The 57282-nt window shown below is 63.9% G+C and carries 52 protein-coding genes; 24 read left to right on the top strand and 28 right to left on the bottom strand.

Annotated elements, in window-relative coordinates; all coding sequences use genetic code 11:
* Positions 1-333: 333 nt before the first annotated feature.
* The 3 genes from QZX93_RS24170 to QZX93_RS24180 all read right to left on the bottom strand — a co-directional run bounded on the left by QZX93_RS24170 (position 334) and on the right by QZX93_RS24180 (position 1942).
* Entirely contained in the window at positions 334-1197 is an 864-nt protein-coding gene (locus QZX93_RS24170) for an ADP-polyphosphate phosphotransferase (protein ID WP_295391078.1), read from the bottom strand.
* Positions 1198-1271: 74 nt separating this feature from the next.
* Positions 1272-1586: an HPF/RaiA family ribosome-associated protein gene (locus QZX93_RS24175; RefSeq protein WP_295391076.1), complete on the bottom strand. Its 315-nt coding sequence runs from the start codon at positions 1584-1586 to the stop codon at positions 1272-1274.
* A gap of 110 nt (positions 1587-1696) precedes the next feature.
* The gene (locus QZX93_RS24180) at positions 1697-1942 is read right to left on the bottom strand and encodes a hypothetical protein (RefSeq protein ID WP_295391085.1); all 246 of its coding nucleotides are present in this window, start codon (positions 1940-1942) and stop codon (positions 1697-1699) included.
* A 295-nt stretch (positions 1943-2237) separates the two neighbouring features.
* Between QZX93_RS24180 and QZX93_RS24185 the strand changes: the two genes are divergently transcribed.
* The 10 genes from QZX93_RS24185 (at position 2238) to QZX93_RS24230 (ending at position 12166) form a co-directional block, all read left to right on the top strand.
* Entirely contained in the window at positions 2238-2396 is a 159-nt protein-coding gene (locus QZX93_RS24185; protein WP_295391074.1) for a hypothetical protein, read from the top strand.
* A 358-nt stretch (positions 2397-2754) separates the two neighbouring features.
* Positions 2755-2880: a hypothetical protein gene (locus QZX93_RS24190; protein ID WP_295391073.1), complete on the top strand. Its 126-nt coding sequence runs from the start codon at positions 2755-2757 to the stop codon at positions 2878-2880.
* A 456-nt stretch (positions 2881-3336) separates the two neighbouring features.
* Positions 3337-5802 carry an EcoAI/FtnUII family type I restriction enzme subunit R gene (gene hsdR, locus QZX93_RS24195; RefSeq protein ID WP_295391071.1) on the top strand — a complete coding sequence of 822 codons (2466 nt, stop codon included), beginning with the start codon at positions 3337-3339 and terminating at the stop codon, positions 5800-5802.
* Between the two features lie 161 nt (positions 5803-5963).
* On the top strand, positions 5964-6314 hold the full coding sequence (locus tag QZX93_RS24200; protein WP_295391070.1) for a GxxExxY protein: 351 nt from the start codon (positions 5964-5966) through the stop codon (positions 6312-6314).
* Between the two features lie 241 nt (positions 6315-6555).
* Positions 6556-8013, top strand: coding sequence for a class I SAM-dependent DNA methyltransferase (locus tag QZX93_RS24205; protein WP_295391068.1), 1458 nt, complete (start codon positions 6556-6558; stop codon positions 8011-8013).
* Positions 8010-9047 (top strand): Fic family protein, encoded by a 1038-nt coding sequence (locus QZX93_RS24210; RefSeq protein ID WP_295391066.1) that lies wholly within the window; start codon positions 8010-8012, stop codon positions 9045-9047. The genes QZX93_RS24205 and QZX93_RS24210 overlap by 4 nt, the downstream gene beginning before the upstream one ends.
* A 502-nt stretch (positions 9048-9549) precedes the next feature.
* Positions 9550-9729 (top strand): hypothetical protein, encoded by a 180-nt coding sequence (locus QZX93_RS24215; protein ID WP_295391064.1) that lies wholly within the window; start codon positions 9550-9552, stop codon positions 9727-9729.
* A gap of 31 nt (positions 9730-9760) precedes the next feature.
* Positions 9761-10075, top strand: a complete 315-nt coding sequence (locus QZX93_RS24220; RefSeq protein WP_295391062.1) for a nucleotidyltransferase domain-containing protein — start codon at positions 9761-9763, stop codon at positions 10073-10075.
* Positions 10065-10418, top strand: a complete 354-nt coding sequence (locus tag QZX93_RS24225) for a HepT-like ribonuclease domain-containing protein (protein ID WP_295391060.1) — start codon at positions 10065-10067, stop codon at positions 10416-10418. The genes QZX93_RS24220 and QZX93_RS24225 overlap by 11 nt, the downstream gene beginning before the upstream one ends.
* On the top strand, positions 10415-12166 hold the full coding sequence (locus QZX93_RS24230) for a restriction endonuclease subunit S (RefSeq protein WP_295394989.1): 1752 nt from the start codon (positions 10415-10417) through the stop codon (positions 12164-12166). The genes QZX93_RS24225 and QZX93_RS24230 overlap by 4 nt, the downstream gene beginning before the upstream one ends.
* Positions 12167-12188: 22 nt before the next feature.
* On the opposite strand, the gene QZX93_RS24235 is transcribed toward QZX93_RS24230, so the two are convergent.
* The 5 genes from QZX93_RS24235 to QZX93_RS24255 form a co-directional block, all read right to left on the bottom strand.
* Positions 12189-13499 carry an AAA family ATPase gene (locus QZX93_RS24235; protein WP_366761132.1) on the bottom strand — a complete coding sequence of 437 codons (1311 nt, stop codon included), beginning with the start codon at positions 13497-13499 and terminating at the stop codon, positions 12189-12191.
* A complete protein-coding gene (gene lon / locus QZX93_RS24240) occupies positions 13496-15886 on the bottom strand; it encodes an endopeptidase La (protein ID WP_366761150.1) in 2391 nt (796 codons plus the stop codon). The genes QZX93_RS24235 and lon overlap by 4 nt, the downstream gene beginning before the upstream one ends.
* 75 nt (positions 15887-15961) lie before the next feature.
* Complete coding sequence (gene rsmA, locus QZX93_RS24245; protein ID WP_295391057.1) at positions 15962-16741, bottom strand: 16S rRNA (adenine(1518)-N(6)/adenine(1519)-N(6))-dimethyltransferase RsmA; 780 nt, start codon at positions 16739-16741, stop codon at positions 15962-15964.
* A gap of 96 nt (positions 16742-16837) precedes the next feature.
* Positions 16838-17359 (bottom strand): isoprenylcysteine carboxylmethyltransferase family protein, encoded by a 522-nt coding sequence (locus QZX93_RS24250; RefSeq protein WP_295391055.1) that lies wholly within the window; start codon positions 17357-17359, stop codon positions 16838-16840.
* Between the two features lie 352 nt (positions 17360-17711).
* Positions 17712-20159 carry a penicillin acylase family protein gene (locus tag QZX93_RS24255; RefSeq protein WP_295391053.1) on the bottom strand — a complete coding sequence of 816 codons (2448 nt, stop codon included), beginning with the start codon at positions 20157-20159 and terminating at the stop codon, positions 17712-17714.
* 24 nt (positions 20160-20183) lie between these two features.
* Here QZX93_RS24255 and QZX93_RS24260 point away from each other — a divergent pair, with 24 nt between their 5' ends.
* Positions 20184-20516, top strand: a complete 333-nt coding sequence (locus QZX93_RS24260; RefSeq protein ID WP_295391051.1) for a type II toxin-antitoxin system HicB family antitoxin — start codon at positions 20184-20186, stop codon at positions 20514-20516.
* Positions 20517-21097: 581 nt separating this feature from the next.
* Here the strand turns inward: QZX93_RS24260 and QZX93_RS24265 are convergent.
* On the bottom strand, positions 21098-21367 hold the full coding sequence (locus QZX93_RS24265; protein WP_295391049.1) for a hypothetical protein: 270 nt from the start codon (positions 21365-21367) through the stop codon (positions 21098-21100).
* A complete protein-coding gene (locus QZX93_RS24270) occupies positions 21358-21498 on the bottom strand; it encodes a hypothetical protein (protein ID WP_295391047.1) in 141 nt (46 codons plus the stop codon). Before QZX93_RS24270 ends, QZX93_RS24265 begins: the two co-directional genes overlap by 10 nt.
* Positions 21499-21732: 234 nt before the next feature.
* Here QZX93_RS24270 and sthA point away from each other — a divergent pair, with 234 nt between their 5' ends.
* The 4 genes from sthA (at position 21733) to QZX93_RS24290 (ending at position 25858) form a co-directional block, all read left to right on the top strand.
* Complete coding sequence (sthA, locus tag QZX93_RS24275) at positions 21733-23130, top strand: Si-specific NAD(P)(+) transhydrogenase (protein WP_295391045.1); 1398 nt, start codon at positions 21733-21735, stop codon at positions 23128-23130.
* 194 nt (positions 23131-23324) lie between these two features.
* Positions 23325-23600, top strand: coding sequence for a high-potential iron-sulfur protein (locus QZX93_RS24280; protein ID WP_295391043.1), 276 nt, complete (start codon positions 23325-23327; stop codon positions 23598-23600).
* Between the two features lie 593 nt (positions 23601-24193).
* Positions 24194-24469, top strand: a complete 276-nt coding sequence (locus tag QZX93_RS24285; RefSeq protein WP_295391041.1) for a twin-arginine translocation signal domain-containing protein — start codon at positions 24194-24196, stop codon at positions 24467-24469.
* Positions 24470-24670: 201 nt separating this feature from the next.
* On the top strand, positions 24671-25858 hold the full coding sequence (locus QZX93_RS24290; RefSeq protein WP_295391039.1) for a Bcr/CflA family multidrug efflux MFS transporter: 1188 nt from the start codon (positions 24671-24673) through the stop codon (positions 25856-25858).
* Positions 25859-26027: 169 nt separating this feature from the next.
* Here the strand turns inward: QZX93_RS24290 and QZX93_RS24295 are convergent, their stop codons facing one another.
* A complete protein-coding gene (locus tag QZX93_RS24295) occupies positions 26028-26885 on the bottom strand; it encodes an SDR family oxidoreductase (RefSeq protein WP_295391038.1) in 858 nt (285 codons plus the stop codon).
* A 134-nt stretch (positions 26886-27019) separates the two neighbouring features.
* Between QZX93_RS24295 and QZX93_RS24300 the strand changes: the two genes are divergently transcribed.
* From QZX93_RS24300 to QZX93_RS24315, 4 genes are all read left to right on the top strand, one after another.
* Positions 27020-27361, top strand: a complete 342-nt coding sequence (locus QZX93_RS24300; RefSeq protein ID WP_295391036.1) for a zinc ribbon domain-containing protein — start codon at positions 27020-27022, stop codon at positions 27359-27361.
* A 191-nt stretch (positions 27362-27552) separates the two neighbouring features.
* Entirely contained in the window at positions 27553-29331 is a 1779-nt protein-coding gene (gene aspS / locus QZX93_RS24305) for an aspartate--tRNA ligase (RefSeq protein ID WP_295391034.1), read from the top strand.
* A gap of 10 nt (positions 29332-29341) precedes the next feature.
* Positions 29342-29899 (top strand): dihydroneopterin triphosphate diphosphatase, encoded by a 558-nt coding sequence (gene nudB / locus QZX93_RS24310; RefSeq protein ID WP_366761139.1) that lies wholly within the window; start codon positions 29342-29344, stop codon positions 29897-29899.
* A gap of 134 nt (positions 29900-30033) precedes the next feature.
* Positions 30034-30519, top strand: coding sequence for a hypothetical protein (locus QZX93_RS24315; RefSeq protein ID WP_295391032.1), 486 nt, complete (start codon positions 30034-30036; stop codon positions 30517-30519).
* Here the strand turns inward: QZX93_RS24315 and QZX93_RS24320 are convergent.
* The 12 genes from QZX93_RS24320 to QZX93_RS24375 all read right to left on the bottom strand — a co-directional run bounded on the left by QZX93_RS24320 (position 30509) and on the right by QZX93_RS24375 (position 45565).
* Complete coding sequence (locus QZX93_RS24320; RefSeq protein WP_295391030.1) at positions 30509-31309, bottom strand: SprT family zinc-dependent metalloprotease; 801 nt, start codon at positions 31307-31309, stop codon at positions 30509-30511. The genes QZX93_RS24315 and QZX93_RS24320 overlap by 11 nt on opposite strands.
* On the bottom strand, positions 31296-34466 hold the full coding sequence (locus QZX93_RS24325; protein WP_295391029.1) for an HsdR family type I site-specific deoxyribonuclease: 3171 nt from the start codon (positions 34464-34466) through the stop codon (positions 31296-31298). Before QZX93_RS24325 ends, QZX93_RS24320 begins: the two co-directional genes overlap by 14 nt.
* A 46-nt stretch (positions 34467-34512) precedes the next feature.
* On the bottom strand, positions 34513-34899 hold the full coding sequence (locus tag QZX93_RS24330; protein WP_295391028.1) for a type II toxin-antitoxin system VapC family toxin: 387 nt from the start codon (positions 34897-34899) through the stop codon (positions 34513-34515).
* Positions 34896-35129 (bottom strand): hypothetical protein, encoded by a 234-nt coding sequence (locus QZX93_RS24335; protein WP_295391026.1) that lies wholly within the window; start codon positions 35127-35129, stop codon positions 34896-34898. Before QZX93_RS24335 ends, QZX93_RS24330 begins: the two co-directional genes overlap by 4 nt.
* Positions 35130-35285: 156 nt before the next feature.
* Positions 35286-35555 (bottom strand): hypothetical protein, encoded by a 270-nt coding sequence (locus QZX93_RS24340; RefSeq protein ID WP_295391024.1) that lies wholly within the window; start codon positions 35553-35555, stop codon positions 35286-35288.
* 16 nt (positions 35556-35571) lie between these two features.
* A complete protein-coding gene (locus tag QZX93_RS24345; protein WP_295394991.1) occupies positions 35572-36921 on the bottom strand; it encodes a restriction endonuclease subunit S in 1350 nt (449 codons plus the stop codon).
* Positions 36887-38923, bottom strand: coding sequence for a class I SAM-dependent DNA methyltransferase (locus QZX93_RS24350; protein WP_295391022.1), 2037 nt, complete (start codon positions 38921-38923; stop codon positions 36887-36889). Before QZX93_RS24350 ends, QZX93_RS24345 begins: the two co-directional genes overlap by 35 nt.
* Positions 38924-38941: 18 nt before the next feature.
* Positions 38942-39136, bottom strand: a complete 195-nt coding sequence (locus QZX93_RS24355; RefSeq protein WP_295391020.1) for a hypothetical protein — start codon at positions 39134-39136, stop codon at positions 38942-38944.
* The gene (locus tag QZX93_RS24360; RefSeq protein ID WP_295394987.1) at positions 39136-42567 is read right to left on the bottom strand and encodes an HAD-IC family P-type ATPase; all 3432 of its coding nucleotides are present in this window, start codon (positions 42565-42567) and stop codon (positions 39136-39138) included. Before QZX93_RS24360 ends, QZX93_RS24355 begins: the two co-directional genes overlap by 1 nt.
* A 48-nt stretch (positions 42568-42615) precedes the next feature.
* On the bottom strand, positions 42616-43305 hold the full coding sequence (locus QZX93_RS24365) for an ABC transporter ATP-binding protein (RefSeq protein WP_295390459.1): 690 nt from the start codon (positions 43303-43305) through the stop codon (positions 42616-42618).
* Complete coding sequence (locus QZX93_RS24370; RefSeq protein WP_295390457.1) at positions 43302-44546, bottom strand: ABC transporter permease; 1245 nt, start codon at positions 44544-44546, stop codon at positions 43302-43304. The genes QZX93_RS24365 and QZX93_RS24370 overlap by 4 nt, the downstream gene beginning before the upstream one ends.
* Complete coding sequence (locus tag QZX93_RS24375; RefSeq protein ID WP_295390454.1) at positions 44546-45565, bottom strand: efflux RND transporter periplasmic adaptor subunit; 1020 nt, start codon at positions 45563-45565, stop codon at positions 44546-44548. The genes QZX93_RS24370 and QZX93_RS24375 overlap by 1 nt, the downstream gene beginning before the upstream one ends.
* Before the next feature lie 466 nt (positions 45566-46031).
* On the opposite strand from QZX93_RS24375, the gene QZX93_RS24380 reads away from it, so the two are divergent.
* Genes QZX93_RS24380 through QZX93_RS24400 form a run of 5 tightly spaced genes read left to right on the top strand, consistent with a single transcriptional unit; the run spans position 46032 to position 54849 of the window.
* Positions 46032-46787, top strand: a complete 756-nt coding sequence (locus tag QZX93_RS24380; protein WP_295390452.1) for a hypothetical protein — start codon at positions 46032-46034, stop codon at positions 46785-46787.
* Positions 46788-46802: 15 nt separating this feature from the next.
* Positions 46803-49748 carry a tubulin-like doman-containing protein gene (locus QZX93_RS24385; RefSeq protein WP_295390450.1) on the top strand — a complete coding sequence of 982 codons (2946 nt, stop codon included), beginning with the start codon at positions 46803-46805 and terminating at the stop codon, positions 49746-49748.
* A gap of 1 nt (position 49749) precedes the next feature.
* Positions 49750-51705: an OmpA family protein gene (locus QZX93_RS24390; protein ID WP_295390447.1), complete on the top strand. Its 1956-nt coding sequence runs from the start codon at positions 49750-49752 to the stop codon at positions 51703-51705.
* A gap of 14 nt (positions 51706-51719) precedes the next feature.
* Complete coding sequence (locus tag QZX93_RS24395) at positions 51720-53834, top strand: hypothetical protein (protein ID WP_295390444.1); 2115 nt, start codon at positions 51720-51722, stop codon at positions 53832-53834.
* Positions 53835-53862: 28 nt separating this feature from the next.
* Positions 53863-54849: a hypothetical protein gene (locus QZX93_RS24400; protein ID WP_295390442.1), complete on the top strand. Its 987-nt coding sequence runs from the start codon at positions 53863-53865 to the stop codon at positions 54847-54849.
* Between the two features lie 39 nt (positions 54850-54888).
* Here QZX93_RS24400 and QZX93_RS24405 read toward each other — a convergent pair whose 3' ends face one another.
* From QZX93_RS24405 to QZX93_RS24425, 5 genes are all read right to left on the bottom strand, one after another.
* Positions 54889-55296, bottom strand: coding sequence for a PIN domain-containing protein (locus tag QZX93_RS24405; protein ID WP_295390440.1), 408 nt, complete (start codon positions 55294-55296; stop codon positions 54889-54891).
* Complete coding sequence (locus QZX93_RS27520; protein WP_366761147.1) at positions 55293-55640, bottom strand: ribbon-helix-helix protein, CopG family; 348 nt, start codon at positions 55638-55640, stop codon at positions 55293-55295. Before QZX93_RS27520 ends, QZX93_RS24405 begins: the two co-directional genes overlap by 4 nt.
* 81 nt (positions 55641-55721) lie before the next feature.
* Positions 55722-56090 carry a hypothetical protein gene (locus QZX93_RS24415; RefSeq protein ID WP_295390436.1) on the bottom strand — a complete coding sequence of 123 codons (369 nt, stop codon included), beginning with the start codon at positions 56088-56090 and terminating at the stop codon, positions 55722-55724.
* Between the two features lie 128 nt (positions 56091-56218).
* On the bottom strand, positions 56219-56554 hold the full coding sequence (locus tag QZX93_RS24420) for an AAA family ATPase (protein ID WP_295390434.1): 336 nt from the start codon (positions 56552-56554) through the stop codon (positions 56219-56221).
* Between the two features lie 3 nt (positions 56555-56557).
* Entirely contained in the window at positions 56558-56902 is a 345-nt protein-coding gene (locus QZX93_RS24425; RefSeq protein WP_295390431.1) for a hypothetical protein, read from the bottom strand.
* Positions 56903-57282 lie beyond the last annotated feature (380 nt).

Raw genomic sequence — 57282 nt, forward strand, 5'->3', positions numbered from 1 at the left:
CGCAAACCGACTTCAAGCGAAACACAGGTTTATATTGCATCCGGACGCTTGCTTCTTCGGCAGATCTGCAATAATCAAACGCCGTATTTATTAGCCGTTAAGTAAGCCTCTATCTCAAAATGGTTCTTAGACAGCCTCTGAGGCAAAGGCATAGCGCCATGCTGGTCACATTTGAGTGCAAAGATGTTGAGAGTCGACGCTGCGTACACACGGTATCACCTAAATGGTAACCGCTCCCTTGAGTGGCAGCGAGGTTCAAGCGCGCGAGCTGTTTGAACGAGGCAAGCGTGGAGTCGGCTTTGATGGATTCGTCGAAGCGCACCACTGGCGGCCTCAAAGTTCTTTGCGGATGGCCTGCAATTCTTTCAGGCGCGCCTTATCGACGGTCGGATAACTCATCCCGAGTTCCTTCATGGTGTCGAGGATGATCTGGGAAACGATCAGCCGCGCATTCTTCTTGTCGTCGGCGGGAACGACATACCAGGGCGCGTGAGCGGTGCTGGTTGCGTTCAGACACGCCTCATACGCTTCCATGTAATCATCCCAGCGCTTGCGCTCGCGCACGTCCGCCAGGCTGAACTTCCAGTTCTTGTCCGGCTCATCGATTCGGTCCAGAAATCGTTCTCGTTGCTCTTCCTTCGACAGGTGGAGAAAGAATTTGATGATCCGGGTGCCGTTGCGGTGGAGATGCTCCTCGAAGTCCACGATGGACTGATAGCGCTCCTCCCAAATGGCCTGCTTGGAGATTAACCCTTCCGGCAGCCCCTGGCTGCGCAGTATTTCCGGATGCACGCGAACGACGAGCACTTCTTCGTAATAGGACCGATTGAAAATACCGATCCGTCCGCGTTCCGGTAGGCGGCAGGTGGTACGCCAAAGAAAATCGTGTTCCAGTTCTTCGGTGCTCGGTTGCTTAAAACTGAACACCTGGCAGCCCTGCGGATTGACGCCGGACATCACGTGCCGGATGGCCCCGTCCTTGCCGGCCGCGTCCATCGCCTGAAAGATGAGAAGGATCGCATAGCGGTTGGCGGCGTAGTGCTGGCGTTGCAGCTCGCTTAACTCCTGCGTGCCCGCATCGAGCCGTTTGTGGTAGTGTTTCTTCGACTTGAAGAATCGTTTCACCTGCGTCTGGCGCTCGCTGAGTTTGAACTCTTTTCCAGGCGACGCTTGGAAATCTTCTCGATCGATTTTCATAGTCATGATCTATTAGCTGATGTTACGCAGCGGCCTTCAGGCGTCTGAGCTCACTGAAGGCATGCGCTCTGCCTTCAACGGTCACTCAACCGGCCAAGTGTGTGGTCGAGGGAGCTCCTCAGTTTTTTGGCCGCACCAGCAATCGCCTGGCCTATCGACGCCGCCTCATCCGAAACCGCAATGGGTTGGTGACCCGCGAGGCGTGCTTCCATCATGCAACGCTTGTCATGGCTCCCGCCCTTATCGCTGTTCTCATCGCTGAGATGCACTTCGACGCGCGTAATGTGCTCCGCCAAGTGGCCGAGCGTGCATTCCACTGTGGCTTCGGCATGTTCGGCCAGTGCTTCGCGACCTGAGATGTTATGGTCTGTGTTGATTTGGATTTTCATATTCTGTTCTCTGTGTTCAACAACGGCAGGTCGCGGCGGCCCCCGTTTTCGTTGGCATTTGAGTGGACTGAACGACCACCAAATTACCGCCTTTGCCCGACACCAAGCCCCTAAATCATAAAGCGAAGTGTTTTCACGCCGTGGCTGTGGCGCATGGCACTGCCCGAGTTCATGTCGCCGTGAGAGGAGACCGTTTGACGCGGTTCGGTCAAGTCATCGCTCAACGCATCGGTGATGGTACGCGGCACATCCGGCGCCAGCTCAATTTTATCGAGCGCGTCGCGGTTGCCCTCAAAAACATGCCAATGATCGCTCGCGGTTCTCTGAACTCTATGCCGAACGAACCCCGTCCTCAGTGCGCTAGCGAACTAAGAAGGTGCCCGTGCCATTTGTCGCCGGTGGACGGTCAGGGCGCAGCGGCTACTCGCCGATGAGGTCCGTTCAGTCATCCCAGATCACCGCGTCATGCTTCGTCGCCGAACACGGCGATGCTGGCATCGGTCGTGGTTTCAAGTGTGATCAGCAGGCGGCTCTCCTAATTCTGCTTCCGTTGTGGTTGGTCCGGACCAACGACACCGGCGCCGCGACGGATCATCTGTGGAGTGAGCCGCCCAAGATGAGGAGCCGCTTTCCACGCCGCGCTCCTGGCGCATGCAGTCCGGCGCGCTGCATTCGTTCAGCGGAGCCATTGACAACACCTTGCTGGAGGCCTTGGACTTCGGTCTACTCAGCCCGCCCCACCTGCCGACCTGGTTCGCGGTGGAGGTGGCCCGCGGCTTGCCGCGCCTGGCCGGACACGACAAGGCCTGAGCCATGGCCCGCCCGCGTCGCCCCGACCCGGCACAAGATGCCCGTGATGCCGGACTTGCCCTGCTGCGGGAGAAGGCGGTGCTGTTTCCCTTGCTCTGGAATGTCGCCGGCGATTTCCTCATCAACGCCTGGCTGATCGACATGGGTGTGGGTACGCCGCCCGCGCTGGGCCTGTTGCACGATGTCGCCTTGGCCGCGCGCGCAAACTCGCCACGCTGCGCGGCCCCGGCCAGCCGGATATCGGAATGCCTGCTGGAGCGCTTTACGCTCAATGGTCGGGGCGGCACCGTATTGCAACCTGGGGTGGACTGCCTGAGCCGCCTTGCCCAGCGCGGCGAATTCCCCCGGCAGGGGTCCCTTGCTATTGATTACGGATGGCGAGTGCGAAGACGCGGTGGAGATTGCCTTCGACCGCGCCTTTTTGCTGCCGGAGGGCCGGCGCCTGCCGTTCGTGCCCAAGGGGGAGGTGTTTGCCGTGAAATGAAAGGCATGACTCCAGGCGCGGGCCGGTGATCATCACCCTCGAACGAGCGGTTCTCACGCCAAGGCGCCAAGCTAGCCAAGGTCTGTCAAAATGCTATCGGCGTTCGGCGACTCACCCGCAGGGTGATGCCGATGCTGCGCACATCTTTTTGTTTCTTCGTGGCGTCTTGGCGCCTTGGCGTGAGCAACTGCCGGATTTAGGATCACCGACCGCGGTCTCCCGGTGTATGTCTTCTTGACCATTGAGCCCGTAGGGCGGAGCGCGCAGCGGTTCCGCCATCTTCGGCCTCGGCGTCGGCGCCATGGCGGATCGCCCTGGGGGCATCCGCCCGACGGCCCTGAGCTGGACTGTTCGACCCCGTTGGGGCCGGTCTGCAACTAGGACTTGCCCCCACGCTTGTGGGAGAATCGGGCTTCGCAGTCTGTCAACTGAAATCCACGCGGGTGTCGGAGTCCTATGACCGTCAGCAAGAAGACCCTGAGCGAAGACGACATCAGCGTCAAATTCATCGCTCCGGCCCTGCTCCTGGCCGGTTGGGACGAGCTCACCCAGATCCGCCGCCAGATCTATTTCACCAAGGGCCGGATCATCGTGCGCGGCAAGCTGGTCACCCGCGGCCAGGGCAAGCGCGCCGACTACATCCTCTACTACGGCGGCATCCCGATCGCGGTGATCGAGGTCAAGGACAATAACCACCCCGTGGCCGCCGGGATGCAACAGGCGCTCGACTACGCCCTGACGCTCGATGTGCCCTTTGTCTTCGCGACCAACGGCGATGCCTTCGTCTTCCATGACCGCACCGGCCGCAGTGCCCAGCTTGAGACCCGGCTCGCCCTGAACGCCTTCCCCAGCCCCGCCACACTCTGGGCGCAATACTGCACCTGGAAGGGGCTGGCCCCCGCCCAGCAAGCCATCGTCCTGCAACCCTACTTTGACGACGGCAGCGGTAAGGAGCCGCGTTACTACCAGCGCACCGCCATCAACCTGACGGTCGAGGCCATCGCCCAGGGCCAGGAGCGCATCCTGCTGGTGATGGCCACCGGCACCGGCAAGACCTACACCGCCTTCCAGATTATCTGGCGGCTATGGAAGGCCGGGCGCAAGCAGCGCATCCTGTTTCTGGCCGACCGCAACGTGCTGATCGACCAGACCATGGTCAACGACTTTCGACCCTTCGGGCCGGTCATGGCAAAACTCAGCACCGATGCCAAGACCATCGAGCGCGCGGATGGGACGCGCACCCGGCTACCCATCGCGGTGGATAAACACCGGCGCATCGACACCGCCTACGAGGTCTATCTGGGCCTCTACCAGGCCCTCACCGGCCCCGAGGAGCGGCAGAAGCTCTTCCGGGAATTCTCCCCCGGCTTCTTCGACCTCATCGTCATCGACGAGTGCCATCGGGGCAGCGCCGCCGAGGATTCCGCCTGGCGCGAGATCCTCGACTACTTCAGCAGCGCCACCCAGATCGGCCTCACCGCCACCCCCAAGGAGACCGAGTACGTCTCAAACATCAGCTACTTCGGTGAGCCGCTCTTCAGCTACTCACTCAAGCAAGGCATCCGTGACGGCTTTCTGGCCCCTTATAAGGTCATCAAGGTCCACCTGGATGTCGATGTGGAGGGGTATCGCCCGCGGCCCGATGAGACCGATCTCAACGGCCATGCGATCGAAGACCGTCACTACAACCAAAAGGACTTCGACCGCACGCTGGTCATCGACGAGCGCACCCGGCGCGTCGCCAAGTGGGTCTCGGACTATTTGAAGCAAAGCGGCGACCGCTTCCAGAAGACCATCGTCTTCTGCGTCGATACCGAGCACGCCGCCCGCATGCGTCAGGCCCTGATCAATGAGAATGCGGACCTGGCCGTGCAGAACAGCCGCTATGTCATGCGCATCACCGGCAACGATCCCGACGGTCAGGCCCAGCTCGACAACTTCATCGACCCGGAGTCCATCTATCCGGTGATTGTCACCACCTCGCGCCTGCTCTCCACCGGGGTGGATGCCCAGACCTGCCGCCTGATCGTACTGGATCGGGAGGTCGGCTCCATGACCGAGTTCAAACAGATCCTCGGGCGCGGCGCGCGGGTGCATGAGGACAGCAAGAAATACTATTTCACCCTGGTCGATTTCCGCAAGGCGACCAATCACTTTGCGGACCCCGACTTCGACGGCGAGCCGGTGCAGATCTACGAGCCCGGCGAGGACGATCCGCCCCTACCGCCGGATGATGTGCCGCCGGTGGACGAGGGCGAGGACCCCATTCCCCCGCAGCCCGGCGAGGACGAGACGGTGGTGGACAACCCGCAGCCACCGGATATCACCCTGCCGCCCGGAGTCGCCGAACCGCCCGCCAAGTATTACATCCAGGGCCGACCGGTCACGGTCCTGGCCGAGCGCGTGGAGTATCTGGACGAAGACGGTCAACTCGTCACCGAGAGCCTGCGCGACTATTCGCGGCGCGCCATCCGCGGCCAGTATGCGAGTCTCGACCAATTCCTGCGCCGCTGGCGCTCCACGCAGCGCAAGGAGGTCATCATCGCTGAACTGGCCGCGGAAGGGCTGTTGCTCGACCCCTTGATGGACGAGGTGGGCCGCGAGCTGGACCCCTTCGACCTGATCTGTCACATCGCCTTCGACCAGCCCCCGCTCACCCGCCGCGAGCGCGCCGGCAAGCTCAAACAGGGCAGCGTGTTCACCAAGTACGGCCCCCAGGCCCGCGCCGTGCTGGAGGCGCTGCTGGCCAAGTACCAGGATGAAGGGATCGTCGGCGGGCTCGACAACGTTCGCGTACTGGAGATCCCCCCCTTCAGCGCGATGGGCACACCGTTGCAACTCGTCAAGCAATTCGGCAACAAGGCCGGCTTTGAGCAAGCCGTCCATGAACTACAGGCCGCGCTCTATGCGGATGTGGCATGAAGAAAGAGTCTCACGCCAGGGCGCAAAGAGGTCTCACGCCAAGGCGTAAAGAAAGTCTCACGCCAAGGCGCCAAGACGCCAAGAAAGAAAGAAGGAAAGAAGGAATCGAATGAAAATGCACCCACGAAAGCTGTTATCGCTCAGATCATTGGTGATCGCCCGTGTTAACAAGGCAGGCATTTGCATTCTTGGCGCCTGGGCTTCTGGAAAGCGTTTATGAGCGGGTGCTCGCTTACGAGTTGGAGCGACGTGGATGTTTCGTGCAGACACAGGTAGGCATGCCGATCATTTATGAGGAGATGGTTTTTGAGGAGGGCTTCCGTGCGGACCTGATCGCCGGCCGGCGCGTGATTGTCGAAATAAAATCGGTCGAGCACCTGCTGCCAGTTCACAGCAAGCAACTGCTGACCTACTTGCGAATATCCGGCCTACGGGTTGGCCTGCTGGTCAACTTCGGGGAAGCGCTCATGAAAACTGGCATCCATCGGATCATCAACAATCGCGCGGGTTAGGAGGAAGATGGTCTCACGCCAAGCAGCCAATAAGCCAAGACCCAGATAAAGAGAAGATATGTGGACTTACATCGGGAAATTGCTCACGCCAAGACGCCAAGGCGCCAAGAAATACAATAGGCTAGACCCACTGTCCGGATTGCCCGCCGGGTGATGATTCCAGCGCGGATAACGCACTGAAAAACCTTGGCGTCTTGGCGTCTTGGCGTGAGACTCTTAATTTGACCCAGTGACACACTCTATGTCAGCAAGAACGACCGTTAAATCCATTCAGGACATCATGCGCCAGGATGTCGGCGTCGATGGCGACGCCCAGCGCCTCTCCCAGCTCTGCTGGATGTTCTTTCTCAAGATCATCGACGACCAGGACCAGGAACTGGAGATGATGCGCGACGACTACCGCTCGCCCATCCCCGAGCGCCTGCAATGGCGCGCCTGGGCGGCCGACCCGGAGGGGCGCACCGGCGATGCGCTGCTCGGCTTTATCAACGACGACCTCTTTCCCTCACTCAAGGGACTCCCCGCGCTAGGCGCCTATGCCAACCGCGCCCGGGTGGTGCGGGCGGTCTTCGAGGACGCCTACAACTATATGAAGTCGGGCCAACTCCTGCGCCAGGTGGTCAACAAGATCAGTGGCGTGGACTTCAACGACCTGTTCGAGCGTAAGCATTTCGGCGACATCTACGAGCAGTTGCTCAACGACCTGCAAAGCGCCGGCAATGCCGGTGAGTATTACACCCCCCGTGCCGTCACCGGCTTCGTCGTCGGCCGTATCGACCCCCGGCCGGGCGAGATTCTCTATGATCCCGCCTGCGGCACCGGCGGCTTTCTGACCTGCGCCATTCGCCATATGCGTGAGCACTATGTGAAGCGACCCGAGGACGAGCAGGCACTGCAAGCCGGGTTGCGCGCCATGGAGAAGAAGCAACTGCCGCACATGCTCTGCGTCACCAACCTGCTGCTGCACGGTATCGAGGACCCGAGCTTCGTGCGCCACGACAACACATTGGCCCGGCCCTATATCAGCTATGGTAAGGACGACCGGGTTGACATCATCGTCTCCAATTCCCCCTTCGGCGGTAAAGAGGAGGACGGCATCGAGTCCAACTTCCCGGCCCAGTTCCGCACCAAAGAGACCGCGGACCTCTTCCTTGCATTATTCATCCGGCTACTCAAGCCGGGCGGTCGCGCCGGCATCGTCCTGCCCGACGGCAGCCTGTTCGGCGAGGGGGTCAAGACCAGGCTGAAAGAGCACCTGCTTGAAGAATGCAACCTGCACACCATCGTGCGCCTGCCCAACAGCGTCTTCAAACCCTACGCCAGCATCGGCACCAATCTGCTCTTCTTCGAGAAGGGTGAGCCGACGCGGGAGGTCTGGTTCTATGAGCACCCGATCCCCGCCGGTCAGAAGGCCTATTCCATGACGCGCCCCATCAGGGTGGAGCACTTCCAGGGCTGTGTGGACTGGTGGGGCGGCGCCGAGCGGATCGGCCGGCAGGAGACCGAGCAGGCCTGGCGGGTAGACATCGACGCGATCAAGGCGCGCGGTTATAACCTGGACTGCAAAAACCCGCATACCGTGGCCGACGACCACGGCGACCCGGAGGAACTGCTGGCCAAGCTGGAGCAGGATGAACAAAGGGCCGCCGGGCTGCGCGATCAGTTGAAGGGCATATTGGCCGAGGCGTTGTTGCGATGAGCCCGTACCGGCCGCCGCTGACCATCACGCCGGAGATCCTGGCGTTGGTGGAGCAGATCGGCGAGACACTCGGGCGTTGGTCCGTGACCGCAGAGCCCGACTTGCCTCTGCATCTGCGGCGAGACAATCGCATCCGCACCATCCACGCCTCCTTGGCCATCGAGAACAACAGCCTGAGTCTTGAACAGGTGTCAGCAATATTGGACGGCAAGCGGGTATTGGGCCTGCCGCGTGAGATCCAGGAGGTGAGAAACGCCTTCGCGGCCTTCGACCATCTGCCCGGCTGGAGCCCGACCTCGCTCGATGATCTCCTGGCTGCACACGCCATCTTGATGGGCGGGCTCATGGATGACGCCGGGCGCTTTCGGACCGGTGGTGTAGGTATCTATCGCGGCGAGACGCTGATCCACATGGCCCCACCCGCCAGCCGGGTCGCAACCTTGATGCAGGACCTGCTGGCCTGGCTTGCGCGTGGCGAACTGCATCCATTGGTCGCCAGTTGCGTGTTTCATTATGAGTTCGAGTTCATCCACCCCTTCGCGGACGGAAACGGGCGCCTGGGGCGTTTTTGGCAAACCCGGATATTGAGTGCATGGCGACCGATTCTGGCTTTCCTTCCGGTGGAGACCGTCGTCCACGACCGGCAGGATGACTATTACCAGTCCTTGGCCGAGGCCGATCAGTGCGCCGAGTCCACGCCCTTCGTGGCCTTCATGCTGCAAGCCCTGCTCACGGCCATGGCGCAAGCCGTCGTTGCCGATCTGCCGACCGATCAAGTCACCGATCAGGCCAGCGACCAGGCCAGCGACCAGGTTCGTCAATTGCTGGCGGTCTTCCGGGGCGATGAATCGCTCAAGACCAGCCAACTGCTGGAGCGGCTCGGCCTCCAGCACCGCCCGACCTTCAGAAAGAACTATCTCGGCCCCGCGCTGGCCGGCGGCTGGATCAGCATGACCCAGCCGGAGGCCCCCAGCAGCCCGACCCAGAAATATCGCCTGACGGCCTTGGGACTGAAGGTGTCCGGGGTGGTATGAAGATGTTTTTCACGCCAAGGCGCCAAGTACGCCAAGAAGACAAAGAAATGGGGGCGTGGGCAGGCACCCCACCGAGCTGTGCGCCAGGGTTGACGCGAGGGGCGTCTGGGATCATTGTTCGGTCAACAATACCCCCCACGCCTCTCAACGATGCGCACCAGGGGGGTTACTTTTTCGTCTCGGGTTGCAGGCATCGAACATCGTTGCGGCCACTGATCCATGCGGCACAAGGCTCCGCGACTCTGGGGGCGCCGCACCCCAGTGAGATTGGGCAAGTATTCGGCGGAGCGGTTTCCTGTAGCCCGGATGTAGCGCAGCGGAATCCAGGGTTCTGCGGTAACCAACTGATGTTTTAGGTATACGCGAGGCCGCACCCGGATTCCGCTGCGCTCCATCCGGGCTACGCCTATTCCATGACGCGCCCTATCCGGGCCAGGGCTGTGTCGACTGGTGGGGCGGCGCCGAGGGGGCCAACCGGCAGGAGACCGAGCAGGCTTGGCGGGTGGACATCGACGCGATCAAGGTGCGCGGCTACAACCTGGACTTCAAGAACCCGCATACCGTCGCCGACGACCATGGTGACCCTGAGGATCTGCAGGCCAAGCTGGAGCAGGATGAACAAGGGGCCGCGAGCCTGCGCGATCAGTTAAAGGCCATCCTGGCCGACGCGTTGCTGCGATAATCGTCCCACCCTGTCATCCAGTCGACCCAGCATGATCAATCCCGCCGTCCACCTGCCCCTCGCCGCTATCAGCCAGGTGTGCCAGACCCATCGGATCAAGACCCTGGCCCTGTTCGGTTCCGCCGTCCGTGAGGATTTCTGCGCCGACAGCGACGTGGATGTCCTGGTCGAGTTCTCCCCCGACGCTGCGCCCGATTTCGCCGAAGTCATCGCCATCCAAGAGGAACTGGAGCGGCTGATTGGACGCCCGGTGGACCTGCTGGAGCGCAAGTCCGTGGAGCACAGCCGTAATTACATTCGCCGCCGCGCCATCCTGGGCCAGATCGAGCCGATCTATGTGGCGTGACCAGGCTTACTTGTTGGACATGCAACTCGCGGCCGCGGATGCCCTGAGCTTCGCCGCCGGCCTGGATCAGGCAGGCTTCGAGGCCAGTAACCTGCACCAGAGCGCCATCCTGCGCAAACTGGAAATCATCGGCGAGGCCGCCGGCCAGGTGTCCAGGGAATTCCAAGCCGCCCACCAGGAAATCCCCTGGTCCGCCATAATCAGCCTGCGCAACCGCCTGATCCATGGCTATCGCGTCGTTCAACTCGACATCGTCTGGCGCGTCGTCTGCCAGGACCTCCCCGCCTTGATCGACGCGCTACGCCCACTGATCCCGGCCGAGGACGATCCGTGCAACCCATGAACCCGGCGCAATTGCTGAAACATTTCGACCGCATCGCCGAGGCGCCCGACGCCGTACCGCGGCTGCGGCGGTTTATTCTTGATCTGGCGGTGCGGGGGAAGTTGGTGGAGCAGAACCCCAGCGATGAGCCCGCGGCGGAATTATTTGCACGGATCCAGACGGAAAAAGCTAAGTTAGAGAAGAACACCAAATCTCGTGGAGTGGTCCTAAAGAAACCGGTGCCCCCAAGAATAGCGCCCTTCCAGATTCCGGTGTCTTGGGTATGGGTTACATTCGGGCAGGTCATGATTTCGCGTGACGGTGAGCGTGTTCCGGTATCGAAGGAAGAGCGAAATCAGCGTGAAAAGGTTTACGACTATTATGGGGCATCAGGTGCCATCGACAAAATTGACGGCTATTTGTTCGATAAACCACTTCTTCTGATCGGCGAAGATGGCGCAAATCTCATTAACCGATCAACTCCTATTGCCTTCATGGCTCGAGGCAAGTACTGGGTAAATAACCACGCTCATGTGCTTGACGGAATTTCGGAACAGTTTCTGAAATTTGTCGAACTTTACATAAATTCGATTGATTTGAAGTCGTATGTCACTGGCACCGCTCAGCCGAAGATGAATCAATCGAAGATGAACGGTATCCTCATTGCGCTTCCGCCAGAAGCCGAACAAAAACGCATCGTCGCCAAGGTCGATGAGTTGATGGCGCTGTGTGATCAACTGGAGGCGGCGCAGAGCAAGCGGGAGCAGCGGCGCGACCGGCTCGTGACGGCGAGCCTGCGCCAGTTGCAGGATGAAGAAGGTCTCGCGCCAAGGCGCCAAGACGCCAAGGAAGAAAAGCAAGAAAGTCTCACGCCAAGGCGCCAAGCTCGCCAAGGAAATTGCTTGTCTTCCTTGGCGAGCTTGGCGCCTTGGCGTGAGCCTGTCTTCCTTCAAGATATCCCGCGCCTCACCACCCGACCCGAGCACATCAAGGCCCTGCGCCAGACTATCCTCAGCCTTGCCGTGCGCGGCCATTTGGTCGCCCAAGATTCCAACGATGAACCAGCAACCGACTTACTCAAGCAGATTCAGGCAGAGAAAGCGCAATTGCTGAAAGTCGGCGGGCGAAAACAGGAAACTGGGTTACCTGTGGTGGATCTGAAAAAGGCCCCCTTTAATCTCCCAACAGGTTGGGCGTGGGCGAGGTTTTCTGAGCTTGGGACTTTCGGCCGAGGAAAGTCGAAGCATCGGCCAAGGAATGACGCGATGCTATATGACGGCGGAACGCATTTGTTTATTCAGACTGGCGATGTTGCTCGCTCGCAGGGCGTGATTCGAACCTATACGAAAAAATACAATGAGGCAGGTCTGGCGCAAAGTATGAAATGGCCTGCTGGAACACTCTGCATCACCATTGCCGCCAATATCGCCGATAGCGGGATACTGAGCTTTGACGCATGCTTTCCGGACAGTGTTGTCGGATTCATTCCCGCTTCTATGTTCCAGAGTGCGCGCTATTTTGAGTATTTTGTGCGGACTACGAAAGAGAATCTACTAGCGTTTGCTCCGGCCACGGCCCAAAAGAATATCAATCTCGAAATCCTGAATGCCGTCCTAATTCCTCTCCCGCCTCTTTCCGAACAACACCGCATCGTCGCCAAAGTCGATGAGCTGATGGCCATCTGCGATCAATTGGAAGCCAACCTCACCACCACCCAAGCCGACAGCCGCCGCCTGCTTGAGGCCGTGCTGCGCGATGCGCTGGCATGAGCATCCATTCCATATTCATTTCTTACCTTGGCGTCTTGGCGTCTTGGCGTGAGCAACTTCCGGATTTAGGATCAAGGGCGTAGCCGGTGAGCCAGAGGTCGCGTAGCCGCTCCACATAGAGTGCCCGGGCGACCAGATTGGGGACCTTGAGCGCGAGCTTGCCGAGTGGCCCCTGACCGGCCAGGGTCATGACCCCGAAATAATAGAGCAGCGAGGCCATGAAGGGCTGGTCCTTGACCGCTCCCAGCATGTCTTCCACCCCGAAGCGCCGCGCCAGTTCGGGAATGACCACCTGGGCGTCGCCGCTCATGGCCGCGATCAGCAGGTCCTCGCCATGGGGCAGGCGTGCAATGTAGGCCAGCTTGTGACGGTCCATCGCCAGGTTCTCATCCAGCAGTTGGTGCGGATACCGACCCTGTTGGCTTAGCGTTTTCAGAAAATAGAGACTCAGGGTCGGATTGTAGAGGCGCTGCGTGGCGTCCTCGCTGAAGCGATAGCCATTGTAAAAGATCCGCATGGTCTCGCGCGCCTCGGCGCCGGACCAGGTGGCGCCGGCCGTGGTCAGTTCGGCCAGTACGGTGGCGATCTCGGTCTCGGTGAATCCGCACAGGTCGTTGAATGACGCATCCAGATAGATGTTCTCTCCGACATTGTAGCCGCTGGTCAGGTCGCTCAGGACCACGGGTGAGACGCCGGTGATGAACGCCCGGTCCAGTCCCATGCCCCCCGCCGCCGCCTTCACCGCCTTGAAGACGGTCTTCAGCAGGCCCTCGCCGTATAAGAGCGATTCGTAGTGTCCCTGGCCCTGGCCGGCCATCAGTACCTCATTTGCGAAGTTGTCGTATTCGTCGATGAGTAGATAGAGCCGATGGGGGGTGGCGCGGATCGCGGCCAGTACCGATTCCAGCGAGGAGACGGCGTTGTCCTGGCAGATGGCGATCGGGCGGGTCCAATAGGCCGCATAATCGGCCACGAAATTGGTCATACGGTCATTGAGATGCCGATGCAGTGCGGCCTCGATCTCGCGTACCTCCCCCTGGGCTTTGACCAGGGAGAAGTCCCACTTCATGACGAAAAACTGGTTATGCAGCGGTGTGGGGTCTCGCCCGATGGCCAGCCCGCCAAACAGTGCAGCGAAGTGCTCGGCGCGGTTGATGTCGTAATAATGTTCCAGCATCGACAGGAGCAGGCTCTTGCCGAAACGCCGCGGCCTTAGAAAGATGAGCTGACGGCCTCTGTCCTCCAGCAGCGGGAGCCGATCGGTACGATCTTGATACCAATAGCCCGCCTGGATGAGCGTGCCGAAATCGCTCAGGCCGTAGGGAAACTTCATGGCTTGAACAGTAAGGGCACCACATCTTCAAATCGCGTGGCGAAGTGGATCAGGAGCCCCTTGCGGACATGCTCCGGGACCTCTTCGAACTCGCCGCGGTTATCCTCCGGCAGGATGATCTCCTTGATCCCGGCGCGGCGGGCGGCGATGAGTTTTTCGCGCACGCCGCCGATGGGGAAGACCTCGCCGGTGAGGGTGATCTCGCCGGTCATCGCGATCCGCCGTACCGGCTGGTTGCGGGCCAGCGACAGGAGTGCGGAGGCCATGGTGATGCCGGCGGAGGGGCCGTCCTTGGGGGTGGCCCCGGCGGGGACGTGCAGGTGGATGAAGGCCTTGTCGAAATAGGTGGACTCGGCGCCGAAGTCGCGGGCGTGGCTGGTGACATAGGTGTAGGCGATCTCGGCGGACTCCTTCATCACGTCGCCCAACTGGCCGGTCAGCTTGAAGCCGCGGGCCTGCTCGTGGGCGCGCACCGCCTCGATGGGTAGCGTCGTCCCGCCCATGGTGGTCCAGGCGAGCCCGGTCACCACCCCGGGGCCGGAGAGTCGGCGCTCGTCGCGGAACACCGCGCTGCCCAGGTAGCCCTTCAGGTCTTCGGTGCCGATGGTGATGGGCAGCGTGGCCCCTTCCAGCATCTTTACCGCGACCTTACGCACGATTTTGGCGAGTTGTTTCTCCAGCCGGCGCACACCCGCATCGCGGGCGTAGCCGTCGATCAGTTCGCGCAGCGTGGTGGTGTCCAGTTTGATCCCGCCCTTGGGCAACCCGGCGCGGTCAATCTGGCGGGGCAGCAGGTATTTCTTCGCGATCTGGAGCTTCTCCTCGGCGATGTAGCCGGCGAGCGTGATCAGCTCCATGCGATCCAGCAGTGGCCCGGGGATGCTGTCGGTGGTGTTGGCGGTGCAGACGAACAGGACCTTGGACAGGTCGAAGCGCAGGTCCAGGTAATGGTCCAGGAAGTCCGAATTCTGCTCCGGGTCCAGGACCTCCAGCAGGGCCGAGGCGGGGTCGCCGTGGTAGGAGGCGCCGATCTTGTCGATCTCATCGAGCATGATCACCGGATTGGCCGTGCCGGCGTCCTTGATGGCCTGGAGGAACTTACCCGGCATGGCGCCGATATAGGTGCGGCGGTGGCCTTTGATCTCGGCCTCGTCGCGAATGCCGCCCACCGAGAAGCGGTAGAAGCGCCGGCCCAGTGCATCGGCGATCGAGTGCCCGATGGAGGTCTTGCCGACCCCTGGCGGGCCCACCAGCAGGATGATGGAGCCGGCGATCTCGCCCTTGTGGATGCCCACCGCCAGGAACTCCAGGATGCGCTCCTTCACGTCCTTGAGTCCGTAGTGGTCCCGGTCCAGTACCCGGCGGGCGCGTTTGAGGTCCAGCTTGTCCGGGGAGTGCTGACCCCAGGGCAGCAGCGTGATCCAATCCAGATAGTTGCGGGTCACCGAGTACTCGGGCGAGCCGGTCTCCAGCATCCCCATCTTCTCCATCTCCTCGTCCACCCGCTTCTGCGCCTGGGCCGACAGCGTGAGCTTGGTGAGGCGTTCCTTGAACTTGTCCAGTTCAGCGGTGCGGTCGTCCTTGGCGATCCCCAGTTCCTTTTGGATGGCCTTGAGCTGCTCCTTCAGCATGAACTCGCGTTGTTGCGTCTGCATCCGCTCCTCGACCGAGCGGCGGATCTTTTGCTGCGCCTTGGCCAGTTCCAGCTCGTTGTTGAGCAGCACCAAGACCTTTTCCATGCGCGGCAGTAGTTGCACCTCCTCCAGCACCTCCTGCAACTGTTCGCGCTTGGAGGTGGTGAGGCTGGCGGCGAAGTCTGAGAGATGGGAGGGGTCGTCCGGGCCGAAGCGGTCCAGGAACATGCGCAGCTCTTCCACATACAGCGGGTTGAGCGGCAGCAGCTCCTTGATGGTGTTGATCACCGCCATGGCATAGGCGCGGACCTGGTCGTCCGGCGCACCGGCCGGCTCCGGCAGATAGGAGACGCGGGCATTGAAGGGGACCGTGTCGTGGACCCAGCCCTCGATGTGAAAGCGCTGCAGGCACTCGACGAGGACCTGGAGGTGCCCCTCCTGACGGTGGACCCGGTGGACCCGGCAGGCGGTGCCGACCGGGTAGAAGTCGGCGCTGGTCGCCTCCTCGGAGGTCTCGCTCCTGACCAGGACTACGCCCAGAATCTTGTGATCGGTCTCACCCACCGCGTGCAGCGTCGGCGACCAGTGCTCGGCGGCCATCATCAGCGGTACCGCCTGGCCCGGGAAGAAGGGCCGGGAGGCGACCGGCAGCAGATGGATCTGGCCGGGCAGCATGTCGTTGGCCCGCGCCAACGCGATGCCGCTGTCCTGCGTGTCCGGCGTGTCTTCGTCCGCCAACTCCACCGTCCCCATCTCCGTCTCTGTCATTCAGTCGCTCCCGGGCTAATACCCTGTTGTTGTATGCATTGCGGGCCGTCGCGTGGCGGCTCAGTCCGGCGCCCGGTAATTGGCGAGTCGGATGAAGCCCGCCACGTCCAGGTTCTCCGCCCGCAGCACTGGATCGATCCCGGTCGCGGCGAAGGCCGCGGCGTCGGCGAACCCGGCCAGGCTGTTGCGCAGGGTCTTGCGTCGCTGGGAGAAGGCCGCGGCCACCAGGCGGGCGTGGTGGGCCGGGTCGTCCGGCCGATGCGGCAGGGGTCGCCGCGGGCGCAGGCGCAGGAAGGCCGATTCTACCTTGGGGGCCGGGGTGAAGGCCCCAGGGCCGATGCGAAACAGCGTCTCCGCCTCGCACCAGGTCTGCACCATGACCGACAGCCGGCCATAGACCTTGCTCCCGGGGTCCGCGCTAATGCGCTCGGCCACCTCCCGTTGCAACATCAGGTGCAGGTCCAGTAGGCAGTCGGCCTGCTCCAGGAAGCGGAACAGCAGCGGGGTGGAGAGGTTGTAGGGCAGGTTGCCGACGATGCGCAGCGATGCGGGTACGGTGGCCAGCGAGCACAGATCGAAGCGCAGGGCATCCGCGCTGTGGATGCGTAAATCGCCCAGGCCCTGCAGGCGCTCCCGCAAGGGCTCGATCAGGTCGCGATCCAGTTCAATGGCGTCCAGGGACCCTGCCAGTTCCAGCAGTCCCCGGGTGATGGCCCCTTGGCCCGGGCCAATTTCTACCAGACGTTCCCCGGGGCGCGGACGGACGGCATCCAGGATGCGCCGGATGGTCACGGGGTCGTGCAGGAAGTTTTGACCGAAACGTTTGCGTGGTTGATGCATAGTCGCCAGTGTGGCCTAACCGGCGGCAGGATTCGAGCCCTATCCGATGCGGTGAGTGAAATTTTTACCGCGTCTGTAACCGGGTTTGAGTGCTGCTCAATAGACCCAGGGGACGAACTTCTTCACCCGGGCCGCGTAAGCCGGGTAATCGGGGTGACGCTCGGTCAACCACAGCTCCTCCTTGCCGGCCTTGTAGTCGAAGAACAGTCCGCCGACGACTAGCAGGGCCAGGTGGCTGAGGCTCAGGGTGTAGCAGATCCAGCCCAGGGCGGAGAACAACAGCGCGCTGTAGAGGGGGTGGCGCACGATGGCGTAGACCCCGTCGGTGACCAGTTGGCTGTGGTCCACCGGATAGGGCAGCGGGGTGATGTAGGGCTTTAGCGCGTGCGATCCGAGCCCGCCGAAGGCCAGCGCGATCAGTGCGGAGACCGCCAGCACCGCCCAGCGCGGCACCGCGGTCGCATCAAGCAGGTCCGGCGTGAGCCAGGGGTTCCAGCGGGGCAAGAGGGCGAAGGCGAGGAACAGGACGAACTGGGCGACGACCAGCAGTTCACCGCGGCGGCCGTGCCAGGCGGCGGCCGGCTCGTTGCGGTTGCTGGGGGTTTGATCGGGGGGCATGGCGGCTCCTTAGGTAAGATTGCCCGGTGGCACCCCAAGATGCGGTCGAAGCGCCGGGAGGCAAGGCCGTTAGGCCATTGCTCACGCCAAGGCGCCAAGACGCCAAGCAAAACAACGCAGTTCCTGCGCGGGCGAGTCACCCGCGCGGTGCCTGAGCAATGCGGTTAACGCATCAACCTAAATCCGGCTCACGCCAAGGCGCCAAGACGCCAAGAAGAAACAACGAGATGTGCGCAGCATCGGCATCACCCTGCGGGTGAGTCGCCGAACGCCAATTGCGTCTTGAAAAACCTTGGCGAGCTTGGCGTCTTGGCGCCTTGGCGTGAGAACTGCTTTTTCTTAGGTTCCAGGGTCAGCCGCCCGGCCGCAGCACCAGGAGCGTTGCGGTCTGCGGTTGCGACGGCCCATTCCAGGGCCAGGGGTGGCCGCGGCCATTGCGCCAATCCGCGAGCTGGTCGGTGCGATAGGGCGAGAGCCAATGTCCGGACTGGCCGAGCGGCAGGGTACCCCGGGTCAGCCGCCAGTCCGCCGGGGTTTGGACCACCCGCATGGACGGGACGACGAAGGCCTGCCGCGGATCGCCGAGTGAGGGCTTCGCTACATCGATCGTATCCGCGGCACCGCCGATCCCGATGGGCCCCACGTCGAACAGCCGCCCGAGCAGCGGCAGGCGGTGAAAGGCATGTGGAAAGGTCAGGGTGCGCAGCCGGTCCAGCCGCTGGTCCGCGGGGCGCGGCAGGGTCGAGTCGAGTTCGGCGGCGGCCGCGCGCAGGGCGCGTCCCCAGACTTGGGCGGGCGACTCGGGCTCCGGGGTGGTCACGTCGTCCCAGAAGCTGGACTCACCCGTGAGCAGGGTCTCCTGCAATGAGTTATACGAGATGGTGGCCAGGGACATCAGCGGCTCCAGGTCCTCGCCCAATTCGTCCCCATAGATGGCCCGCCACAGGGCCGGTTCCAGCAGGGCGTAGAGTGCGGCCGCGCGGCTGGACCCCTCCATGACGCAGTCCCAGGGGAGCAGGTCGCGCTCGGCGATGGCCCAGGCCGCCGGGTCCGCGGCGCGTAGTTCGGGTTCGATTCGGCGCAATGCCCGCTGCGTCAGCCGCGCCTGGATGCTGAGTCGATCGGACTGGATGGCGGCCATGCCGGCGGGGTCGATTGGCCCGGCCTGCGCCAGCCGCTCATTGATGCGTTGGGCGCGGTAGGGTGCCAGCCAGGAATGGCTGACGTTCACGCCGTAGTCCAGCGGGATGGTGCGGTTGTTGGCGGTGACGATCGTCCCATCCGGGGGATCGGTCAGGGTCGGGTTGCGGTCCTGGGGTACCTGCGCATCCCAACCATAGCCCGCCACCCAGCCGGGGGCGGGGAAGGTCCCGGCGCCCCGGCCGCGGTGTGGCAGCCGTCCGGTTACCTGCCAGGCGATGCCGCCGTCGCGATGGGCCAGCATCAGGTTCTGAGAGACGGCGTAGAAGTTGAGCCCCGCGGCGCGCGCCGCCGTCAGGGTGGATGCCCGGGCGAGCGCCCAGAGCGCCGGGAGGCTGCGATCCGGCGGCTCGGTCACCTGGCTCAGGGCGATCAGGTAGGGGCTCGCCAGCGCCGGAAACCAGTCCTGTTCAGCCCGCCGCGGGCCGGGTCCGGGTGCCAGCAGGTCATTGAGGATGACCCCATGGCTGGTGCTGCGCACGGCGAGCTCCACCGCTGGCGCGCCCTTCACCTCGATGCGTTGCACCCGGGTGCGGATGGCCTCCGGCGCCCCGTCGGCCCGCTCGACGTGCTCGCCGTCCGCGGTGGGCCGTTCCAGAAACAGGTCCTGGTTATCGGCGATGCTGCTGGTCAGGCCCCAGGCCAGGTCCGCATTGTGGCCGATCAGGACCAGCGGCACCCCGGGCAGCGCCAGACCGGCCTCGTGCAGGTCCGGCCCGATCAGCTCTAACTCGTACCAGGTTCCTGGCACCGACGGCGGCAGATGGGGGTCGTTGGCGAGCAGGGCCGCGCCGTCCTTGGTGCGCGCCCCGCTGACCACCCAGGCGTTGCTGGCCGGTGTCGGGACCGGCAGGCCGAAGCGCGCGGGCAGGTCCAGGAGGGCGGCCAGTGCCGCGGCCGTCGTGCCGGTGCCGGTCAGGGGCCGCTCCGGCAGTTCGGGCGGCACCGGCGGGGCCGGCACGCCCTCGTCGGTCGGGAAGAGTTCCCGCGCCCGTTCCTTGCCGAGGCGCTGCGCCATCCGCAGATAGGTGAGCTCCTCCTTGAGGTTGAACGACTGCGTAAACGCCATATAGGCGCCGACCAACAGGCTGTCCTCCGGCCGCCAGGGTTCCGGCGCAAACCCGGCGACTCGATATTCAAGCGGCAGCCGGCCCGCCGCCTGGGCGCGATAGGTATTCACCCCGTCCGCGTAGGCGGTCAGCAGTGCGCGCTCGGGTGCCGTCAGCTCCGCCAATGCGCGCCGCGCCGCGGTGTTGAGCCCCAGGGTGCGGAACAGCCGATCGGCGTCCAGTGCGTCCGGCCCGAAGACCTCCGCCAGGCGCCCGTCCGCCAGCCGGCGCATCAGGTCCATCTGCCACATCCGCTCCCCGGCCACCACATAGCCCTGGGCGAACAGCAGGTCATGGGTGGAGTCCGCCTGGATGCTGGGCACCGCGTGGGGTCCGAAGCGCACCCGCACCGGTGCGGCGAGGCCGGGCAGCGCGATCTCGCCGGCATAGAGCGGCTGCGCGCGTTTGGCGATCCACCAGAGTGCGGCTGCGCACACGAGGGCCAGGGTTAGCAAGAGGGCGGCAGCGGCGATCAGGAGGCGTTTGACCATGATGAGACCCGTGGCGAGGAGCGGGTGCAGAGAGAAACACGCGCCACGCGGCTTGTCCAGTGGGTGGCGCGGCTCCGTGTGGTGGAGGCGATCGAGCTGCATCTGGAAGGGCTGGCCGAGGAGGGCCAGGACATCCCCCAGCCGCGCCCGCTCGCCGAGCGGCGCGCCGATCCCGACTTGGCCGGCGGCGTGTGGGCCATCGTCGCGGTGGATGTGTCGCGTTTCGAGGGTCGTGCCGAAAAGGTCAACATCACCCTACCCGGCCACCTGCTGGCCAAGATCGACCGCTACGCGAAGGCCCATGGCGCGACACGCTCGGGTTTTCTGGCGGAGGCAGCGCGGGCAGCGATGCGATAACGAAGCAACGCGACGTTGGCCATTTTCGATGGGCTTGATGGCCGTTCCCGCGACGACCGGTCACCCGAGCGCACGGTGGACTTTATGGGGCACAGAACCAACCCCCGTCCAGGGTCTCCTGCACAACCGCACGCGGCGAGCCGAAACATCGCGCAACGCCGATCGGGCGGTTGCGGCCAGTGACATGAGCGCGAGGGATCTAATGCGCGCCCCCCCCACGAAGCCCGAGTTTTGCTGCGACGGTGAGGGTGCGCTTTGTTCTTAGCCGGGTTAGGGCATTGTTTTGACACTGTAATTGAGCCTGGCCCCTTTAGCTCCTTTAGCTTAAACTCCACGGGCACCTCAGCAAGGCTAAGTGAAAGGGCATGGAAATGCATCGAGTCGCCACGCATAACAGAATGATTTACATTGAGAACTTGCTTAAGTCAGTGCCATTCGAGCCTGGTCCCTTTTCCCTAGCAGGCTGTCGGACTTAGTGATGCAACCGATTGAATGCAAAGAGTTTCCTCTTTTGCGCCAAAAAGTCGTTTTCCTGTTTAATCAATCGGTTACGCCATCAAGTCCGACAGGCTGCTAGGCTTTCATTCATAGCCGAGCCAATTGGGTAAACTGTCACCGGAACTGAGCTCCAGAGCGGGAGGCGGGGCAAATGGAATTGCCAATCTGACGAAGAAATCGTTGTCCGTCCCCGTTTTTCCGTTGTCCGTCCCCGTTTTTCCGATGAAGCTCCACGCGGTCTCGCCGTCGGCGGCTTGGGCGAGGAGTGCGATGTCGGACTCTGCATGGAGCAGTGCGGCGAGCCCTTGTCGGACCATCGCCTGGCCCTCGGCGAGGATGAGGTTTATCGACACGGGCCGGACTCCCGGCCGAGTGCGGCCGTGCGACGCAGCGGGGCCGTGGCGATGGCGATGGCGACGCGATCCGGGGAGCGGACGCGCAGGGGCGCCCAGGCGGCGGGGGTTTCGAACCAGTCAAAATCCATCGAACGTGTCCCTAAGTCGAGGTGGTGCGGCTGACTCTGCTCAGTGCCGAACGGTTTGCCGCTAACCTGTTCGGCCTGAGTATGGTAAGTCAGCTTCCGCTCGCGTTATAGAGAATTTATGTTTGCTTTTCTTAGCACTTGCCGAGGCCGATGCCGCGGCGGGGGGCGAGCCTTGTGTCCCCTCGCACCGGGCGCTATTTTAGAAGCCCGTACCGCCGCAGAAGTTGAGAAACGATGACCATCCGCACATTCGACACCATCGTCATCGGCACCGGCCCGGGCGGGGAAGGGGCGGCCATGAAGCTCGCCAAGGCCGGGCAGCAGGTGGCCGTGGTGGAGGCGCACACCGCGGTCGGCGGCGGCTGTACCCACTGGGGCACCATCCCGAGCAAGGCCCTGCGCCACTCCATCCAGACCCTGGCGGACTACCGGCGCAACCCGATCTTCCAGCACACGCGCGATCAGATCGAGGTGGAGTTTCCGGACCTGCTGCGCGCCGCCGACGGGGTGATCAACGCCCAGGTGAGCACCCGCTACCGCTACTACCAGCGCAACCGGGTGAAGGTGATCTTCGGGCGTGCCCGCTTCCTGGCACCGGATCGCATCGCGGTAAGCCGCCCGGGCGGCACCGACGAGGAGCTCACGGCCCGGCATTTCGTCATCGCCACCGGTTCGCGCCCCTACCACCCTCCGGAGATGGATTTCAACCACCCGCGGGTGCGCGACAGCGACTCGATCCTGGCGCTGCGGCACACCCCGCGGTCTCTGACCATCTACGGCGCCGGGGTGATCGGGTGCGAGTACGCCTCGATCATGAGCTACCTGGACGTGAAGGTGAACCTGGTCAACACCCGCGACCGGCTGCTCTCCTTCCTGGATGACGAGATCACCGATGCACTGAGCTATCACCTGCGCCACAGCGGGGTGGTGATTCGCAACGACGAGACCGCCGAGCGGGTCGAGGCGGGGGATGATGGGGTGGTGCTGCACTGCCACTCCGGCAAGAAGTTCAAGACCGACGTCCTGCTGTGGGCCAACGGCCGCACCGGCAACACCCGCGACCTGGGGCTGGAGGCGATCGGCATTACCCCCAACAAGCGCGGTCAATTGGAGGTCAACGCGAGCTATCAGACCGCGCTGCCGCACGTCTACGCGGTGGGCGACGTGGTGGGACCGCCGGCCCTGGCCAGCGCCAGTTATGACCAGGGGCGCTTTGTCGGCGCCCATATCACGGATGGCGCCTGCGACTGGTCACTGATCGAGGAGTTTCCCACCGGCATCTACACGGTGCCTGAGATCAGCTCCATCGGGCGCACCGAGCGCGAGCTCACCGCCGCCCAGGTGCCCTACGAGGTCGCCGAGGCGGGCTTCAAGTCGCTGGCCCGCGCCCAGATTACCGGCCACACCGTGGGGATGCTCAAGATCCTGTTCCACCGCGAGACCCTGGCGATCCTGGGCATCCACTGCTTCGGCGAGCAGGCGGCGGAGATCGTCCACATCGGTCAGGCGATCATGTCCCAGCCGGGCGCCGCCAACAGCATCCGCTACTTTACCGAGACCACCTTCAACTATCCGACCATGGCGGAGGCCTATCGGGTGGCGGCGCTCAACGGGCTGAACCGGCTGTTTTAGTGGGTCGCGGCGGCGGCTGCGCGGGCTCCCGCCGGCCCGTCGGACTGCCCCCGCACTTGACAGGGCCAGCCAACGCATTATGCTTCGACCCCGCAAGCGCCCACGGCGAGTGCGTCAAGAGACCGACCGGCCCGTCAAGCGCACCACTGCGGTGCGTCTGCCGAGCCACTGACATCAACCTTGAGGAAATCGAGATGACTGACCTGAACAAATCCACCCGCCGCCAGTTCCTGAAGGTTGGTGGTGCGGCCCTGGTTGCGCTCCCGATCATCGGCATGAGCGGTACCGCCACGGCTGCCACGAATGCAGCGGTGCGTGCCGCCCTGCAGTACCAGACCACCCCCAAGGACGGCAAGCAGTGCTCCACCTGCGCGAACTTCCAACCCGCGACCAAGGGTTGCACCCTCTACCCCGGCGATACCGAGATCGCCCCGGAAGGCTATTGCAGCGCCTGGGTCATCAAGAAGTAGTCCGATCCCATGGGGCGCCCGCGGGCGCTCCGGGACTCCCTGGACCCTCGGGTCCCCCTGGTTACCAAGCTCCGCTTGGTAACCACTCCCCCCAAGCCCCCCCCGCTTTCCCCGCACGCACTCGCATAAGCCCAATCTCCGCGTCCCGACGCGACTGTCGTTTCGCTCATGGCGGCGCCTTGTCCAGGGCCATCGCATTAAGATTTTCTAATGCACGCCCCGGCATCGGCTTGCCATCGCTCACCATGCCACGAAGCTCGGCATGAAGAGCAAGCGCCTGAAGACGCCTGGGGACGATCGCTATTTTGGGGCGCTTGCTCTTTCAGTCATCCGTCTCCAGTCCCGCTCCGTGCTATATCAGACGCGCCGAATATTAGCGATGGTTAATGCAATTGCCCTGGCGGCTCGGCCGTTTCCAGAAGGCTCGCGCCACGCCCGCTTGACAGGGCCAGCAAACCTATTATGCTGTCACTCCGCAAGCGCCGTTGGCGAGTGCGTCCGACCGAGAGTCAATAACGAAATCGATCGGCCCGAGCAACGCCCCGCCGTGGTGCGGCTCCGGACCATCAACAAAATTGCCTGAGGACATCCTGATGACCGATCTGAACAAGCCCTCCCGCCGCCAGTTTCTGAAGGTCGGCGGTGCCGCCCTGGTCGCGCTCCCGATCATCGCCATGAGCGGTAACGCCCTGGCTGCCAAGAATGAGTCGGTGCGTGCCGCCCTGCAGTACCAGACCAGCCCCAAGGACGGCAAGCAGTGCAGTACCTGTCAGAATTACCAGGCCGCGACCAAGGGCTGTACCCTCTACCCCGGCGATACCGAGATCGTCCCGACGGGGTATTGCTCCGGCTATATCGCCAAGAAGTAGTCCCGATCGTCGCGAGGGACGTCTAAAGGCGCCCCTTCCCCCTGGTTACCAAGCTCCGCTTGGTAACCGGTTCACCAGCTCCGCTTCGTAACCGGTCCCGCTTCCCGTTGTTCGACCTGCCCCGCGTGCGACGCGCAATCGCCGCGTCCCCCCGCGCACTGCCGCAACCTGACGACCTTCACCCGTGCCGAGACGGGACCCATGCCGATTCGCCCGTCATTGCTCATTACCCTGGCGCTGCTCTCCGGGCTGACGCCCTTTGCCATCGATCTGTATCTGCCGAGCCTCCCGGCCATCGCCCGCGACCTGGGCTCGAGCATCGAACTCGCCCAGCTCACGGTCACTGTCTATCTCGGGGTCTTTGCCCTGGCCCAATTGTTCCTGGGGCCGCTGTCCGACATGCTCGGCCGACGCCCGACCATCGGCAGCGGCCTGCTCCTGTTCTGCCTGGGGGCGCTGGGCTGCGCACTGGCTGGCCAGATGGGGACCCTGATCGGGGCGCGCGTCGTCCAGGCCTTGGGCGGGGCGGCCATCGCGGTGACGGTACCGGCCCTGGTCCGCGACCTCTTTGAGCGCGATCATTACGCCCGGGTGATCGGCCTGGTGATGCTCACCATGTCCCTGGCCCCCCTGCTGGCGCCCTCCATCGGCGGGTTGATCGTGACCCACGCCAGTTGGCATTGGGTCTTCATCGCGCTCTTGGGCATCGCGGTCCTGGCCAGCGCGCTCTTCTTCTGGCTGATCCCGGAGTCACTGCCGCCGGCCCGCCGTCACCCGCCGGAAGTGGGCCGGGTCCTGCGCAATTATTTCAAACTGCTGCGCCACGGGGTGGGCATGGGCTATCTGCTCACCGGGGCCTTTTCATTCGGCGGGATGATGACCTTTATCGTCGGCTCGCCCTATGTCTATATCATGCTCTATGGGGTGCCGACCGCCTGGTTCGGGGTCTTGTTTGGCGGCAACGTCGCGGCGGCCATGGTGATGACCTGGCTCAATACCCGTTTGGTCACGCGCCTGGGGATGGTGCGCCTGTTGCGTCTGGGTCTCTGGGTCCAGGTGGGTGCGGCACTCGCTCTGCTCGCGCTTGCCTTTATCGGCAAACCGCCCCTGTGGGCGATCGTGCTGGCTGCACTGCTGTATCTGGGGATGGCCGGGGTGGTGCTCGGTAACGCCATGGCCGGCTATATGGGTTATTTTGCGCCGATGGCCGGGACCGCCTCGGCCTTCTCGGGGGCGGCCCGCTTCGGCACCGGGGCGGTCATCGGCTCGCTGGTGAGCCTGGCCCATGACGGCACGGCGCGCCCCCTGTTGCTCGGGATGGCCCTGTGCGGGCTGCTGGCGGGCGCGAGCTATTGGCTCCTGTGTACAGCGCGGCCCGAACACGAATGAACCAAGAAGCAAGATGTCTCACGCCAAGGCGCCAAGCTCGCCAAGGCTTTTCAGCCCCTTATCGGTGATTCGCCCGATGGGTGAGCTGAACACTCGAGACATCGTCTTGTCTTTCTTGGCTAGCTTGGCGCCTTGGCGTGATAACTCTTTTCAGGCTCAACCGACCCAGCTACCGCGCCCCGCCGCTGGAGATACGGGTCAGCACCCAATCCATCGCCCGGTTGCTCAATACCCGCCGCAGTAGGCCGAACAGGTGGGTGGGGAAGGTCACGTAGTAGCGCGGCCGGGGTCGCGGGTGCTCCAGGGCGTGGATCACCTTCTTCAGCACGGCCTCCGGCGGCAGGGTGAAGGGCTGGGCGGCGCCTTCCTTGGTGAGTCGCGCCTCGGCCAGCCGGTAGGCCTCGCGGTGGACGCTATGCTCGGTGTCGATCCGCGCCTTGAACGCGCGGTGGGCGTTTTCCCTGAAGCGCGAGAGGATCGGCCCCGGTTCGATCAGACAGACCTGGATGCCGCTCCCGGCCAGCTCCAGGCGCAGGGTGTCGGTCAGCCCCTCCAGGGCGAACTTGCTGGCCACATAGGCACCGCGGTAGGGCAGCGGGATCAGACCCAGGAGTGAACTGTTCTGCACGATGCGCCCGTGCCCCTGACGGCGCATGATGGGGATCACTCGGCAGGTGAGGTCGTGCGTACCGAGCAGGTTGGTCTCCAACTGGGCGCGTAGCGCCGCCCGGGACAGGTCTTCCACCGCGCCGGGCAGACCGTAGGCGCCGTTGTTGAAGAGTGCGTCCAGGGTGCCGCCGGTGATGGTCAGGGTCGCCGCGACGGCTGCCGCGATCGAGTCCGGGTCGTCCAGGTCCAACTGCACCGCCGTGAGCCCTTCGGCCTGGAGCCGCGCCACGTCCGCCGTCTGGCGCGCCGCGGCGATGACCCGCCAGCCCCGCCGTGCGAGCCCTTGGGCGCAGGTGTAACCGATGCCGCTGGAGCAGCCGGTGATGAGCACTGAGCGGGCGGGGGCGCTGATCGTCATGGGGTCCTCGGTGGTTGGCGGGCACAAGCGCTGCATTTAGGCCCAAGGAGCGCGCCGGTGCAAGGTCCGCGGATTTGACTTCGCGCCCGAAACCCCTATAACTGCGGCCCATTCACACTGAAGAGGAACCTGATATGCCAATCTACGAATACCGCTGCGAGGCCTGTGGACATGAGCTTGAGAAGCTCCAGAAGCTGGCCGATGCCCCCCTGACCGACTGCCCGGCCTGCGGCCAGCCGACCCTGAAAAAGCAGATCTCCGCCGCCGGCTTCCGGCTCAAGGGCAGCGGCTGGTACGAAACCGACTTCAAGCAGGGCGACAAGAAGAAAAACCTCCACACCGACGGCGAGAAGACCGGCGGTGGGGGAGGGGGCGGCGCGGCGAAGGCGGACAAGAAGGCGGACGCCCCCAAGGCCGCGGAAAGCACCGCCAAGCCTGCGGAAAGCAAGCCTGCCGCCAAGTCGGACGCGAGCTGAGCGTAAGCCGGGGAGTCGCGTCCCGCCGCGAGGTTCAGTCGCGGCCGGGGGCCGCTCCTACGGGGCCTTTGTCCCCGGCCTGCGCCAATTACCGCATCGCAACTTGCGCGACCGGTAAGGGGCCAGTATCTTGGAGCGTTTTATCCGGGGCCAAGCGGGGCCCCGGATCAGGCTAACAAGGCGATCGGCTCATGCGCACGCACTACTGTGGTGAATTAAACAGCGGCCTGATCGGACAGGAGGTGATCCTGTGCGGTTGGGTGCATCGGCGGCGGGACCACGGTGGGGTCATCTTCATCGACCTGCGTGACCGCGAGGGCCTGATCCAGGTGGTCCTTGACCCGGACCGGGCGGAGGTCTTCGCGCTGGCCGAGCAGGCGCGCAGCGAGTACGTGCTGCGCATCGAGGGCCGGGTGCGTCCGCGCCCGGAGGGGACCGTGAACAAGGACCTGCCGACCGGTGAGGTCGAGGTCCTGGGCACCGGGCTCACCATCCTTAATGCCGCCGAGACGCCGCCCTTCCAGCTCGACACCCACTCGGCCGACACCTCCGAGGAGGTGCGCCTGCGCTATCGCTATGTGGATCTCCGCCGCCCGGAGATGCAGGAGCGCCTGCGGGTGCGCAGCCGCGTCACGCGGGTCATGCGCAACTTTCTGGACGACCACGGCTTTCTGGACATCGAGACGCCGATCCTCACCAAGTCCACCCCCGAGGGCGCCCGCGACTATCTGGTCCCCAGCCGCACCCACCCGGGCGAGTTTTTCGCGCTGCCCCAGTCGCCGCAACTGTTCAAGCAGTTGCTGATGATGTCCGGCATGGACCGCTACTATCAGGTCGCCCGCTGCTTCCGCGACGAGGACCTGCGCGCCGATCGCCAGCCGGAGTTCACCCAGCTCGATATCGAGGTCTCCTTCATGACCGAGGACGCGCTGACCGGCCTCATGGAGGAGATGATCCGGCGCCTGTTCAAAGAGGTGCTGGACACCGACCTGCCCAACCCCTTCCCGCGCCTGACCTATGCCGAGGCGATGCGCCGCTTTGGCTCGGATAAGCCGGACCTGCGGGTCCCGCTGGAGCTGATCGACGTGGGCGACCTGATGGTCGACGTGGATTTCAAGGTCTTCTCCGGTCCGGCCCAGGACCCCAAGGGGCGGGTGGTGGCGCTGTGCCTGCCCAAGGGCGGGGACCTGACCCGTCGGGAGATCGACGAGTACACCAAGTTTGTCGGTATCTACGGCGCCAAGGGCTTGGCCTATATCAAGGTCAACGAGTGGGCCGCCAAGGGCGGCGAGGGGCTCCAGTCGCCCATCCTCAAGTTCCTGCCGGATGCCACGGTCAACGACATCATGACCCGCACCGGGGCGCAGGATGGCGACCTGATCTTTTTCGGCGCCGACCGCGCGAGCGTGGTCAATGAGGCCATTGGGGCGCTGCGGGTGCGGCTCGGCCAGGATCGCGGGCTCATGGAACCCGGCTGGCGCCCGCTGTGGGTGGTCGACTTCCCGATGTTCGAGCATGACGCGGCCAATGCGCGCTGGGCCGCCCTGCATCACCCCTTCACCGCCCCCAAGGAAGACCAGCTCGACCTGCTGGAGACCGACCCCGGCGCCTGTCTGTCGCGCGCCTACGACTGCGTGCTCAACGGCAGCGAGATCGGCGGCGGCTCCATCCGTATCCATCGCGACGCGGTGCAGCGCCGGGTCTTCCAGTTGCTCAACATCAGCGATCAGCAGGCAGAGGACCGCTTCGGCTTCCTGCTCAAGGCCCTGCGCTTCGGCTGTCCGCCCCACGGCGGCATCGCCTTCGGCCTGGACCGCCTTGTCATGCTGATGACCGGGGCGACCTCGATCCGCGACGTCATGGCCTTCCCCAAGACCCAGACCGCCGCCTGTCTGATGACCAGCGCCCCGTCCCCGGTGGACGAGGTCCAGCTCAAGGAGCTGGGGCTGCGTCTGCGGGCGCGCGCCTGAGGTGGCGGCCGTGGCGCTGGAGATCGCAACACGGGTGCCGGCGCAGGCCGCGCCCGGCCCGGGGGACGACGCGGCCGGGGTGACTGGGTGCGCGCTGGACCCGGCAATCGATGAGGAGGCAGAGCCCATGTCCCGCAGCGGCTTCAAGCGGCCCCAATCCGTCCTGGTGGTCATCTGCACCCGGGGCGGTGAGTTCCTGATGATGAGGCGCACCCGCCCCGGCCAATTCTGGCAATCGGTAACCGGCAGTCTCGCCCCCGGCGAGAGCCCGCGCCTGGCGGCCCTGCGCGAGGTGCGTGAGGAGACCGGGCTGCGGGCCGGCTCCGCACTGATTGATCTGCGCCGCTCGGTGCTCTTTCCCATCGTGCGCGCCTGGCGGGAGCGCTATGCCCCCAACGTGTGCTTCAACCGCGAATATTGGTTCGCCCTGGTGCTGGAGACCCGTCGCATCATCAAGTTGGACCCGCACGAGCACCAGGACTACCGCTGGCTCCCGGGCTTTCGGGCCGCCGCCCTGGCCGGTTCCTGGACCAACCGGGATGCCATCCTGGCACTCTCAGGCGGCTGAAGCGGGGCTTGGTCCCGCCTTGTAGGAGCGGCCCCCAGGCCGCGACGCCCCCACGGGGCTTTGCCCCGTGCGTGGGAGCGGCGTCCCGCCGCGCCGATGCTTGCTCAAAGACCGCCAACCCAGGTACGTCCAGCGTGAACATCATTGCCCTCCTTTTGCTGATCGTCTCTCTGGCAGGATGCGCCACTGCGCCAGCGCCAGTGGCATCGCCGGTCGCGTTTTCTGCGGCCGAATATGCGGCGCTGCCAACAAGCGGAAATTCCACGATCGCCGGCCAGGCGTTTCTGACGACACGCAATGGTACTGTCAAGGCTGCGGCCGGAAATGAAGTCCGGTTGAATCCGGTGACGTCTTATTCGCTGTATGTCTACAATAATGCCGCCTCATTGCAGCAAACGCTGGACCCGCGCTGTTTGCAATATCGACGCACGACGCTTGCGGACCGTAGCGGTCGCTTTAGGTTCAAGAATATCCCGGCCGGAGACTATTTCGTCAGTGCCGCAGTCAAATCAGCGGCCGCGACCGGCGGCCAAAATCCCTCTGATAGCCACGCCAGTAAAGTGATCAAGCGGGTGACTGTGCGCCCTGGGGAAAGGGCCGAAGTCATTGTCAGGGAATGATGTCGGGGGCGACAGATGGTGCTGCCACAGCCGCGATACAGTCGGCCATGAGGAGCCGGTCGGCATTGGCCACCAGCCACTGCCGTGCACGCTCCGCACTCGGGCATAAGCTCTGCACTGTCAGCCAGAACCGCTGCGAATGGTCGGGGATGGCCAAGTGCACGACCTCGTGGGTGACGATGTAGCGCAGCACGAAGTCGGGCGCCATCACCAGGCGCCAGTTGAACGACAGATTACCGAGCCCCGAGCAGTTCCCCCACTTGGTGCGCTGGTCCATGATGTAGACCTTGCCGGGCACGCGCTTCACGCGCTGGCTCAATTCGCTCACGTATGGCTCGATGTGCTCACGCGCCCGCTTGCGCAGCCAGTTCTCCAGGGACCGCGCGGGTGGAGTTCGCGACTGCGGCCCAGTGGTGACTTGAATCGCCCCGTCTTGGAGCGCGACCCGGTTCGGGGCCAGCCAGATATCGAGACGCACCACTTGGACCGGGACCGTCTCCCCGCCCAGGAGCACCTCACCGAGCACCCGACGGTCTGGCCGCCGCAACGCCAGCCGGCGTTGCGCGCGCTCCAGTTGCTCCAGCACCCAAGCCGCATTGGCGGTGAGAAAGGCCAGTCCTTCGTCGTCGGTGCGGCTGTCCGGTACGATTAACTCCACCTCGTCGGGCTTGCTGACCTTGATCCGGAGCCGGGTGGCTGCCTTGGATCGCACCAGCCGACACGCCAGTTCCTGCCCGCCGAGCGCGACCTGGTGCAAGACACTGGGGCGGATTGCCTCAGCGGGCGGCATCGATAGTCACCAATTCATTGAGGGCCGGCCCCAGGAATGGCGGGTCGGTATCGGCCGGGTCGAAGCCCAGCGCGGCATAGCTCGGGTTCCAGGACTCGGCCAGGAGCGAGTCCTCCACCCGCATCCGCCCACCCTTGGAACTACTCCAGCCCGGCAGCAATAGCTGGTTGTCGCGCAGATGGGCCAGCATCTGCCGGGCGCAAGTCGCCAGATAGGCCGTATCCTTGCTGGCAGCAAACTGGCGCAGGACCACGAACAAGGCGTATTCGCCGGGCAGGGTGAGGTACAGCGCGCCCGGCTCCTCGACGCGTTTGACGGCTTCGTCGGCGATGTCCCGCAGGACCTTCAGCCGCTCTTCAGCCGCCTTGTCCGCCGCGTCCTTGTTGGCCTTGATCCGCGCCAGCCGTTCGCCCAACTGCCGATAGGTGAAGCCGCCACTGGCGTCCTCGGCAAGCTCTGCCGTCAGCATCGCCTCCAGCGCCGCGGCCTTGTCGGCAGCGCTGGGCAGTTCATCGAGCTTGCCCAGGTAATCCTTGTCGATCTTGAAGACCGGCAACGCCATGGCCGTATCCATAAAGGTGGTGTTCTGCTCGATCAACTCGCGGGTCTTGGCCGAGAGTTCGCCATAGGTGGCACTTTTGGCCGCGCCGCGTTGGCGCCGACGGTGGGCGATATAGATGCCGCACAGCCAGCCGTAGACATCACGGTGCTCATAGAGGCACGGGTCGGGCGATACCGCCTCCCACAGGCGCTCCAGACTCTTGAAATTGACCTCGAACACCTTAGCCGCATCAGGGTCCTTAAGGGCGCGCAGGGCGGCCAGCAGGCAGTCGCGGGTGTCGCTGATCCGGATGCCTTTGAAGGTCTCCAGGCAGCGCGCCACCTCCCCCGGCACCGTGGCCTTCAGCGCCTCCCAGTCGATCAGCGCCTCCTCGCGGATGTTCTCATCGAAGTTGAGCGCCTTGGCCAGGTTGGCGAACACGCCGAAATAGTCCACCACCAGGCCGGTGCGCTTGTCCATGGTCGGCAGCGGCCGGTTGGTGCGGGCGATGGCTTGCAGCAGGTTGTGGTCGCGCAACGGTTTATCGAGGTACATCACCTGCTCCACCGGGGCATCGAAGCCCGTCAGTAGCCGGTCGCAGACGATCAGGATCTTGAGCGGTGGGCGCCACTGGTCACGCGCCTCGCCGTAGCGATCCCGGTTCCACTCCTCCCACTGAGCCGGTGTCAGCTTGAAGTAGTCGATCAAGTCGTCCTGCTTCTGCTTGCCGTAATGGAAGCGGGTCAGGTCATCGCCGTCGTTCTGGCCCTCGGAGATGATCACGTCCGACCACTCGGGCGGCAAGCCGCGCGCCTTGAGCTTGGAGTCCAGCGCGTCCTTGAAGCGGGCGCAGGCGATGCGGTCCACACCCACCAGTTGCGCCTTGAAGCCGCTCGGGTCGGGGTAGGCGAGGAAGTGCTCCAGCATCTTGGTCGTGACGATCTCCACCCGATCCGGATGGCGGGCCAGCTCTTTCCACTGCGAACGCTGGCGCTGGATCAGGTCCTTCGCCTCTTCGTCTTCGACTTCCATGTCCTTACACATCTGCTCGAAGCCGACATTCAGTGCCTTCTCATCGACGATGAAGGGCACCTTGTCCCGCAGGTAATGCACCTCCAGGGTGGCGCCATCCTTGATTGCGCGCTTGATGCCGTAGTAGCTGAGATAACGCTCTTGCTGGCCGTCGAACACCGGGCCGAAGTCGCGATGAGTGTTGGTCATCGCCCGGTCGATAGGCGTCCCGGTGAGGCCGAAGCGGAAGGCATTGGGCAGCTTCACGCGCATGGTGATCGCGTAGCTGTCCGCGGTGCCGCCCTTTTGGGAGCGGTGGCACTCGTCGACCAGGGTGACGATGTTGTCCTCGTCCAGCGGTGTCAGGTCCCCCATCTGCTGGAAGGACTGAAGGGTGGTGACGAAGGTGCCGCGCTGGGGCTTGCCGCTCGGGTTACGCAGGATGCCCTTCAAGCCCTGGACGCCCATTGCCTTCTGCACACCGGGGAAGTCACAGGCGTCGAAGTCGTCGGCGATCTGGGTCTTCAGGTCGCGCCGGTCCACCACGATCAGGATGGTTGGATTGTTCAACCCCAGGAGTCGGGCGAGCTTGTAGGCGGCGAAGATCATCGTCAGGCTCTTGCCCGACCCCTGGGTATGCCACACCAGACCGGTGCGGTCCTGGGCGCTGACTGGCTTACCGATCAGGGCCAGCACGCGGTCCACGATGTCGTTCACCGCCTCGAACTGCTGATAGCGCGCCACCTTCTTGATGGTGCGCCCCTTCTTGGTCTCGAAGACGATGAAGTGTTGCAGAAAGTCCAGCACATGGCAGGGCGCCAGCCGCAACAGACTCTTGACCGGCAACTCCAGCGGATCGTCCGGGTCGTCCGCCGCCGGATCGTTCCACCAGCCTTTCGCGTCCGGGTACTTGGAGAGCCAGGGACCCCAGGTGTCCAGGTGGCGCTCGATCGCGTCCTTTCCGGCATCGTGAAGCAGGACAGCGCCGTAGCGGAAGGCGTCCTCATCGGCAGCCACGCAGAACACATTGGGCGCCAGCATCAGCGGCGCTTGTCGCTGGTACCGGTGCAGTTGGTGCACCGCCTCGGTCCAGTCCTTGCCGCTGCTGACATAGCTCTTGTACTCGGCGATCACCAGCGGGATGCCGTTGACCAGCAATACCGTATCGTCCCGGCACTGCTTCACCCCGGCCACCCGGTATTGGTTGGTGGCGGTGAAGTCGTTCCGGTGTTGGTGCTCCGGCTCGAAGGCGATGAACTGGACCGTGGTCGCATCCGCGCCGGGCGCGAGCGGCACCCGTGCCCCGTCGCGCAGCAGGTCCAGCGTCTCACGGTTGGCGGTCAACCCGTCCGGCTTGCCCATCGCCTGGCGCAGGGCCTGCACGGCGAGCAGGGCTTGCGCGTCCGTGGCGACCTGCGGGTTGATCCGCCGGATGGCCGCGACCAGCAGGGACTCCACCAGCGGGTCCGGCAGCGGGCGCTCGAAGGCCGCCATCGCCGACTCGTCGCGGTAGGTCCAGCCCAGGCCCTGATTGCCGGGGGTGGCGCTGCCGTGGCCGGAGAGCCAGGCGATGACGGGGAGCTCGACGTAGCCGGATTCGCTCATGGGAGGGTCCTTTCTGGTTCGATTTCTTGATTGGCAAGCAATGTGATCACCAAATCGTCCTGACAGGGTACTGGATGATCACTCTGTCGGCGGACAGGATCGTCAAGTTATGTGCGATGGCTTGGCAAATCAGCATCCGATCGAATGGGTCGCGGTGATGATTTGGCAAACCGCTCAAGCAATAGACCGACCTGCTATCCAGCGGCAGGGTTTCGATTGAATGTAATTGGCATTGCCGTTGGATGAAGGTCTCCGCATCGGTCGGCAGCGGCAATTTCCCCAGTTGGTGCTTGACGACGATCTCCCAGACGGAAACGCTGCTGAGATAGACCCGGTTGCCGATGTCGCGAAAGAGCGTCTTGGCGGTTTCGCTCAACTCGGGGGCGTCGGTGGTAAGCCAGAGAAAGGCGCAAGTATCCAGCAGGATGTTCACGACTTGCCCTCGAACGCATCCAACAGCTCATCCGGGAGCGGTTCAAAAAAACTCGCCGGCACTTGCAACAACCCTTTGGCCAAGCCGATCGGGCGTTGTGTCGGTGATGGTTCTTGGTCGGCGGCTAATACAATCACCTTGACCTGCTGGCCTTCATGCCAATCCTGGTAAGCAAACGGCAGTTGAATGGCACCGTCCTGAACCTGGGCTTCAAATTCGATGGCTTGCATGGGTATGGTTGCCTCTATAGACAATGACTTTGAACAACCCTGTCCGGTGGGTTCGCTATCCGGCATTGTGCCTGGGATGGGCGAGCCGCTGGATCACGCGGTATCCACTGACCCCGATCGGGCGGCGAATCCGCTACGCTTCTCCATCCCAGGTAATCAAGCGGGCCAGCCTTTTTCGGCGTAACCGACGATCTCGTCCGCGCTTCGCGGGTCGAACTCCGGTAATGCGGCACAGCGTTGGCTGATGTCCATGATCGCCGCAAATCGCTCCTCGGATGACTGCGGGGCCGGTGCGGCGCCCTTTGCCAGAAGCTGCTCCAACAGGAGAATGACCTCTTGGTCGATGGGCCAATGGTGTATGGACGCCCGCTGCTTTAACCGTTGATGGAGCGTTTCCGGGACATCGTGCAGGGTGATTGTGGGCATGGTCGCTCTTGCCTGTTCATGGGGATGAAGTAAAGTCACAATCGGTGACGCGCACGGTGCCGGTGAGCAGGTCGTGCATCAGGGATTTCTTGAGGGCGGTGAGGGCGAATCGCTTGGCCTCCAACGCATCGAGCATTCGGTCAGCCGCCAATGTTAAGCTGACAATCTCCTCCTGTCGCTCTATTGGCGGCACTGGGACGACGATCTGCTTCACATCCCGGTTATTGATCTTGAGTGTCCCATTCGATGTCTTGGCGCGGCGCAGGATTTGGTTATGGACGATGGGGTGATTCCAAGCGAAGACGGCGAATTCGGGAAGCAGGCGATGGTCGCCGCTATCGCGGAGTATGACGCGCTTGGCAATGTCGGGATAGATGCAGTCATCGGGGAAGTCTGTGACCCGACCGGCCTTGCCGACAAGGTCCGGGTTAGCATTACCACGCACGATCAATATGTCGCCCTTCGATATTCTGAACTTATCCAGAACCTTGGGGTGAACTTCGGCGTATTTCAGGTTCTCGCCATTCGCCAGATCAACCCTGCCACCTCGAATTGCGGCAATGCTGAATGTGGGTGATCCTGGTGGCTGAGACGAGCACTTCGGAGATACTCCATTCTTCGGTTCGCCAACAATGAGTGCTTCCATGGGAGAAAGCACCCAACCGTTCGGCAGTTTCCGCGATGGCCGGTCGGCGTATGCAGTCACGCCCAAGGCTGCATAGAAGAACTCTTGCACCAAAGCGTTCTTGAATTGGGCGGCAAGTCTAATTGCATCCCGTGCCCGCTCAATCGCGGTATCCACAGAATCCAGGATGCGGGCGATGGCGGCTTGTTCGCCGGGTGACGGAGCAGGAATAGTAAGCTGGCGTATATCACGCTCATTGACCGCCGGATAGTTTGTGCCGCACTGCCACGCAACCATTTGCCTGGTTACCTGCTCTGCAAATGGCAGGTACTTCAAGAACTCCGGTTTCATGCCCGCAGCAGCCCGAATTACTGCGAAACCGGTAGAGCAGACGATTGGCCCGCGAAAATCGCACGACGCAAAGGCATGTGATCCCAGCAAGGGCCGGACAGTGCACAGCAGGACATCACCATTTCGGACCACGCGTCTCGCCCGACTGGGTGCGTCGGCAAATCGGATTATAGGTACTGCATTCCAGCTTACTGACCCTGCGTCAACACTGCTGATATCTAGATAGCGAAACTGAAAATCCCCGTCTGTCTGTGCTCCAAGCGTTTCAGGATTGACAACAGCAAAGCGAGGCGAGTCGAACTGCACCCTGATCCAATCGGCTCTGTAGGTTGCGACAGCGCGCTCAACAGGAGTGTTAAAGTGCATATCCGATTTTACCGAGGAGCTCATGTAGCTCACTACGAGCGTCAAAGAAAATCTGTTCAGCTTTCTGAAGTGCGGCCATTGCATCGGCGACTTCAACCCTCGGTTCCGGCTCAAACGTATCGACATACCGCGGAATATTGAGATTGAATTCGTTCTCCTCAATCTCATCGATCCCGACGACCCGGGCATGCTTGAGCAATTCATCGGGGTCACCGTAGATTGCGCCCAACTCGGCGCCGACCACTTCAACATCGCGCCGGTCGTCCTCGGCGCGGCGGCGGGCCGCGGCGATCTTCTCGTCGCGCTCGGCCACCTTGGCGGCGGCCCGGTCGCGCTGGGCCTGGAGCCGGACGAGCGCGGTCTGCGCCTTATCCCTGATAGCCCCGGCGGTGAGCCTGGCCAGCGCCGCACTGTCCTTGGTCAGTTGGGTCTCCAGCCGGGTGAGCGTGTCGGCCCAGTCGGCGTATTCGGCCTCCAGACGTTCCACCTCGTCGGTTTCGCGGGCGTCGATCTGTTTGCCGATACGAAGGCGGTGCCGGGCCACCAGGTCCGGCACCTTGGCCGGGTCGCCATAGGCGTGTGCATGCACCAGAATGCGCATCACGTCCTGCGGGCGGAGTTCGTTCTGATTGGAGAGCTCGCGGTAGTGGCGGGCGGCATAGACCAGCAACACCTGTTCGTGCCGCGCGGGCGGGCGCTGCTTCTTGAGGATCAGCAGGCAGGCCGGCACGCCCGCGCCGTAGAAGCAATTGAGCGGCAGCGAGATCACTGCGTCGATGAGCCGAGATTCCAGCAGTGCGCGGCGGATCAGGTGCTCGTCGTCGGCCTTGCGGCGTTTGATCTTGGGGTTGCCCTCGTCATCGAACTCGCCGGTCTCCTCCTCCACCTCGGGCTGACCGCGAAACAGGACCCCCTGCGGGCAGACGACACCGGCGCGGCCCGTGTCGGTGAGCGAGGCGAGGCAGTGCAGGATGAAGGCATAGTCCCCATAGCCGGCGGGCGGGGCCTTGAAGGCGGTGCCGCGCCCGAAGCGCCCGAAGGGGTCTTTGTAGCCTTCTTTGCCGAAGGTCTCCTTTTTCAGCTTGTCCTTCTTTTTCTTGTCGTCCGTCTGGAATTCGGGCTTGAGCCACCAGAACTCGTCGGAAAAGGGGAAATTGGCCAGTACCAGCGAGAACTTGCGCACCTTGCCCGCGGCCCGAAAGGCGGGGTCGGTGATGGTACTGGCGCCCGCGACAATCTGCGCCTCCAGCCCGTGCAGCACTGAGTTGATCTTGCCGATGGCGGCGTTGCTCCAGTTCATCTCCTGGCCGAAATACTGGGCCGAGGTGGGTCGGTGACCCTGCTCGCGCAGGAAGTCGGCCGAATGGACCAGCATGCCGCCGCTGCCGCAGGTGGGGTCATAGATGGTGTCGCCGGGCTGTGGCTCCAGGATATGCACCAGGGTGTCCACGACCTCGGGCGGGGTGAAGAATTCGCCGGCCTTGGCCCCGGCATCGTCGGCGAATTTCTTCAGCAGATATTGGTAGGCGCCGCCCAGCACGTCGGGGGGCACGCTGGCGTTGGACAGATCGTGGCTGTTGAAGTGCTGGATCAGGGCGTGGACCACCTCGTTGGGGATGAGCGGGCGGCCAGACCCGTCGGGGGCCGGCTGGTTCCAGTCCACGGTGAAGACGCCTTTGAGTTCCTCGTTGGCGTCGGCGACGGCGCGCATGGCCAGGGTGAGTTCTTCGCCCAGGTTGACCGACACGGCCAGGATGTCGCCCCAGCGACAGTCCGCGGGGATGAAAAATCGGTGTGCGCCGCGGGCGCGGAAGACGGCCTTCTGTTGCTCGGTGAAGGCGCGCCCTTGCTGGCGCTCAAGCTCCGCGATGGCCTCGTCCGCCTCGTTCTCCCACTGATCGCACAGGCGCTTATAGAACATCAGCGAGAGGATGTAGTTCTTGTAGTCCTGGCCGGCGGTCTTGCCGCGCAGGATGTTGGCCGCGCCCCAGAGGTGGGCTTCGAGTTGTCGTTGGGTGAGTCTCATCTGCGGCGGGGGTGTCCTTCAGGGTTCAGCGTGCGGGTTTCCATTGTGCAGGTCGCTGCCGTGGTCGGCAACGACCTGCACCGCCGTCGCGAACTTGTCGCGGCTCACCTCCTGGCCGCCGACGCGCAGCGTGGCGCGCGCCAGATCGCCGGCCGTCAGCCGGGGAGCCTCGTCAGACGCTGGCACCTGTTTGGAAGAAGAGGTCTGTTTCATCACGGTTTGCCTTGCGCAGAGGTCCCAGCGCTGCCGCCGCCAGTTCCCACGGGCTTGAGCCACCGCAGCAGCGCCTTCTCCAACTCGACCACCAGGAAGACCCCGGCGCCGACGCCGAGTGGCAATAGCCAATCATGGGCGGTTACCGGGGTGGTTTTGAACCAGCCGTTCATGAAGGGCACATAGACGAACAGCAGTTGCAGTGACATGAGTACTGTGACTGTCAGCCAGGCGACCGGGTTGGTGAACCAGCGGCGCGGGTTGAGGCTGGAGGCATAGAGAAGGCGGCAGTTGAAGAGGAAGAACACCTGCCCCAGCACCAGGGTGTTGACCGCCATGGTCTGGGCAGCAGCGAGCGTCTGGCCCTGACCCTGCTCATAGAGGAAGACGGCGATGGTGGCGGCGCCGATCAGGCAGGAGACCAGCACGATGCGCCAGATAAACCAGCCATTGAGTATGGGCGCATCCGGCCGGCGCGGGGGGCGCTGCATGACGCCCGGCTCGCCGGGCTCGAAGGCGAGCGCGAGCGCGAGCGTGACCGCGACCACCATGTTGACCCAGAGGATCTGCACCGGGGTGAGCGGCAGGGTGAAGCCGAAGACCACCGCCACCAGGATGACCAGCGCCTGGGCGCCATTGGTGGGTAGCAGGAACAGGATGGATTTCTGGAGGTTGTCATAGATGGCGCGGCCTTGCTCCACCGCGCGCTCGATGGTGGTGAAGTTGTCATCCGCCAACACGATGGCCGCCGCCTCCTTGGTCGCCTCGGTGCCCTTGATGCCCATGGCCACGCCTACGTCGGCGCGCTTGAGCGCGGGGGCGTCGTTGACCCCGTCGCCGGTCATGGCGACCACCTCGCCATTGGCCTGGAGCGCCTGCACTAGCCGCAGTTTGTGCTCCGGGCTGGTGCGGGCGAAGACATCGTATTCGCCGACGATGCGGCGCAACTCATCATCGCTGGCGGCCTCCAACTCGGCCCCGCTGATGGCGCGCTCGCCAATGCCCATCTCCCGACCGATCGCACCGGCGGTGCCGATGTGGTCGCCGGTGATCATCTTGACGCGGATCCCGGCCTGACGGAAGGCGGCGATGGCCGCAATCGCCTCCGGGCGCGGCGGGTCGAGGATGCCGACCACGCCCAGGAAGGTGAGCCCGGCCAGATCGGCGGGCGTGAGCTCGGTTTGGCCGTCCGGCGCCGCACCCACCGCGGCGGCCAGCACTCGCAGCCCTTGGGCGCTGAGGGTGTCGATCTGCCCCTCCCAGAAGGCTGGGTCGAGCGGCTCGTCGCGCCCGTCGGCCGCGCGCTGGGTGGTGCAGCGCTCCAGCAAGGCGCCCGGCGCGCCCTTCATCAGCCGCTCGACCCCGCCGGCCCCCGGCACCTCCTGGAGCGTGGCCATGAACTTGTGTTCCGAGTCGAAGGGGATGACCGCCAGCCGCTTGCCATCCCCTCGCGTGAAGCCGAGCTTGCGCGCGAGGGTGCGCAGCGCACCCTCGGTGGGCTCGCCGACCAGCGTCCACTGGCCATCCTCCAGGGCGATCTCGGCATCGTTGCAGCGGGCCATGACCGCGACCAAGTCGGCCAGGTCCGGGGCCTGCGCCAGTTCGACACGGCTGCCGTCGCGGGTGACCTCGCCGTCCGGGGCATAACCGATCCCCGCGACCGCGTACTCGCCGGCGCGGGTGACGACCTGACGCGCGGTCATCTCGTTGCGGGTAAGGGTGCCGGTCTTATCGGTGCAGATCACCGTGACCGAGCCCAGGGTCTCCACCGCGGGCAGGCGCCGCGTGATGGCGTTACGCCGCGCCATTTGCTGGACGCCGAGCGCCAGCGTAATGGTTAGGACCGCCGGCAGCCCCTCCGGGATGGCGGCGACGGCAAAGCCGATGGCGGCCATGACCAGATCGCCGAGCGGGAAGTCGTGCAACTGCCAGCCGATGAGGAGCATCCCGACCGCCATGGCGAGGATGACGAATGAGAGTATCCGCCCGAAGGCGGCCATCTGCCGGGTGAGCGGGGTGGCCAGTGGCTCGACCCCGGCGATCAACCGATCGATGTGGCCCAGCTCGGTCGTGGGTCCGGTGCCGGTGACGACACCCAACCCGGTGCCGCGGGCGACCAGGGTGCCGGCATAGGCCATGCCGTGCCGATCGCCGATCCCCGCCGTCGCCTCCACCGCGTCGGTGTCCTTGTCGGCGGGTACTGACTCGCCGGTGAGTGCGGACTCGTCGATGCTCAGGTTGGCCGTCTCGCGCAGCCGCAGGTCGGCCGGGACCCGGTCGCCGGCACGCAGTCGCACGCAGTCCCCCGGTACCAGGTCGGCCGCGTCGAGCTCCAGCCATTGGCCGTCGCGCCGGCAATGGGCGCGCGCGGCGAGCAGCTTGCGGATGCCCGCCAGGGCCTGCTCGGCCTTGCCCTCCTGGATGAAGCCGATGGTGGCATTGATGACCGTCACTGCGAGGATTACACAGGTGTCGACCCAATGTGCCATCAGGGCCGTCACCACCGCGCCGCCCAGCAGGACATAGATCAGGCTGTCATTGAATTTAAGCAGGTAGCGCTTGATCGGGCCGTCCCGCGGCGGGGTTGGGAGCCGATTGGGGCCCACTGCGGCCAGCCGCTTGGCCGCCTCGGCGGCGGTGAGTCCGTCCGCGCGACTGTGCAGGGTGGTGAGGATTGCCGCGGCCGTCAGTGCGTGCGCTTCGGCCACGCCCGCGCCGCTATTCGGCCCGGTCGCGTCAGTCATGGCCGCCTGGGTCAGGTCGGGGTCGTCGTGGAAGTCGAAGCGATAGAGCAATACCAATGCGATCAGTGTGCCACCCAGGAACCAGTCGGGGCCGATCAGCCATAAGACGAATGGCATGGCCAGGAGAAAGACCCGGGTGCCGCGATTGTAGTGACCGCCGGCACGATTGAGTGTGTCGGCGACCAGGTCGAGCGCCACCCCTCTAAAGTAATTGGCCGGGAGATTGATCAGGAAGCCGGTGTGGTTGTAATAGCGCAGCGCCAGCACAAAGTGCATAAAGCTGCTGAAAAAGATGGCGGCTAACAGCAACAACTTGATGCGCATCAACCCGGTTCCGCTGGGTGCCCAACTGAGCGTTTGTGACAGGTCGGTGAGGTCCAGGTCGCGGAAGGCGACGCCGATGAAGCCCAGGCCGATCAGGACCGAGGTGGAGGCAAAGAGGGTGGCGGACATCACCCAATTGCGCAGGGTCTGGACCGCCAAGATGTCTTTGTTACCGGTGCGTATCGTTTCGACCCAGGCCCGGCGCAGCCGATTGGAGCGGCCACGGTGGGTCAGCTCCGGCTGGTGGCGGAACATCCAACCCTGATATAGCTGGTAGCCGATCAGTAGCGTGACACCCAAGGCATCGATGCCCCAGGTCCAGGGCGCCCGGGTGAGCCCGGTAAGTAATAGGTCAATCGACATAGTGGTTTCTCACCTCTGGGTGACAGAGGAGCTGCAATTAGATAACGATTAAGCCGGTCGCCAGTCGGCATCGATTCGGCCATCGACGATCCCGATCCGGCGGTCGGCGGCGGCGGCGAATACGGGATCGTGCGTCACGGCCACTACCGTCTTGCCCATGGCGTGCGCCAGGTCGCGCAGGATCTGACGCACCGTGCCGCCCGCGACCGAATCGAGATTGCCGGTCGGCTCATCGGCCAGGATCACCAGCGGGTCGTTGGCCAGTGCCCGGGCGATGGCCACCCGCTGGCGCTGACCGCCCGAGAGCTGATGCGGGTGTTTGGTGCCCTGATCGGCGACGCCGAGTCGCTCCAACAACTCCATGCCGCGCGTGCGGGCGGCGGTCTCTTTGAGTCGGCCGAGACGGCGGATCGGCAGGGTGACATTGTCGAGCACCGAGAACTCGGCGAGCAGGAAATGGAACTGGAAGACGAACCCGAGCTTCTCCAGCCGCCGGTTCGCGAGCTCCTCCTCGCCATAGGCACAGGTGTCCTCGCCGTCGAGCCAGACCCGTCCGGCGGTCGGCACATCGAGCAGGCCCAGCAAATAGAGCAGCGAGGACTTGCCCGAACCCGAGGGGCCCATGATGCAGATGAACTCACCCCGCTCGATGGTGAGACTGACATCCTCCACCAGGGTCACGGGGACCTCGCCCGGGAGCGTGCGGGTGAGGTTATCGGCGCGCAGGATGGTCGTCACGCGGCGCCCCGCAGGATCTCGACCGGGTGTACGCTGCCCGCGCGGCGGGCCGGGAGATAGGCGGCGAGGATGCAGGAGGCCATGGCAAAGGCGGTGGCCAGCGCGAATTGTTCCGGTCCCCACCAGATCGGCAGAAAGACCTTCTCCGAGACGCCCGGCGGCTTGATCTGGACGATCGACAGCAACTGCATCAGTCCGGCCCCCAAGGCCATCCCGAAGACGCTCCCGATCATGCCGATGATGACGCCTTCGGACAGAAAGATGAGCCGGATATCGCGGGCGTGAAAGCCGATCGACTTGAGGATGGCGATGTCGTGGGTCTTCTCCAGTACGATGGTCGAGAGGGTATTGTAGATGCCGAATGAGGCGACGATCAGGATGGCGGCCACCACGCTATACATGATGATGTTGCGCACGATGAGTACACTCAGGATATCCTCGGACGCCTCGACCCACGAGGTCGCCTTATAGCCGACCACCGCCTCGATCTGGCGGGCGACCTCGCGGGCGGCATAGGGGTCGTCGAGCTGGATCAGTAAGCGGTTGGCCCGGTTGGAGCGGTCGAACAGGACCTGGGCGCGCTTGAGCAGGGTAAAGGTCTGGTTCTCGTCATAGGCGGCATTGCCGGTGCGAAAGATACCGACCACCTTCATGGCGCGACTGCCGCCGCTGGCGGCCACCACGCTGAGGTTGCGGCCGAGGGTGAGATTGAACTTTTCGGCCAGCCCGGTGCCGATGATGATCCCATTGGGATTGGCCTCGAGCGCGTCGATCGAGCCCTTGATCATCTTTTCCGGCAGGGTCGAGATCGTTTTCATCACCTTGGGCACGATGCCCGACAGGGTCACGCCCTGCTCACGGCCGGCAAAGGTGAGTACCGCCGAGCCGAGGAGTATCGGCGCCACCCGCAGCCCCGGGAGCGATTCGACGAAGGCCAGCCGCTCGCGGTAGCCGCGGATGCCCCGGGTCTCGGTCTGCGGTTTGACGTTGCTGATGTGTACCGCTGCATTCGTCCAGCGCAGTTCGGCCGGCTGGGTGCGGGGGTGGCGGTAGTCGTCCGAGACGGTGATATGGGGGCTGTTGTCGACCAGGCGCTTGATGAAGTCCTTCTCCGAGCCGCGCATCAGCGAGGAGACCGCCAGAAAGAAGGCGACCCCGAGCACCACCCCGGTGAGCGATACCAGGGTCTGGCGCCGCCGCCCGGTCAGGTGCGTGACTGCGACCTCGAGCTGGAGCAACATCAGGGCGATACGGCGGGGGCGGGCGGACGCGCGCGGGCTGCGGCGCCCTCGCGCAGGGTTTCGGTTGGTGTGGCAACGATCTGGGCGGTCGGCCCCAGCCCCTCCAGGACCTCGGTGCGCACGGCCCCGGTCACCCCGGTCTTGACCGGTTGACGGTGCAGTCGCCCGTCGGCCAGGACCCAGACCGCGCCGTTGGTGAGCGCGCCCGAGGGCACCAGCAGGGCGTCGGCCCGCTCGGTGACGATCAGGTTGGCATCGACCGTCATGCCCACCCGCAGGCGCGCCGGGTCGGTGAGCCGGATGCGCACGCGAAAGCTGCGGGCGATCGGGTCGCCCTTGGGGGTGATCTCGCTCACCGTGCCGTCAAACACCACGCCCGGTAAGGCGTCGGCGTGCAACACGGCGGGCTGCCCGACCCGCACCCGGGTGATGTCCTCCTCGTCCACCTCTGCGGTGACGCGCAGCGGTGCGCAGCAGGAGAACCAGAACACCGTCTGGCCGGACGGGATGAACTGGCCGACCTCGCCGTCGCGGCGCAGGATCAGCCCGTCGGCCGGGGCCGTCAGGGTCATGAAGCCGCGCAGGGCGGTGGCGCGCTTAAGACCCGCCTCGGCCATTTCCAGGTCGCTGCGGGCCTGATCCAGGTCGGCCTTGGCCAGCATTTTGCGGCCGGACAAGTCCTCCTTGCGTTGCAGATTGAGCCGGGCGAAGCGCAGGCGCGACTCCAGTTCGTCCACCGTATTGTCGAGGTCCGCGTCGTCCAGCCGGGCCAGCGTCTGGCCTTTCTTGACCAGCGCACCTTCATCGACCTTGACCTCGGCCAGTTTTGCGCCCTGGCGCGGGGCGATCGGCAGCATCACCGTGGGTTCCACGGTGCCGGTGGCATAGATCGCCTCCACCGCCGGGCCGCGGGTGGGCGTGACCACCGCGACCGCGAGCGGACCCGCGCGCCACCACCACAGTCCGCCAGCGAGCGCGGCGCCGCCGATGACGAGGATCCAGACCCATTTTTTTCGCATTGGTCAGTCAGTTCAGATCAATTGGGCCGGTCGCCGCGGCATGTTAAGGCGGGCGGCCCGGCATCGACCAGGGGCGAACCGTGTTCGCGACACGGCGCTGCATCCTCCGGGCACCGCTCAACTACATTGGGGCTCGCCACGCCCACCCCAACTTAGCTTACGGATGAAGGCATTCAAGAGGCCGTGCGGCGCACTTGCCCGTGTATATTTCTACACGGCCAGTCGGGCGCGTGGCCGCAAATGCGCTATTCAGCAAGTCCCTGGGCATAAGCTTCAACTGCCACTTCTTAGGTCTTCGAGTGCCGGTGCCCCTTGTTGAAGCCATGGGGCTATACTTGCCCCCCCGCTCCGGCTTATACTTAGGCCGACTGCGGGTTCTGCCCTGGGCCACCGGAAGCGCCGATTCTGGTGACCGCAACGGTCGGGCCTTTGTCTTGCCGTTGCCGGTCAACCCAGAGGGATACACATGACCTACTTCGACTCGCTAAACTTCGTGTACCAGCTTGTGTCCGCCAGGCTGGACCTCGTGGTGGTGCTCTGGGCCTTGATCGCCCTGGTGCTGTCCTTGGTTCTTCTGCACTGGCTGTGGGGTCTGGCCTGGAACACCAGCTGGGGTCTGTTTACCCGCCCGAGCCTGGCGGCCTTCGGCACCGTCGCGGCGCTGGTCATCGGCAGCTCGGCGCTGTTCTGGCTCGGTGCCGAGCGTGTCGGCACCTGGCTGCAACTGCAGGCCGCGACGCTGCCGAAACAGATGGCGAGCGATCCCGCGTTACGATACGACATCTTCGTAACCGCCCAGCAACAGTTGGCATTGACCTCTGGCGCGGCCGACAACGAGATGGCCCTGCGCAATCGGCGCGACCTGGAGACCCTGGCGCAGACGGCCGCATCGCTGGTGCGCTGCCCGCTGACCCGCTCCGGCCCCCTGGGCCCCGGCGCCCCCTGTCAGATGCGTAATCCGGACGAGGTGGCCCAGGAGACCCTGCAAGAGATCCCGCCGAAGGCCTTTCCGCTTACCGTGACGGACGACAACCCCTGGGTGGCCTACGCGGTCACGACCCAGATCCAGGCGGCGTTGAGCGACGCGACCCCCAAGCTGACCGCCGGTGCGGCCGAGTTGCGGATCGTGTTGGCCGCGCTCTTCTGGATCTTCATTGGCCTGCAGGTCCTGATCGTGCCCATCGCGGCCGTCAGTGACATCCGCGTCCATCCCCAGGTTTGAGAGCAGGGACTGACAATGAGAAATCATTTATTCATCGGTTTGGGTGGCCAGGGCGGAAGGACCTTGGGAGAACTGCGCAAGGTTATGGAGCAGCGGGCGAAAGATACGGCGATACTCCGCCGGCAGGGCGTGGGAACGGCGTTTCTCGCGATCGACTCCAGCAATGATGTGCAGAACCACCGGCGCTCCTGGACCGTCTTCGGGACGGATCTGGCCTTGGACCCGAGAGAATGGCTTATTCTCAAGCGTCCGGGGGCGGCTACCATTGGTGGACTGGCGTTGCGGCCCGACATTGCCCCATGGATCGGAGATAAGGCACGGGTCGAAGGTTTCCTCAGTCAGCAGAACATTGAGGGCGAGGGCGCCAATCAACTTCGGCGCTTTGGTCGGCTGCTATTTGCCGAAAAGGCGAATACGGTGCGCGATGCAGTGATTCAAAAGGTCAATGCCCTGAACACCATAGGCCAGTTCCAGTGTGCCTTCCATCTTTTTGCAACGCTGGCCGGTGGCACCGGCAGCGGTGGTCTGATCGATCTGGTCACACTGATCCGAACCAAGTATCCCGGCAGCGGTGCTAATCAGTTCCCAATTTACGTTTATGTGTATGTGACCGATGCCGATGAACAAGGCGCCAATATCGGCTATTTCTTCCAGAACCAGTTCACGGGACTGCGTGATCTGAACGCGTTGATCTGCGGTCGGCTGCGCCCGCACTTGCTCGGCGACGGCATGAACGGCGCCCAGTTCTCCGGCGTGGAACCGATCAACCAGGCCACCATCACTGCCCCATTCAACAGCGCCGGGCATAAGGTTCTGCTGGATACTCAGATCCGGATTGTCGCCGAGGCATGTTTTGAGCGCATCGTTGCCTGGTCTTCCGGGCAGCTGAGCCCGGCCGGTCAGGCTAGCCTGACCGGCCAGGATACTCTGGCGACGTTCCCGGCCGAGCCGTCTGGCCGTCCGGAGCGCAGTTACCGCTTTAGCGCGCTAGGGATGCGCCGTTGGGAGGTGCCGACCGAACAGATCAAGACCCTGCTGGCGTTGGATCTGCTGGCGAGTGCGCTAAGGCAGATGATATTCAACCACTGGCGCGAGACCAGCGGCTATGTCGACCTGCTGCCGGATAGCTCCAGCGCGGCGACTGCCGGCGTGGTGGCTATCCTGCTGGCTGCGATCGAAGATCAGCGGCGACCAGTGCCGAGGGTCGAGGACCTTACGCAGCGGTTGCGCACGGCCCTCGCCCAATTGGCCGCCGGGCGCGCCCGAGCGCCCGGCGCAGTCCCACCGACCTTGCAGGACATCGAGCGGGCCTTCAGACAGTTCTACCTGAGCCAGTTCGAGCAAGGCGGAGTCGATGCCCTGATTAGGCAGCGCCGGGGCGACCAGCCGGGCCGGGTGGCCGAGGCAGTACGTCGGATAGAGGCGATCCTGACGGGGCTTTGGTGGAACCAACCCCTTGCGCTGGCTTGCATTCCGCAGGTGCTTGCGGAATTAGGCGCGCAACTACGCCGCGATGGGGAAGAGCCTCCCGTAGCGGATCAGGCTAGCGGGGACCGCCTGCAGCGGATCATTGAGGCTCGCCGCATGGAGTGGGACAAGCTCACTTGGCTCAGCGCCGGGCTCACCGGCCGGCGCAAGGCGCTGATTACCGCGCATGCGAACGATTGCGGGGGGGTGCATGAGGCGGATCTGCGTCGACGGCTGGCTGAATTGGACCGCGAGTTCGTCCGAGAACTTGCGGACCGACTGCCGCAGGTGCAGACCCGCTTTCTGTCCGTCCAGCAGGATCTGATGGGGCTGCTTCAGACCGTGGTGCAGGACCGGGATCAGATCGATCAGGAATTGCGTGCGCTCGCACAGAACGTCACCGCGAACCGGTATGAGTTCGACCCGGCGGCACTGGACACCTTCCTGACCTGGATGCGCTGCCACAAGCATCATCAGCAAACCGCGGCGGCCCTGATGCGTGCTGAGGTCGTGACGGTCATCGGCAGTCAACAAACCCTCGCATCCATGAGTAATACTAGGGACGCACTGACCACCATTGAAGACGCGTTGCGGCCCCTCGCCAGGCAGCAGGCGGAACAGATCCATCTGGACTACGCGGCCAATGGGCAGGGGCAGCCGATTCTCGAGGACTCTGTGCTCGACATCCTGCAAGGACGCTATACGGCGAATCGTCCAGCGTTTCTCGCTGAATTGCAGGTTTTTCTCGGCCAGGCCGCGGTCGCGCTGCTTCTGCGCAACGATATCCAGCCGATGCAATTGCTCGGCGCGGGGACCGGAGTCCCGCACATGCCACGGCGGCTGCTGGTGATCGGCCTGCCACGCCACCCGTTCGGGCCGACCTTGGAACAGGAATTCATCAGGGCCCTGCCCGCGGGCGATAACCGCCTGCTTGAGGTCTTTGACCATGACGACCCGGGACAGATCCGCCTGTTGACGATCGACTACTGGCTCGCCGCCCGCTTTGCCACGGTGGTCAAGGCCCTCGGTGATCGCTATCAGGAGACCACCCAAGGCGCGCGCAATCCGGACACGATTTACTTCTGTAATATCGATCCACCCGGCGAGCAGGGTCTTCGGCCAGACGTGTTCCTTCCCGATGACGCGACGTTGCGGTTGCGCTACGCGGCCGAACTCTGGCTCGGGCAGCACTCCGATATCGGCGCCGTTCTGGTCGATGAGCACGGCGTGTTCCTGATCTACGAGGACACCGACGGGCGCCATGCCGAACCGCTCGGTTTGACTCTGGAGGATGCCATCGCCGGTCCGGACTACGGCAAGATGTTCATGCTGCATGCGCGTCTTGGGCAGGCCCTCGCTGGCATCGGCCGGCAACGGCTGGCCGACATGCTCAATCAACAACGTCTGGAGATGGACAAGCAGCACGGCCTGACCTCGCCCGAATATCAGCGCTGGGACCGGATGCTGACGCTGCTAAAACCACTGGCGGACTGACATGGGCCACTACTTCCGCTGCGAGGAGCCGAGCGGCCAATGTGAACATGCGCGTACCCGCGCGGTGCTGGTCGACGAGCCCGGAGTGTGTCCCCGGGGCCATCCGGATTGCGCGCAATGGCGCCGGCCGGTACCGCTGCTGACGGCACTACGAGAGCGCTATCCGGCGCCGTTCTGGGCCATGGCCGGGCTGGTCGGACTGCTCATGATGGCGCTGTTGCTGTCGTTGTTGTTCGGTGGTAATCGCTGGCGCGACGACCACGACCGACTGCACGCGGAACTTACCGGGCTTAATGACCGGTTGAAGGGGTTGGAGGCGCCGATCCCCAAACGGCCTGGTCCGGGTCAGGGTTGGGACGAAATGCGGCGTACTGCCCAAGACCTGCGGGACGATGCGACCAAGGCGGTCACTGCCCGGGATACGACGAAGGCATCCGAGTTGCGGGCGCGCTTGGAAGACCTGGAGCAGCAACGGCAGGCACTGCTCGGAGCCGCTGGACCGAGTGCCAAAAGCGCTGGGGTACAGGCGATAGCCAAGCGATTGGTCGGGGACTACCAGACCTTGAAGACCGGCCTTGCAGCCGCCGAGGCCGCCGCGCCACCCGATGATGCGGATGCACGACACGCCTTCCGAACCCTGTTGGTGGACGTGGATAGGGGCCTCAAACGGGCACAGCGTTTGGCGGGGCCCGCACCCCCTCCACCGGCACCAGATCCCCAATTGATCGACACCTTGAATGGCGCGCTGGCCGCCGCCCGGGATGGTGTCGATACCCTGTCGGCCTCGGCGATCATCGCCACCAGCCCGGTGCTGGCCCAGGCACTGGTGCTACCCTTGCTGGAGGCCCATGCCCCCGGCAGCACCATCCGAACGGCGTCGGACGCCCAACACTGGTTCGTTGCGAGTCACGACCCGGTGATCGCCCCCGGCGTTTTGGTCAGTGTTGCGGACCCCGATCCCTATCGCCCACTGCTCGCCGGGCGTGCCGATCTGGTCATTGCCGACCAAGCCCCAGACAAGCAGACCCAGGCAGAGTTCAGCGCACGCTTTCCTGGTCAGGCGATGACCGCGCGCGACCACGCCGCGGTCATCGCGCTGGACGCCGTTGCGCTGCTGGGACATCCCGCGCGCGCCAATACCCCGGTGACGAACCTGCGCCTGAGCAGTTGGGGCACGGACGCCGCATCCGCGCCGGTGATTGCGCGGCTCGCGCCGTCCCTGGCCCTGAGCGTCGTCGCGGACCCTTTCACAGCGGTACAGTCGGACCCTGGTGCCCTGAGCGCCGTGCTCCATCACCAATGGCAACGGCACCCGGCTGGCCAATTGCTCGCCTACCAACCATCGCGAGAAGCCCCGGCACTGAAGCCCAGCGACTTCTCCATCGGCACCGAGAACTACCCGCTGTGCTATCGCGTGTTGGCGACGTGCTCTCCTGGTTCGCGACAGTCCGCCAGGGACCTGATGACCTGGATTGCGTCCGACGTCGGGCAGTCTGCGGTGAAGGCCGCGGGTTTCGTCGACCGGCGTCTGCTGACTTCCCCAGGTGGCTCGCCGACAAACCCGCTGATCCTCTCGGCCTTGGGGAGTGCGGTCGGGCACAAGGTGGCCAGCGCGGAGCAGTATCCGACCAATCTGCGTTTTGCGTTTGACGTGGCGGAACTGGATCTCAAGGCCCAGGCAGACGTGGAACGTCTTAGCGGGCCATTGCAGTCCAGGACCGCACACGGGGCCAAGGTTGTTATTCTGGGCTTTGCCGACGCCATCGGCGATGAGCAGGAGAACTTTTCGCTGTCCGTCAAGCGCGCCCGGACGGTCGCCGAACGACTGGCGACACTCGGCGTGCAGACCGTCACCACCGGGCTCGGCGAGGAACTGCCCGTGGATACCAATGACACCGAGGCGGGCCGGGCGCGCAACCGACGCGCCGAGGTCTGGGTGGTGGAGCCTGGACAGTAGCGGAGCAGCGCAGCATGGATCAGTCAGCATTGGGAGCCTTGCCGATCTCCCTGTCAATTTTGGTTGGCGCTATCGGTCTGGTTGGCATCGTCGCCGCTTGGCTGGCGTATAAGGGTATCGATGCGGAACGGGATGCACTGCGTCGCGGAAGCCTTGGGCTAGAGGATGTACCCGATTCTGATGAGAAATACGATTACCGCGGATGGCTGAAGGAGCGGCGCCTCGACGACTCCCACTTCGGGGACCACGTGCGTGCCGCCGCGGATGCGCGCCGCTCTAGTCGTGCTATTTCCCTGCAGGAGTTGCATCAGGTCTCCGCACGCCGTGAGGCGCGACGGGGCTCGGCGCGGGTGTCAGGTGGGATTGCCGGGTTGCTTCTGGTCTGCGGAATCGCAGGCACCCTGTTCTGTATCAAGCCGGTCTTGAGAGATTTCGACATCACGGCTGACCAAAGAAATGGGGAGACCCAACAGGCAATCAAAGCGAGTTCGGCTGTCGGTAAGGCCGAGGGCGGACAGTCATCCTCTGGACCAGGCGGCATTAATAATGCCAAAAATCTGATCCATGACCTGAGCCAGGCCTTCCTTCCGAGCCTCTGGGCACTGGTGCTGACCGTCATCGTCGCCATGGTACGTGGGCTCTATACCCACAACCGCGGCACCCTCGCTGGGGAATTGGACCAACTGGACTTGGAAGACTTGTTCGCGCGCTTCCCGCCCCCGTCGCTCAGTCGGGAGCTCGATGGCGTCAGGGCTCAACTGGCGGACCTGACGGCCCAGATGCTCGCCAGTCAGCGCAACCTCGATGGCTTCGTACAGCGGCTCACCGACGCGGCGCAGGGCTTCCAGAATAACGCACCGCCGTTGCAGGAGGCATCGAATCGCTTTGTCGGGGGCGTCAAGCATCTCGCCCCCAGGCTCGATATCCTCAGCAAGACCATCGCTGATCATCTGGGACCGACGGCGCCCGTGGTCAGCCGGTTCGATGGCCTGCTCGCTGTGGCCACTGATGTGAACAAGGCGGCGGCGCAGATGCAGACGGCCGGAGCGATACTGTCCGAACACCTGTCAGCGTCTCATCGGCTGCTGAAGGACACGACGGATGCGCTGCCGGCACAGTTCCAGGCCGCCTGTCAGTCCGCGAGCGGTGTGATTGCACAGGCGGCGAGTCATGCATTGGCGACGGCCTGTCAGGACGCGGTGGCGCGCCTGGATGCCGCCGCACTGCCATTGCGTGATGCAGCGCAGTCGGTTGCGGCCGAAAACCGCGCGCTGAAGGCCGATACCAGCCAGACAATCGCCAATCTGACCCGCTCGGTCGAGGCCCTGTGCGATGCCACCACCAAGGGTATGCGGACCGACCTGAATACGGGCCTTGATGCCGCCACCGGGCGCGTGGACAGCCTGCTGACGGCGACGGCGAGCCAGGTTCGTGCCAGCCTGAACGACGCTCAACAGGGGTTCCGCGAGGCCCTTCATGTGGCGCTGGCGGCTATCACGAACCTTCACAGCAGCGCCAACGACGCGATCACGCGGGTCGCCGACTCGGTGGGTCGGCTGGAACAGGTCCAGACTCGGATCGATGCCGCACTTCAGGCGTCCTCGCAGACCCGGGATGTGATGGTCGAGGCGCGCGGTGACATCGTTGCCGCCAGCGACCTGACCACGGAACAACTCGCCAACGCTCAACAGGGCCTGGCCGACATGCAGCAGACCGCCGCCGTAACCGCCGAGCGACTCGCCGGGCTCACCGCCCACATCGGCAAGCTCACCAACGACACTAACACGTTGCGCCCGGCCGTCGAGACCCTGTTGCGCGCCCAGCAGGAGACCAGCGCCCACATTGAGACCCTGCTGAAGCGCGCGGAGCAGGTCAGTGCCGATTGGCAGCATTGGCTACCCGAGACGACCCGGCTGCATGAGGCCGGCGCCGCGCTGCATGGCGACCTCGACCGGCTACTGGAGCAGGGCCGCTCGGTCGCCGCGGAACTGGGCGGCGCGGCCATCGCGGCCGCGGATCAGCAACAACGGCTGGCCCGGGATCTCGAGACCCTGAACGGGGCACTGGAAGGACTCGGCCGACTGGCGGGCCGTGGGCTGTTCGGACGCATCTTCGGCAGCAGCGAATGACTGATGCACGGGCAGGGAGACCTGAACCATGATCAGCGACGACGAGGCCGGCCATCAGGTCTCCTATTGGCCCAGCGTCAGCGATCTCTTCATGACACTGTTCATCACCGCCATTGCGCTGGTGGCCGTGGTGATGTTCGTGTTTCTGGTAAACCCACGCCCCGGAGATGTGTTCAAAGGGAGGATCATCGAACTGCGCACGTTGTTGGGCATGGGCTCACTGCCACCTGAGAACGATGAGAAATACAAGGATGCCCTTGCGGAGACGCTCAGTCGAGCAATCGCCGAAATCAAGGCATGCGAACAATTTAGAAAGGATGTCGCCGCGCTGGCGATCTGTCAAACGGAGAAGCAGCGGCTAGCGGACGAGAACCAGGCACTCAAAGAGCGGCTAATCCAATGTATGAAAGGCCCGGGGAGCCGTTGTGAGGAAGACTTGGCCGATTGCAATAAGCAGCGCCAGGACCTTGAGAGGAAGGTCGCAGAGCTTAACGACAAGCCGCCGATCATTACCATTCCCTCGGACGTGCTGTTCCCATCCGGCGGGGCGACGGTGACCGCCGTTGCCACCGAAAGCCTGCGGACAGGCGGCTTCCAGGAGATCGCCGCTGCAATCGTCAAGCGCAACGCCAATGCCTTGCAGAATGTCAATACGCTGGAGATCATCGGGCACACCGACAGCATGCCGATGAAAGCCAACTGTGGCAACCTGGATGGGGGGCTGTCGGCAGTGATCGCCGGTACGGCACCCATCGCCAGCTTGCGACCGGGTTCCAACAATGACCTAGGCCTGCTACGTGCGCTTGCCATCAAGCAGACCTGGCAGGCGTTCGTCGCGCAGCATTCCGACCACGCGGCCTTGGAACAGATACAGGTACGCACCTACTCCGCCGGTCAAACGATTCCGGTTCATCCCACCGGTCCCGCAGACGACGCCGATTCGCGCCGCATCGAACTGCGCCTGACCAAGCTCGCCGACCAGAGCGCAAGCAGCGAGGCGTCCCCTGGTCCATGAGTCCTCTGTCCGCTTGTTGAGCACGCAGTCTATGGCTTGTCAATCCAACTCCGGAACGCAATGCAATCCGTAGGCGCGAAAGTCTCCATCAATGGCAAGGCATAACGCTATACCAGCCCGTTTGACGAATGCAAAGCTGGTACAATCGGTGAAGCTGAATGATTTGTCCCGATAGCGAGAGAAGATCGTCCAGGCGGTATCTTCATCCTGCGGTGTGATGGGTTCCATCTGCGCGACCCGGTTTGCTCGTAACTGGTCGCCGAGGCGACTGGCCACTTCCCAACCCAAGCGATAGCGGGTTAGCGTGATGATTTCATCGAAGACGTAATTGCTGGTAACCAGTCGCCCTCGGTACTCGCGAAAACAGGTGGCAACGCGCGCGTGGTCCGGGTCGTCAGCATCGACGAGGGCGTACCAGGCGCCGGTATCGACGAAGACCCGTTTCACGAACGATCGCGGCCATAGAGATAATGGTTATGTTCGCGACCGATGGGCTCTCCGCCTCCGTGTGCGATGCCGGTAATGGCAGCGAGCGGGTCCTCGGGCTCCGGGGTGGGGCACCGGAGGTAATCGTCAACCAACTGCCGGATCAGCGCCGACGCGCTGATCCCGAGTCGTTGTGCCTCCTGTCCTAATTTGCGGTATTGGTCTGGTTCGAGTGAAATCTGTGTGCGGTGCATCGAAATGTGCTCCTTAGGCTCTTGTCTCGCGAACGCTACTGCTTCGCGTCGCTTGGTGCAAGCGGGATACGCCAGTCGGGAGCGCCTCCCCAGGCCTCCCAAGAGCCGCATCCACCACACGAAACTGCCGAGCTAGGGCGCTCGTACGGGCTGTGGAGGAAGTTCCAGACCTTCGGATCACCGAGGTGGCACTCATGGCAGAATCCGCAGTTGTCGCAGGGCCTCCCCTAACTCGTCCTCCAGCGCAGCGAAGGCGGTGAGTCGGCGCAGCAGTGGCAGGGACACGTGTTCTGCCAAGGCATTTAATAGGGGCGAGATGCCCTGTTTGCGAGGGCGGCCGGTCGGATGCGTGGCCGCAAATGCGTGATTCAGCCAGTCCTTGGGATCCGATACTGCCTCAACAGCGCTGGCCGACGGCGGCAATCCCAAGGCGGTATCCGTCAGCGTGCTCCCCAAGACGTTGGATAGAGCATTGCCATCGACCAGTGCCCACGCCTCGGTTTCGCGAATAGGGATGACAGCCACCCCGCTACCGGTTTCCGAAAATTCCAAATAATGCATAGTCAGCCCTCCGTGTTCACGGTTTTCAGCACCCTCTTAACCTCAAAGTCGGAGACGAAACTCTGTGACACAGTATTGTCGCTAAACAGGGTGAGTTGGTTCGCCGATGCCAGCGGGCGCAGACGGGTTCAGCGCCGTTGTTCTTTCTTTTCGGGATCGCTGACGGTGGCGGTGTCCGCAAACAGGATGGAGCCCTGGATTGGGCTGAGGGTCTTGTCGATCAATGCGGATCGCACCACTGGCGAGTGGCTGTTCAGGAATAATTGGGTCAAAGGCAGCGTTTCGTCGCCTTCGGCAACCCCCTGGGGATCGGTGACCAGGTCCCGCAGGCGCTGGATCAACTGCTTTATCCGCGCTGGGTGGACCCCGTTTTCGGGCTCTTCAAAGCAGATCAATCCCCGCTGCCGGGGGTCATGCAAGAGGGTCAGTAGGGCCAGCGCGCGCAAGGTGCCGTCGGAGATCACGCGCTAACTGAAGGGCAAGCCATCGCGCATGGTGAGTTCGATGCGGTATTCACGACTCGCCTCATGTAACTGCGCGTCCATTCGACCGATCCCGGGGATCAGGTTGTTCAAGTCGGCCGCGATGTCGGTGAGGATACCGCTGGGGTGGGCCTCGGTCGCCGTCTCGGCCTTCAATCGCGCCAGCACCGCCGCCAGGTTGGAGCCGTCCGCGGCCAAGATATCGGCGGCCGTGGTCGGTACTGGTCGGCGCAGAAGGGCGGGATCGAGTTGTAGTAAATGCCAGTGGCGCAGCTCTTCGCGCAAGGCGAACAGGTGCGGAAACTCGGCATTGGTGATGCTGGAGAGCACCCTTGCCTCTGCCGCACTGGCCGGACGAGTGCGGCCCGGCTTGCCGTCCTGATGCACACTGAAGGTCAGGTCCTCGTCGCGCTCTTCTGTGGTTCAGTCGACGCGTAAGGAGTGCGCCCCGTCCAGCAGCGACCGCGATCATGCGCTGTCGATCTGGTGGAGATGATCTGGTGGAGATGATCGCATTGATCGCAGGTTCACGCGGGCGGGCCAGAATTTTCATCTTTGATGGACGGCTCGCCGGAATGTGTCAATGAAAATGAGACACCGGGGTGTCGAATTTAGTGTTGCTCGGGAGGCTCTTGGATCTCGGTTAAGCCTGCGGCCGGCGGGTTGATCCAAACCTCTGCGGGAGGCAGCTTGGGTGTCGGCGGTGTGCC

The organism is uncultured Thiodictyon sp. (assembly GCF_903946935.1).
Taxonomy (GTDB): Bacteria; Pseudomonadota; Gammaproteobacteria; order Chromatiales; family Chromatiaceae; genus Thiodictyon.

Bases quoted from the DNA above. Each gene is read 5' to 3' on its own strand.
- QZX93_RS24340 (WP_295391024.1), bottom strand. From the start codon at position 35,555: ATGCCCACAATCACCCTGCACGATGTCCCGGAAACGCTCCATCAACGG.
- QZX93_RS24255 (WP_295391053.1), bottom strand. From the start codon at position 20,159: ATGGTCAAACGCCTCCTGATCGCCGCTGCCGCCCTCTTGCTAACCCTG.
- QZX93_RS24230 (WP_295394989.1), top strand. From the start codon at position 10,415: ATGAACCCGGCGCAATTGCTGAAACATTTCGACCGCATCGCCGAGGCG.
- QZX93_RS24225 (WP_295391060.1), top strand. From the start codon at position 10,065: ATGTGGCGTGACCAGGCTTACTTGTTGGACATGCAACTCGCGGCCGCG.
- rsmA (WP_295391057.1), bottom strand. From the start codon at position 16,741: ATGCATCAACCACGCAAACGTTTCGGTCAAAACTTCCTGCACGACCCC.
- hsdR (WP_295391071.1), top strand. From the start codon at position 3,337: ATGACCGTCAGCAAGAAGACCCTGAGCGAAGACGACATCAGCGTCAAA.
- QZX93_RS24235 (WP_366761132.1), bottom strand. From the start codon at position 13,499: ATGAAGTTTCCCTACGGCCTGAGCGATTTCGGCACGCTCATCCAGGCG.
- QZX93_RS24350 (WP_295391022.1), bottom strand. From the start codon at position 38,923: ATGAGACTCACCCAACGACAACTCGAAGCCCACCTCTGGGGCGCGGCC.
- QZX93_RS24290 (WP_295391039.1), top strand. From the start codon at position 24,671: ATGCCGATTCGCCCGTCATTGCTCATTACCCTGGCGCTGCTCTCCGGG.
- lon (WP_366761150.1), bottom strand. From the start codon at position 15,886: ATGGGGACGGTGGAGTTGGCGGACGAAGACACGCCGGACACGCAGGAC.
- QZX93_RS24280 (WP_295391043.1), top strand. From the start codon at position 23,325: ATGACTGACCTGAACAAATCCACCCGCCGCCAGTTCCTGAAGGTTGGT.
- QZX93_RS27520 (WP_366761147.1), bottom strand. From the start codon at position 55,640: ATGCGGCTCTTGGGAGGCCTGGGGAGGCGCTCCCGACTGGCGTATCCC.
- QZX93_RS24415 (WP_295390436.1), bottom strand. From the start codon at position 56,090: ATGCATTATTTGGAATTTTCGGAAACCGGTAGCGGGGTGGCTGTCATC.
- QZX93_RS24375 (WP_295390454.1), bottom strand. From the start codon at position 45,565: ATGCGAAAAAAATGGGTCTGGATCCTCGTCATCGGCGGCGCCGCGCTC.
- QZX93_RS24335 (WP_295391026.1), bottom strand. From the start codon at position 35,129: ATGCAAGCCATCGAATTTGAAGCCCAGGTTCAGGACGGTGCCATTCAA.
- QZX93_RS24270 (WP_295391047.1), bottom strand. From the start codon at position 21,498: ATGGATTTTGACTGGTTCGAAACCCCCGCCGCCTGGGCGCCCCTGCGC.
- QZX93_RS24355 (WP_295391020.1), bottom strand. From the start codon at position 39,136: ATGAAACAGACCTCTTCTTCCAAACAGGTGCCAGCGTCTGACGAGGCT.
- QZX93_RS24380 (WP_295390452.1), top strand. From the start codon at position 46,032: ATGACCTACTTCGACTCGCTAAACTTCGTGTACCAGCTTGTGTCCGCC.
- sthA (WP_295391045.1), top strand. From the start codon at position 21,733: ATGACCATCCGCACATTCGACACCATCGTCATCGGCACCGGCCCGGGC.
- QZX93_RS24395 (WP_295390444.1), top strand. From the start codon at position 51,720: ATGGATCAGTCAGCATTGGGAGCCTTGCCGATCTCCCTGTCAATTTTG.
- aspS (WP_295391034.1), top strand. From the start codon at position 27,553: ATGCGCACGCACTACTGTGGTGAATTAAACAGCGGCCTGATCGGACAG.
- QZX93_RS24370 (WP_295390457.1), bottom strand. From the start codon at position 44,546: ATGTTGCTCCAGCTCGAGGTCGCAGTCACGCACCTGACCGGGCGGCGG.
- QZX93_RS24385 (WP_295390450.1), top strand. From the start codon at position 46,803: ATGAGAAATCATTTATTCATCGGTTTGGGTGGCCAGGGCGGAAGGACC.
- QZX93_RS24295 (WP_295391038.1), bottom strand. From the start codon at position 26,885: ATGACGATCAGCGCCCCCGCCCGCTCAGTGCTCATCACCGGCTGCTCC.
- QZX93_RS24360 (WP_295394987.1), bottom strand. From the start codon at position 42,567: ATGTCGATTGACCTATTACTTACCGGGCTCACCCGGGCGCCCTGGACC.
- QZX93_RS24400 (WP_295390442.1), top strand. From the start codon at position 53,863: ATGATCAGCGACGACGAGGCCGGCCATCAGGTCTCCTATTGGCCCAGC.
- QZX93_RS24185 (WP_295391074.1), top strand. From the start codon at position 2,238: ATGCAGTCCGGCGCGCTGCATTCGTTCAGCGGAGCCATTGACAACACC.
- QZX93_RS24300 (WP_295391036.1), top strand. From the start codon at position 27,020: ATGCCAATCTACGAATACCGCTGCGAGGCCTGTGGACATGAGCTTGAG.
- QZX93_RS24325 (WP_295391029.1), bottom strand. From the start codon at position 34,466: ATGAGCGAATCCGGCTACGTCGAGCTCCCCGTCATCGCCTGGCTCTCC.
- QZX93_RS24390 (WP_295390447.1), top strand. From the start codon at position 49,750: ATGGGCCACTACTTCCGCTGCGAGGAGCCGAGCGGCCAATGTGAACAT.
- QZX93_RS24320 (WP_295391030.1), bottom strand. From the start codon at position 31,309: ATGCCGCCCGCTGAGGCAATCCGCCCCAGTGTCTTGCACCAGGTCGCG.
- QZX93_RS24175 (WP_295391076.1), bottom strand. From the start codon at position 1,586: ATGAAAATCCAAATCAACACAGACCATAACATCTCAGGTCGCGAAGCA.
- QZX93_RS24210 (WP_295391066.1), top strand. From the start codon at position 8,010: ATGAGCCCGTACCGGCCGCCGCTGACCATCACGCCGGAGATCCTGGCG.
- QZX93_RS24170 (WP_295391078.1), bottom strand. From the start codon at position 1,197: ATGAAAATCGATCGAGAAGATTTCCAAGCGTCGCCTGGAAAAGAGTTC.
- QZX93_RS24345 (WP_295394991.1), bottom strand. From the start codon at position 36,921: ATGAGCTCCTCGGTAAAATCGGATATGCACTTTAACACTCCTGTTGAG.
- QZX93_RS24250 (WP_295391055.1), bottom strand. From the start codon at position 17,359: ATGCCCCCCGATCAAACCCCCAGCAACCGCAACGAGCCGGCCGCCGCC.
- QZX93_RS24220 (WP_295391062.1), top strand. From the start codon at position 9,761: ATGATCAATCCCGCCGTCCACCTGCCCCTCGCCGCTATCAGCCAGGTG.
- QZX93_RS24285 (WP_295391041.1), top strand. From the start codon at position 24,194: ATGACCGATCTGAACAAGCCCTCCCGCCGCCAGTTTCTGAAGGTCGGC.
- QZX93_RS24205 (WP_295391068.1), top strand. From the start codon at position 6,556: ATGTCAGCAAGAACGACCGTTAAATCCATTCAGGACATCATGCGCCAG.